Genomic DNA, 55,578 nt, shown 5'->3' with positions numbered 1-55,578 from the left:
GTGGCTGGCGGCATACTTGGTGGCCAGGTCCAGCACCACCACGGCAAGCGCCAGCCACAGCCAGCGTTGGGGGCGGCGCATGGGCGCCGCCGATGCGGGGGAGGCGGCGGTATCAGGCATAGCGGCGGGTCTCGCCTTCGCCCTCGGGCAGGTTGGCGATGCAGCGCCCGCAGAGGTCGATATGTTCCGGGTGGCTGCCCACGTCCGGGCGATGGTGCCAGCAGCGCTCGCACTTGGCGTGGGGGCTTTCGCTGACCGCGACCTTCAGGCCGTCAAGGACGGTTGCCTCAGTCTGCTCTACGCCTTCGGCCTGCGCCAGCGGCTGCAGGTGCACTTCGCTTGTCAGCATGACAAAGCGCAGCTCGTCGCCCAGCCGGGCAAGGGTAGCGTTCAGCGCGTCGTCCACGTAGAGCGTGACCTCGGCGGCCAGGCTGCCCTTGATGATCTTGGCGTTGCGCGCGTCTTCCAGGCACTTGTTCACCGCGTTCTTGACGTCGAGGAGCTCGGCCCAGAACGCCCGGCCCATCTCGGCGTCATCCTCGAGCGTGGAAAGCTCGGCGTAATACTCTTCCAGCAGCACGCTGTCGCTACGCTCGCCGGGGATGTGCTCAAAGATCTCCTCGGCGGTGAACGAAAGGATCGGCGCGATCCAGCGGGACAGCGCCTCGACCACGCGATAAAGCGCCGTCTGGGCGCTGCGCCGGGCGAGCGAGTCCGCCTGGGTGGTGTACTGGCGGTCCTTGATCACGTCGAGGTAAAAGCCGCCGAGCTCTCCGGCGCAAAAGTTGTGCACCTGCTGGTAGACGTCGAGGAAACGGTATTCCTCATAGGCCGTATGGATGCGCGCCTGGAGCCGGGCGGCGCGATCGACTACCCAGCGGTCCAGCGCCAGCATATCGGCAAAGGGCACGGCGTCTGCGGCAGGGTCGAACCCGGTGAGGTTCCCCAGCAGAAAGCGCGAGGTGTTGCGGATGCGGCGGTAGACGTCGGCGGTGCGCTTGAGGATTTCGTCCGACACGGCCATTTCGCCGGAGTAGTCGGTCGAGGCGACCCAGAGGCGCAGGATATCCGCGCCCAGCTTGTCCATGACCTGCTGGGGGGCGACCACGTTGCCCGTGGACTTGGACATCTTGCGGCCCTTGGCGTCCACGGTGAAGCCGTGGGTCAAAAGCTCGCGGTACGGCGGCTGGCCGTCGATGGCGCAGCCGGTCAGAAGCGAGGAGTGGAACCAGCCGCGGTGCTGGTCCGAGCCTTCCAGGTACAAATCCGCACGCGGGCCGGTCTCGTGCCCGTGGGGGTGCGAGCCGCGCAGCACGTGGCGGTGGGTAGTGCCGGAGTCGAACCAGACGTCCAGGGTGTCGGTGACCTTTTCGTAGTCGTCGGCCTCCGCGCCCAGAAGCTCGGAAGACTCGAGGTTGAACCAGGCGTCGATGCCGCCCTGTTCGACCCGCCTGGCGGCCTCTTCGATGAGCGCCACGGTGCGCGGGTGCAGCTCGCCACTTTGCTTGTGCAGAAACAGCGGCAGCGGCACGCCCCAGTTGCGCTGGCGGGAGATGCACCAGTCCGGGCGGTTGGCGATCATCGCGTGCAGCCGCGCCTGGCCCCAGGCCGGGGTGAACCGCGTGGCGTCCACACCTTCAAGCGCCCGCTGGCGCAGGGTCTTGCCGTCCTTGCCAGCCAAATCCATGCCCACAAACCACTGGGCGGTGGCGCGGTAGATCACCGGCGTCTTGTGCCGCCAGCAGTGCATGTAGCTGTGGATGATGGGGATGTGCGCCAAAAGCGCGCCCGCCTCATCGAGCTTGTCGACGATGTGGGGGTTGGCCTTCCAGATCATCTCGCCGCCGAAGAACCCGAGATCGTCGGCGTAGACGCCGTTGCCCTGCACCGGGTTCAGCATGTCGTCAAAGTCCATGCCGTAGTCCCGGCAGGTGTTGAAGTCGTCCACCCCGTAGGCCGGCGAGGAGTGCACGATGCCGGTGCTGCCTTCTTCGCACTCGACGTAGTCGGCCAGGTACAAAGGCGACGACCGGGCGTAGAGCGGATGGCGAAAGCGGATCAGCTCAAGCGCGCGGCCCTGGGCGGTGGCGATGGCTTCCCCTTCCAGGCCGAAGCGCTCGAGGCAGCTTTCCACCAGCTCTTCAGCGACCAGCAGCAGGCGTTCGCCCACGTCGACCAGGGCGTAGGTGAAGTCCGGGTGGACGTTGAGCGCCTGGTTGGCGGGAACGGTCCAGGGCGTGGTGGTCCAGATGGCCACGGCCGCGGGCTTGCCAAGCGCCTCAAGGCCGAAGGCGGCGGCGAGCTTGTCGGCATCTTCCACCGGAAACGCCACGTCGATGGCGTCGGACTGCTTATCAGCGTACTCGACCTCGGCCTCGGCCAAGGCCGAGCCGCAGTCGAAGCACCAGTTCACCGGCTTGAGTCCCTTGAACACATAGCCGGCTTCGACCATGTCGCCAAGCGCCCTGATCTCGCCGGCTTCGTTGGCGTAGTCCATGGAGCGGTAGGGGTTGTCCCAGTCGCCGACCACGCCCAGGCGAACAAAATCCGTCAGCTGGGTCTCGATCTGGGCGCCGGCGTACTCCCGGCACAGTTCCCGGGCGTGGGCGGGCTCCAGGTGCTTGCCGTGGGTGGTTTCCACCTTGTGCTCGATGGGCAGACCGTGGCAGTCCCAGCCCGGCACGTAGGGGGCGTCGAAGCCCGCCAGGGTCTTGGACTTGACGACGATGTCCTTGAGAATCTTGTTGACGGCGTGACCGATATGAATGCTGCCGTTGGCGTAGGGAGGGCCGTCGTGGAGCACAAACAGCGGCTTGCCCGCGCGCGCCTCGCGCAGGCGCTGGTAAATATCCAGATCCTGCCACTGCGACACGCGCCCCGGTTCACGCTTGGGCAGCATGCCGCGCATGGGAAAATCGGTTTCAGGCAGATTCAGCGTGTGCTTATAGTCCATAGTCCGGTCAGCCGTCGTTAGCGTCGGCGGCACTACCCGCCGAGGAAGAATCAAAAGGGATGGGGTCGGAGCCGGCCGCTTGGCCGCCGGGCGGAGCCGAGGCCAGGGGTAGCGCGCGGTCGTCATCGATGGCGGTGGCAGCGAGATAGCGCCGGGCGCTCGCCTGATCCCGAGCGATCTGCTCCTTGAGCGCGGCGAAGTCATCGTACTTGACCTCGCCGCGCAGCCGCGCGCAGGGGTACACCGTCATCCGCTGGCCGTAGAGATCGCCGCTGAAGTCAAACAGGTTGACTTCGAGTATCGGCCGCGTGCTGCCTACCGTAGGGCGAAAGCCGACGTTGGCCACGCCCCGGTAGCGCTCGCCGTTTTCCCGCTCGGCCACCACGGCAAACACGCCGCGCAGGGTCAGCGGCTGGGAAAGCAGCGGCAGGTTGGCAGTGGGGGCGCCGATGGTGCGGCCCAGCTGCTGGTCGCGCACTACCCGGCCATCAAGGGTATAGGGCCGGCCTAAAAGCCGGGCAGCGGCGCGGAAGTTGCCGCTGGCAAGCAATGTGCGCACCCGGGTGCTGGAAACGCGCTGGTTCTCTATCTCGAAGCTGCGGGTATGCTCGACGCTAAAGCCGCTCTCTTGGCCTACGGCTTCGAGCAGGGCGAAGTCGCCCTGGCGGTCGCAGCCAAAGCGGAAGTCGTCGCCCACCACCAGATGGCGCACGCCGAGGCCGGCGAGCAGCACCTGGTCGATAAATTCGCGCCCGGTGAGGCTGCGCAGGGCCTCGTTGAACGGCAGGCAGAGCACCTGGTCGACGCCGTGGCGGCGCAGCAGGCGGACCTTTTCGCGCAGCCGGGTCAGCCGCGGCGGCGCCTGCTCCCCGGCAAAATACTCGCGCGGCTGAGGCTCGAACACCACCACGGCCAGGGGCACGCCAAGGCGCGCGGCGTGCTCGCGGCACTGCTGCAAAATCGCCTGATGGCCGCGGTGCACGCCGTCAAAGTTGCCGATGGTTGCCACGCAACCCCGGTGGGACGCCTGTAAATTGTGCAAACCTCGTATGACGCGCATACCACTCAAGCCTTTGATTGTTGCCGAATACGCTTTCCGGCGCCCAAACCGGGGAGTATAACCCACCGCACGCCGGGTTGTAGGCCCTGCGGCTAGCCGCGCATGCGCAGATGCCCGGGGCGCAGCCCCAAAAGTCCCAGCCAGGCAAAATAGGCGCCGGCCCCGGCCGCTACCAGCAGCGCCACCCAGGCTGCTCGCCAGACAAGCTCGGCGTCGAACCAGACCGTCACGCCGGGCGCCAGCAGCCCGAGCACCGCCACCATCAGCGCGCAGCCGCCCAGCAGCTGTACGGCAAAGCGCCCCCAGCCGGGCTGCAGCACCAGCACGCCCTGGCGGCGCAGCAAAAAGGCCAGCAGCCCGGCATTCAAGAAGGCCGACAGCGACGTGGCCAGCGCCAGCCCTGCGTGGGCCAGCGGCCAGATCAGCGCCAGGTTGAAGGCCATGTTGGCCACCATGGCGACAATGCCCACCTTGACCGGCGTCTTGGTATCCTGCCGGGCAAAAAACCCCGGCGCCAGCACCTTGATCAGCATGAACGCCGGCAGGCCCAGCGCATAGGCCCTAAGGCTCATGGACGCCATGTGAATATCCTGATCGGTCATGGCGCCATAGTGGAACAGCGTAATCAACAGCGGCTCGGCGAGCACCGCCAGGGCCAGGGCCGCCGGCAGCCCCAGCAGCAGCACCAGGCGCACGGCCCAGTCGAGCATGGCGGAAAAGTGCGCCGTTGACTGCTCGGCGTGGCGGCGGGACAGCGCCGGCAGAATCACCGTGCCGATGGCGACGCCGAACACGCCCAGCGGCAGCTCCACCAGGCGGTCGGAGTAATATAGCCAGGACACGCTGCCCGCGGCCAGCAGCGAGGCCAGCACCGTATCCAGCAGCAGGTTGATCTGGGCCACCGAAACGCCGAACAGCGCCGGCGCCATCAGCTTCAGGATACGCTTGACGCCCGAATGGGCAAAGTTCGGCCAGGGGACCGGTAAAAGCCCCAGCCGCGACAGAAACGGCACCTGAAAGGCCAGCTGCACCGCCCCGGCAATGAGCACCCCCCAGGCCAGCGCCATGGCCGGCACTTCCATCAGCGGGGTCAAGAACAGCGCCGCGCCGATCAGCGAGAGGTTGAGCAGCACCGGGGTAAACGCCGGCACCGCAAAGCGCCCCCAGGTGTTGAGCACGCTGCCGGCAAACGCCGTCAGCGAAATCAGCAGCAGATAGGGGAACGTCAGCCGCAGCATGTCCACCGTCAGCGCCAGCTTTTCCGGGTCGCGGCCAAAGCCCGGAGCAAACAGCCAGGCAAGCCAGGGCGCGGCAAAAATAGCCAGCGCGGTGAGCAGCGCCAGCGCCGCCCCCAGGCTGCCGGCGGTGGCGTTGAGCAGCTCGCGCACGTCCTCCCGGGTGCGCCGGGCGGAGTATTCCGACAGCACCGGCACAAAGGCCTGGTTGAACGCCCCTTCGGCGAACAGCCGGCGCAGGAAGTTGGGAATCTTGAAGGCGACGAAAAACGCGTCCGCCCCGCTGCCGGCGCCCAGCAGCGTGGCGATAACCACGTCGCGCACAAGCCCCATGACCCGGGAGAGCATGGTCATGGTGCTGACCACCAGCCCTGAGCCCATCAGCCCCTTGCGCGCCGGCGGCGGAGCCGTATCGTCTGCCGATGTTTGCGTGCTCATAGCTGGCTTCCCACACCCGTTGGCTGGTCAGACACAAAAAAACCGGCCGCAGCCGGTTTTTTCAGGCGCCTGCCGGCTTACGCCGCCAGTGCCTTGACGCGCTTGTTCAAGCGGCTTTTCAGGCGCGCGGCCTTTTTCTTGGACAGCGCATCCTTGTCGGCGATGCGGTCGATGACCGGCTGCGCCTTCTGAAACGCTTCCATGGACTTGGCGTGGTCGCCGGTTTCCACGGCCTTGAGCACGCGCTTGACGTAAGTGCGGACCATGGTGCGCTGGCTGGATTTCAGGGCACGACGCTTCTCGGCCTGAAGGGCGCGCTTGCGGGCTTGCTTGCTGTTCGCCACAGGGTATCTCCTTGGAGAAATAGGGTTGCCGTTCAACGACAACGGTTTAACGCGATATTTGCCGCTTGTGCAGCGACGTGACATCCGCGACACGGCCGGCCTGCGATGCGCAGCAGACCGCCGTTCGCCAAAAAGGTCAACAGGGCCGTTTGGCCGCCTGTCGATACGGGCATGTCTGAGAGGATGGCGCAGTCTATCACGCGCTTTATAGGCTGGCTAGCATGCGCGGAAAACCTCAAGCTCATTGCCATTAGCCCCCATCACCCGGATCGAACCGGCAACAGGTCTGCGAGGGGGCGCTGTGAACCCATCCCTGGACGCTACCTACGCCATCCCTGGCGTAGAACCCCCTCTTACGACCTGTTCCCAGCTTCTCTGGACATAGCCAGCTACGATAGCCCTGTCTCGGCAGGAATAACTGCCGCTTCACTGATCTATCTCACTTTTGGTCTATATAGCGCCGCCCCGCGAACTGGTAAAATGCCGATGTACTTATCCACCCTTCCTCTTGACGAGCACGCCCAAGGAAACCGTCACCATGTCCCAGCTATATACAGCATCCGGCCAGCTGCGATCCTCTCGCCGCTGGCTTTTTTTGCTGGCTATTCCCCTGCTTCTTGTCAGCCTGCCCGGCCAGGCCATGACCGGCGAGCTTGATCTGACCGATACCCGCGTGGGCGTGATGGCCATCGCCGTGTTTGTCCTGGCGTACCTGCTGGTCATTGCCGAAGAAAAGATTCACATGCGCAAGTCCAAGCCGGTGCTGGTAGCCGCGGGGATCATCTGGGCGCTGATCGGCTGGGTATACGTCAGCAACGGCATGTCCGAGACGTCGGAGCAGGCGTTTCGCACCACGCTGCTGGAATTTACCGAGCTGATGCTATTTTTGCTGGTGGCGATGACCTACATCAACGCCATGGAAGAGCGCCGCGTGTTCGACAAGCTGCGCTCGTGGATGCTGCTCAAGGGGTTCAGCTATCGCTCGCTGTTCTGGCTGACCGGGGGGCTTGCCTTCGTGCTCTCTCCGGTGGCCGACAACCTGACCACGGCCCTGCTGATGTGCGCCGTCATCACCAAGGTGGCCGAAGGCGACAAGCGCTTCATCAACCTGGCCTGTATCAACATCGTGGTAGCGGCCAACGCCGGCGGCGCTTTCAGCCCGTTTGGCGACATCACTACGCTCATGGTCTGGCAGGCGGGGATCCTTGAGTTCCATACGTTTTTCGCCCTCTTCGTCCCGGCGCTGGCCAACTTTCTGATCCCCGCGGCGATCATGAGCCTGTTCATCAAAAGCGACAAACCGTCGAGCATCCACGAAGACGTCTGGCTCAAGCGCGGCGCCCGGCGCATCGTGCTGCTGTTTCTACTGACCATCGCCACGGCCGTCATCTGCCACATGCTGCTCGGGCTGCCGCCGGTGCTTGGCATGATGACCGGGCTTGGCTACCTGCAGTTTTTCGGCTACTTCCTCCGCCAGAGCCTGCCGCGCTCGCTCGAGCGCAAGCGCGAACGCTACAGCCGCCGGGGCGACCAAAAGAAGCTCGCCCAGCTGGGCAGCGTAGTGCCGTTTGACATCTTCAGCCGGGTGGCGCGCAGCGAATGGGACACGCTGCTGTTCTTCTACGGCGTGGTGATGTGCGTCGGCGGACTCGGCTTCATGGGCTACCTGGGCCTGCTGTCGGAAGCCTTGTACGGCGGCTGGGACGCCACCTGGGCCAACGTCACCCTGGGCGCGCTATCCGCGCTGGTGGACAACATCCCGGTGATGTTTGCGGTGCTGACCATGGAGCCCGATATGTCCCAGGGCCACTGGCTGCTGATCACCCTGACCGCGGGCGTCGGCGGCAGCCTTTTGTCGATTGGCTCGGCGGCAGGCGTGGCGGTCATGGGCCAAGCGCGCGGCGCCTACACCTTCATGGGCCACCTGCGCTGGATGCCGGTCATTTTCCTCGGCTATGTCGCCAGCATCCTGCTGCACATGTGGATTAACGCCGGCAGCTTCGCTGCTTGACCTCTCCTCTCTGCCCGGCGCCTCAGCCGGGCAGGCTGACCGGCCCGGCACGCTCCACCACCCGCTGCCAGGCCGCATCCTCCTCGATCCGCCGAATAAACGCGGCAATGCCGGGGTAGTCGTCAAGCGAACGCGACAGGGCCAGCGCCTGCAGCGGAAAGCTCATCTGGATATCCGCCCCGCTCGGCCAGCCCGGCGCAAACTCGTCGTGGCGATCCAGGTGCGTTTCGATCATGGCCAGGTGCTGCTTGAGCCGGGGCGCCAGAAAGCGCTGGTTGACGGCCTTGTTGATGCCCTTGGCCACGGGGCGAACCGGCCACGGCGACTGCGCGGGCAGCTGGCCGAACACCAGCTGCATGACCAAAAGCGGCATCAGCGAGCCTTCGGCGTAGTGCAGCCAGTAGCGGTAGTTCACCCACCCGGCGGTGTCGTCCGCCTCGGGCTGGCAGCGACCCTCACCGTAGCGCGCCAGCAGGTACTCGATGATCGCACCGGACTCGGCCAGGGTCTGCTCGCCGTCGGTGATCACCGGCGAGGCGCCCAGCGGATGAACGCGCTTGAGCGACTCCGGCGCCAGCCCGTCGCTGTTGCGCGGGTATTCCACCAGCTCGTAGTCGAGCTCGAGGGTTTCCAAGAGCCAGAGGATGCGGTGAGAGCGGGACTTTTCCAGGTGATGAAGGCGAATCATGGTGGGACTCCGGTTTTGCGGGGGCGCGTACGACAAGCGTAGCAGCCAGCCGCTAGGGCGGCGGGAAATCCACCTCGTCGCCGCGGGTGTCGAGCTGGATGATCCGCTCCGGGCGGCCCCGATCGTCCAGCGTCACCAGCCCCAGGCCGCTTGCGTTCCACAGCCGTTCGCCGGCCTTGCCGCGGTCGGGGACGCGCGGATAGATGCGCAGCCGGCGGCGCTTGGTGAGAATGTTCAGCGGCGACCAGGGCGCATACAGCCAGCGGTTGAGCCGGTCAAACACGTCCAGCAGCGTATCGGGGAAGGTGTTCTTGATGCCGCTCGAGGTGATTTGCCACAGCCGCGGCGAGCGCTGCCGGTGGCGCAGCACGATGTCGTAGGCGAAGGAATAGTGGACATCGCCGGAGAGGATCACGTAGTTGCCCGGAGTGCGCGAATGCCGCCAGATATTCAGCAGCACGTTGGCCGCACCGCGGTGGGCCATCCAGTTTTCGGCGTCCACCATCAGCGGCTTGCCAAGCCAGGTAAACACCTGCTGCACGCTTTCGATCAGCTTGACCCCGAACATCGGCGTCGGCGAGACGATCACCGCACCCGGGGCGTCCAGCAGCATCTGCTGCAGCTCCGTCAGTGCCTCCCAGTCCATCAGCCCCGAGGGGCGCTTGGGGTTGCGCTCGCTGCGCCAGCGCCGAGTGCGCGTATCCAGCACGATCAGCGGCGGCGTGGCCTCGTCTACCTGATAGGCATAGCCCTCGAAGTTCAGCAGCGCGTTGATCAGCGCATCCTGGCGCTCCGGGTCCAGCCAGCCGCCGGAGGCCGCGGCGTTTTCCAGCAGATCGCGGCCCTGCTCGGCTAGCGGCGCCATGCCGTCGGGGTCGTTGCCCCAGCCCTGGCACAGCACATAGCCGATCAGGGCGTTGCCGATAATCCGCCGGGAAAACGCGTGCCCGTAAGCATTGTGCTCCCAGTCGGCGTGGAGGTTCCAGTCGTCGGTGACGTCGTGGTCGTCGAAGATCATTAGCGCCGGCAGGTGGGCCATCAGCCGGGCGCACTGACCAAGCCCGTCGCGAAAGCCGTCGATCGCCTTGCCTTCCCGGCGATAGCGCTCGGTATCCTCCTCGCTCAGCGCGGGCATATCGCACGCCGCCAGCTGCCAGGGCGTAGGCGACCACGCCAGGCAGTACATGGCGAGTATTTCGCCTAGCAGCCTGTCGGGCTTAGCGTCGGCAGGCAATTAACCCCACCGGCCCTGACAGATTTTTGCACCATCATGATGCATTTTTTCGGCCTTCAGCGCCCAACAACCTCAAAATGAGCAGATTTCCCCGCCTTTCATGCCCATTGGGCGGATTTCGGGCGCAATACGGCCATGCGTTTCAGATTCCAGGCCAGACAAACCAGTGCCCATTCACCGCTCACGCTGTTCAGTCCGCGCAGCGAGAACTGACGAAAGCCGAGCACCGATTTGATGATGCCGAAGACCGGCTCGACCGTTTGCTTGCGCAGCGCATAGGCGGCGCGTCCCGATTGAGTCTTTAGCTTGTGCGTCATCCGCATAACCGGCGAGCTACCCTCGGCTAGCGGCATCGGCTCGGCGAACCGCACCAGCGGCGGCGGGTGGTGACGTTCCCGCTTGACGGCGATGTGCGGATCCATACCGGCCTGTTCGCAGGCGGCCACATTCGTGGCACTGAAATACCCGGTGTCGGCCAGCAGCGTGTCGGCAGTGCCCAACGCGTCCGGCAAGGCGGCCAGCTGCTCAAGCATCGGCTCGACTTGTTCCTTGTCGTTACAGGCTTGGGTAACCGCCGGCGCCATCACCAGCATGCTGTGCGTATCGACCGCGGCCTGGGCATTGTAGGCCTGCTCGAAGCCACCGCCTGACACCGGCATGATGCGCGATTCTTCATCGGTGAGATTGATCTGGTCCTGCGCCTTGGGGCCGGCGGTGGGTGGCTTGGGCGGACGGCCGCCCGGCTTCTTGCCGGTCTTCTTCTGCTTCTCTTCCCGGGCGGCAAGCTTGGCCTGGTAGTCGGCTTGCTCACGCTCGAAGCGCGCTTTCGCCCGGGCTTCGATCTTCGCTTTGGCCTCTGCCATCGCCTTAAGCCGATCTTCCCGACGCTGAATTTCTGCCGGCAGGCTGACCCCGTCCGGGACAGGGGATTGGTCGGCCTGCTCGGCCAGCGCGAGCAGTTCCTGCACTTCCCCCTGGAGTTGGGCTTCCAGCTTCTCGATGTGGCCATGGGACAGGGCGCTATGGCGGGAGGCGTTGGCCTGAATCTTGGTGCCATCCAGGCTGATGGTGCCCAGCGTGAGCAGCTTCATCTCCTGCGCGACTTCGAGCACTTGAACGAACAGGCCGGCCAGATCGTCGAGAAAGCGCCGGCGGAAGGTGGCGAGGGTGTCGTGGTCGGGATGCGAGCCGGCGGCGATGAAGCGGAAGGCCACCGAGTCATACGTTGCCCGCTCGATCTTGCGGCTGGAAAACACGCCGGTAGCGTAGCCATAGATCAACAGCGACAACAGCAGTGACGGGTGATAGGCCGCACTGCCGCGCCCGCCATAAGCGCTCACCATCGCGCGCAGATCAAGGCCGTCCACGACCTCGACGATAAAGCGAGCCAGATGGTCCTGGGGTAACCACTCGTCAACGGATGGCGGAAGCAGGTAGGCCGTGTGACGATCGACAGAACGAAAGTGGCTCATGGCGGGTCCGTGGTCAGGTTGATGTCAGCATTATCTCATGTCTGGGGGTGGAAAGTCCGACAGGCTGCTAGCGTCATCAGGTGGTTGTGCGCGTTGGCCGTGGTAAACACCGGCTTTCTCGCGCCGCCGAAAAAGCCCTTGCGCAGCGCCGCGCTGCTCTCCACGTCGGGCAACAGAAGGTCGCGGTGGTAATAGGTGTCGTCCGCGGCATAAAGCGCCGGGCTGTCCGGAAGCGTAGCGCCGCTCAGATCTTCGTCCCAGAGGCCCAGCCGCGCAATCAGCGCGTGAATGTGGCAGAGCATGGGTCCGGCGACGTCGTCGGCGTAGATCTGATCGCCGGTCATCAACAGCCAGGCCGGGCGCCGGGCCGGGTCGTCCACGTCGTCGGCCAGCCAGTCGTCCCCGCGCACCAGGCCGTCAGCCACCGGATGGTGCGGCTTGCGACACGAGCCGTGCATCAGTCGACGGTGGCTCGAGGCAATCGCCACGCTTGGCATGGCGGCGCCTGTATGGCAAAGCCACGGCGCCCACTGGGCAATGCCGCTTTGGATACCGTCGTCACGGCAGATGCTGACGTCGTAGTCGATCAGCGTATCCTGGGGCAGCGGCTCGTCCAGGGCGACATCCACCGGGTAAATAAAGGCGTGGCGCCCTATCGCCAGGCACGGCTGGTCCGCCAGGGATATGCGGCGGGATTTGCCACCGCGCGGAGCGAGCGTCAACATCAGATCAAGCGGCCGGCAGGTGACCAGCCACATCACCCAGCGGCGGGGCGATATCCGGCGCAGCAGCGGGCCGACCAGCACGTCGGGCAAGCCGCTCTCGTCGGCATTGCCGGCGGCCGGCGCATCCGGCTGCTCGGCGATATCTGCTGGAGAATACGACATGGCACATCCCTGGTGACAAAAAACTTTAGTATTGAAAACAAAGGAGAACAGTTGACAGGACGGAACGCCACAGGTTCAAGGGTCTCGGCACCGGCGTGCCTTGAAGGCGTCGACGAGGCGCTTGCCGCCCCGGCGCTGCGCGACCTGGCCTGGCTGTGCCAAGCGCCGGACCTGGTGGCCCTGCCGGGCTACCCCGGCCGGCCGAACGGCGCCGCGCTGGGGCTTGCCACGCCCGCGGCGGTCTCCGACTGGCTGGCGCAACAGGCGCCCAAGGCCGGCGAAGCGCAGTGGTCGCGGCTGCGCCTGGCGCGCCTGGGGCACTACCACGAAAGGCTCTGGCACTATCTGCTGGATCACGCGCCGCAGACGCGGCTGCTGGCCCACAGCGTGCGGGTGGTGGAGCGGCGCCATACCCTGGGCGAGATGGACATGATCTATCGCACCCGCCGCGACCCCGCGCCCATCCACATGGAAGTGGCGATCAAGTTCTATCTGGGGCTGCCCGAGGGCCCGAGCGCGGCGACAAGCCAGAGCCGCTGGATCGGCCCCGGCGGCTTTGACAGCCTGGCGCTCAAAAGCACCCACATGGCACGCCGTCAGCTGGCGTTTTCCGCCACCCCGGCGGCACGCAGGGCGCTGCGCCACTGGCTCGCGCCCCGAGATGCCGGCGAAGCCCTGACCCCGCCCGGGGCGCAGTTCGCCATGCCGGGCGCTTTGTTCTACCCCTTTCACGCGGCGCTGCCGGCGCCCGAAGGCAGCACCGCGGAGCACTACCGCGGGCTCTGGTGCTATGCCCGGGACTGGCCGGCGCTCAAGGCCACCCTGGCGCCGTCCGCCCTGGGCGCCTGGCTGCCCAAGCCCTGCTGGCTGGCCCCGCCGCCGCTTGCCTCCTTTGTCCCGCTTGGGCAGGCCGCCGACGCCGCGCTTGCCCGGCTGCAACAGGCGCCGGTGGCGCAGCAGCTGATGGTTTATCTGCCGCCTCGGGGCAAGACCCGGCGGGTGTTTATCGTCCCCGACGACTGGCCGCGGCAGATTCCGCTGCCGCCGACCGGCTGAGCTAAACGGCTACTGCGCTGTCCGTATGACTACCAGGTTATCCCGGTGGATCAGCGAGCGCGCTTCAACGTAGCCCAGCAGCGCCTCGATCTGGTGGCTCGGTTTACCGGCAAGCTTGCGCGCCTCGTCGGCGCCGTAGTTAACCAGCCCCTTGGCTACCAAGGTGCCCTGCTCGTCCACGCAGGCCACCACGTCACCCCGGCGGAAAGTGCCCTGCACCCGGCGCACGCCCACAGCCAGCAAGCTGGAGCCGCGCTCGCGCAGCACCTTGACCGCCCCGGCATCCAGGGTCAACGTGCCGCGCACCTGGAGCTGTCCGGCCAGCCAGCGCTTGCGTGCGGCCAGCGGCGCCTGCACCGGGCGCAACAGCGTACCCAGCGTTTCGCCGTCCATCAGACGGGTGAGCACGTCCGGCTGGCGGCCGCCGGCGATGACCGTCACCGCCCCCGAGCGGGCGGCAAGCCTCGCCGCGCGCACTTTGGTACTCATCCCGCCGCGCCCCAGCGCCCCGCCGTCGCCAGCGACGGCTGCCAGCCGCGGGTCGTCGGCGCGGCCTTCGGCAATCAGCGCGGCGTCGGGGTTGTGCCGCGGGTCGTCGTCAAAAAGCCCTTCCTGGTCGGTGAGCAGCAGCAGCGCGTCGGCTTCCAGCAGGTTGGCCACCAGCGCGCCCAGGGTGTCGTTATCGCCGAAGCGGATTTCGTCGGTGACCACGGTGTCGTTTTCGTTGATCACCGGCACCACGCGCATGGCAACCAGCGTGCGCAGGGCTGACAGCGCGTTCAGGTAGCGCTTGCGGTTGGAGAGGTCGTCGTGGGTGAGCAGGATCTGCGCGGTGAGGATATCGTGGCGGGCAAAGTGCTGCTCGTAGCTCTGGGTCAGGCCGTTCTGCCCCACGGCGGCGGCGGCCTGCAGCTCGTGAACCTCGCCGGGGCGCGCCTGCCAGCCCAGTCGTAGCATGCCCGCCGCCACCGCGCCGGACGACACCAGCACCACTTCCACGCCGCGCCGGTGCAGCGCGGCGATCTGGTCGACCCAGCCACCGATCGCCGCTTCATCGAGCCCGCGGCCGTCGTTGGTCAATAACGAGCTGCCGATTTTGACCACCACCCGTCGCCCTCGGGAAAGCGCCTCGCGCCCCGGCTCCTGCTCATTGTTCACAGCAAAGCTCCTTGCCTGTCACCCGGCGTTTTAGAGCGCCCGGTCAGGGCGCGTATTCCACTTCGACATCGTAGTCGTCGTCAAAGTCGTCGTCATCACCGTCTTTGTCCCGGGGCTTGCGCTTGCGGCCCAGGCGGGCTTCGGTGCGCGCCACGGCTTCTTCTTCCATGCGCCGACGCATGGCCTGCTCCTCGGCGTAGGCGGTTTCGTCCTCGTGCTCAAGACGCTGCTGCTCTTCGAGCCAGCGGTAAGCCGCCTGGACCAGCGGCTGAGTACCGTCCTGGCTGATGGCCGAGAGGGAAAACACCGGCCCTTCCCAGCCGAGCGCCTCGACGATCTCCCGGGCCCGGGCCTCGCGCTCGTCTTCGGGCAGCAGGTCAAATTTGTTCAGCACCAGCCAGCGCGGGCGCTCGGCAAGGGCCGGGGAGAACTCTTCAAGCTCCCGGGCAATGGCCTTGGCCGACGCCACCGGGTCGGTTTCATCGAAGGGCGCGACGTCGACCACGTGGAGCAGCAGGCGGGTGCGCGTGAGGTGTTTCAGGAAACGCAGCCCGAGCCCCGCGCCTTCCGAGGCGCCCTCGATCAGCCCGGGAATATCCGCCATGACAAAGTGCTCGTGCAGGCCGAGCTTCACCACGCCGAGGTTGGGCACCAGCGTGGTGAACGGGTAGTTGGCGACCTTGGGCTTGGCTGCGGACACCGCGCGGATCAGCGTGGACTTGCCCGCGTTGGGCAGGCCCAGCAGGCCCACATCGGCCATCACTTTCATCTCGAAGCGCAGGTTGCGCCGCTCGCCGTCGGTACCCGGCGTGGTCCGGCGCGGCGCGCGGTTGGTGGACGATTTGAAATGGATGTTACCCAGGCCCCGGCGGCCGCTTTCGGCCACCAGCACCACCTGGCCGCCCTCGGTGACGTCGGCGATGACCTCCAGGGTGTCTTCGTCGATCACCGTGGTGCCCACCGGCACCTTGACGTGCAGATCGTGGCCGGCGCGGCCGCTCATCTGGCGGCCCTGGCCGGGGCGACCGTTTTCCGCCTTGTAAAAGCGCTGGTACTTGAAGTCGATCAGGGTGTTCAGCGAGTCGTCGCCGATCAGGTAGACGCTGCCGCCGTGGCCGCCGTCGCCGCCGTCCGGGCCGCCCTTGGGCACGTACTTTTCGCGGCGAAAGCTCAAGCAGCCGTTGCCGCCATTTCCCGCCTCGACAATCACCGAGGCTTCATCGAGAAATTGCATGGTTGTTGCTCCTGGCCGCTCTCGCCGCCGTTTATCCCAATGGATGCCCTGCGAGCACCCCTTGTGCATTTTGTGGCGCTCTGCGCCGTGCTGCAACAGCTGCCCTGACAGAAAGCCAAGCTGCGCAGACAAAAAAGCCCCGCCGTGGCGGGGCCTGTCGTTCGTAGCGGTCGTTCGGGGAAGCGGTGTCGCTTACGCGGAGACGACGCTGACGAACTTGCGGTTCTTCGGACCCTTGGTCTCGAACTTGATCACGCCTTCGTCGAGCGCGAACAGAGTGTGGTCCTTGCCAATGCCCACGCCGGCGCCGGCATGGAACTTGGTGCCGCGCTGGCGCACGATGATGTTGCCCGGCGTTGCCGCCTGGCCACCAAAGAGCTTCACGCCAAGGCGCTTGGATTCACTGTCGCGACCGTTACGCGTGGAACCGGCGGCTTTCTTATGTGCCATGGTTAATACCTCCTAGCAGGGAAACAACCGCTTACGCGGTAATTCCGGTGATCTTGACTTCAGTGTACCACTGGCGATGGCCCTGGCGGGTCATGCTGTGCTTGCGGCGGCGAAACTTGATGATCTTGATCTTGTCGCCACGGCCGTGATCGACAATCTCTGCCGCCACCTTGGCACCGCTGAGCAGCGGCGCGCCAATCTGGACGTCATCACCGTCGGCCACCAGCATCACTTCGTCAAACTCGATGGTTTCGCCGGTAGGGATTTCCAGCTTCTCAAGCTTGAGCGTCTGGCCTTCCTGAACGCGGTACTGTTTGCCACCGCTTTTGATTACTGCGTACATGTCTTTCTCCGAAACGGATTCTAGTGGCGGCGCCCGGCGCCGCCTTGCTCATCGCGCCTGGCTCTTGTTCGATACGCGCACAATCGACCTGCGGCGAGTGGCGCCCCTTTTGGCAACCATCTGACAGGGAGCATGACAAGCGGCCGCGTATTATAGCGACCCCCGCGCGGGCGCACAACCGCCGATTAAAATCAACCGCGGCGGGCCGTTACCTTGACGACCACCCGGCGCCCCCATAGCATAAGCGGCGTTATCAAGCTTTGGCCCCCGGCGTGTGCCTGCTCATTAGCTTCGTGTTGTCACCGGCATGATTCGCGCGCGTCTGCCTCCACCTCTGCCGCGATGAATGGATCCCATGACCACCGAGACTCCCGCTTCCACGCCTGCCAGTTCATCGCCGCTGCACGCCGCGGTGGCCGATGACTTTGCCGCGGTCAACCGCACCATCATCGAGCAGCTGAGCTCCCGGGTGCCGCTGGTCGAAGCCATCAGCGGCTACATCATCGAAAGCGGCGGCAAGCGCCTGCGCCCGCTGCTGGTGCTGCTGGCCGCGCGCTCGCTGGGCTACGGTAGCAAACAGCACGGCGGCGACAAGCACGTGACCCTTGCCACGCTGATCGAGTTCATGCACACCTCGACGCTTCTGCACGACGACGTGGTGGACGAGTCGCACCTGCGCCGGGGCAAGCAGACCGCCAACGACGCCTGGGGCAACGCACCCTCGGTGCTGGTGGGGGACTTTCTCTACTCGCGCTCGTTCCAGATGATGGTCGACGTGGGCTCCATGCGCATCATGGAAATCCTCTCCGCCGCTACCTGCATCATCGCCGAAGGCGAGGTCCGCCAGCTGACCAACATCGGCAACCCCTCGGTGAGCGAGGACGACTACTTCGCCACCATCCAGGGCAAGACCGCCCAGCTGTTCGAAGCCGCCTCGCAGACCGGCGCCATCATCGCCGAGGCCACCCCGGAGCAGGAAGAAGCGCTCAAGCTCTACGGCCGTTACCTGGGCCTTGCCTTCCAGCTGGTGGACGACCTGCTCGACTACCAGGGCGACGCCGACGCCATGGGCAAGAACGTCGGCGACGATCTCGCCGAGGGCAAGCCCACCCTGCCGCTGTTGCGCGCCATGGAAAAGGGCACCCCGGAGCAGGCCAAGCTCATCCGCCAGGCGATTCGCAAGGGCGGGCTCGACCAGCTCGACGCCGTGCTCGAGATCGTACGCGCCACCGGCGCGCTGGACTACACCCGGGAGCGCGCCGAAGCGATGGCCGAAAAGGCCCTGGCCCAGCTGGCCGCCCTGCCGGAAAGCGAGTTCCGCGACACCATGGAAACGCTCGCCCGCGCCGCCATAGAGCGCAAGGCCTGACCGCCGCCTTCCATACCGCGCGGCCAGAAAAAGCTTGAAACGCCGCCGCAAGCGGCGTATGATCTGCCACCAGTTGACGGCCCACGGCCGACAGCGCTTCGGAATATAGCTCAGCTTGGTAGAGCGCTGCCTTCGGGAGGCAGAGGTCGTAGGTTCGAATCCTGCTATTCCGACCAAACATTTCAATGACTTAGGCCATTCTCTCTTGTCGCACCTGAGTCTAACGTGACCAAAACGTGACTTAAGACCCTCGGAAAATCCGGGGGTTTTTTGTTTCTGCATCCTCCTTTTCATCCAATCGGGCAACGGCAGAACGTATATTCTCCGGTGCCAAATGCGCGTAGCGCTCGGTCATCGTGATGCTAGAGTGACCTAGCAGATCTCGCACTTCTGCCAACGGCACTCCTGACGTAACCAGCCAAGCTGCGCAGGTGTGGCGCATGTCGTGGACACGAAAATCCTGAATACCGGCTTTACGGCATACGGTAGCCCAGGTCTTTTTGATGTCCGCGATACGCTGACCGTTCTGGTTGCAAAATACCCATGGCGTATCCGCACAGTACCGCATGCGAAACTGCAACAGCGACAGCATCGCTTGCCGTGCAGCATTGTTCATCGGCACGCTGCGCCGGCGCTTGGCCTTGGTATGCTCGGCCTCCAGATGAATAAGCTGCGCCTTTAGATCAACACGCTCCCACTCCAGGCCAAGCAGCTCACCACGTCGGCACCCCGTATTCAGCGCCAAGGCAATAAAAGGCTCAAGATAGTGGGGCCTTTCGGGATCGCGGGCAGCAGCCAGCAAGCGCCCCGCCTCTTTCCGCGTGATCCACCTTATACGGCCTTCGGGTTCCTTGAGTCGCCGCTTCTCGCATGGGTTCGGTACTTCCCAGTCCCACTCCTTGCGTGCATGGTTCAACGCGGCGGACATCAACCCGATTTCACGGTTGATCGTCCCGGCGCTCACGCCTTCCTTACGGCGACCGACGATATAATCCCGGATATCGCGTGCCGTCAGCTGCTGCAAATCACACCCCGTAAATACGGGATACAGCTTCTTCAAGCTCCAAGTGTGCCGCTCCGTCGCTCGCCCCATGTTGTCCAGCTCATCCAGATAGGCCAGCATCAGCTCATCGAACGTGCGCGACGGCTGCTCATCCCACTGCTTCTCCATGTGAGATTCCAGGCGCCACTTGCTCAGCAGCGCCTCGGCCTCTTTCCGGCCGGCTGCCGATTTTTTGATGCCAGTCGAGCACCTAACTCGCTTGCCGCGTGCGTCGATGTACGAGGCCCAATAGCACGAGGAGTCCTCACGTTCATAGATGCCGTCTTTACCACGGCTAATTTTGCGCTTCGGCATTTGTTACCTCCTTGCGCACCCAGTCCCGTGCCGCTGTCATTATGCTCAGGTGCCATCTGGCGTGCTACCCAGGCATTGGCTACTGCTACGGGCACGGTGATGCGTCGGCCAACGTGTACGGCGTCCAACTCGCCGCGCTCGATCATCCTGCGAACCGTGCGTGGCGACACGCCACCCAAGCGGCGCGCCGTCTCGTCCAGGCTCAATAGAATCTCGTCTGCCATGACTGCATCCTCTTATCGAATAGCCAGCCGCGTCCCTGCGGTCAGCGTGGCCCCGGGCACCGCCTCACCGGCCTTCAATGCCGCCTTGATCGCGTTGCGGTCCACTTTGATCGTCGTCACCTCCTGCTTGAACCGATCCGGCAGCGACTGCTCGTCTTCCACGGCTACCGCCGGCGGGTTGTTCTGGATCTTCAGCTCAAACCACGGCGACTCGATCCTGCTGATGCCTGCCGCCTCCATGTTGTCGTGCAAATAGTCGCGCAGGCTCGCGGCGCGGTTCTCGATTGCCCGGCGGCGCTTCGCCATCTTCGCTTCGGCCTCCTTGATCGCCTCAGCCGTGGCTTTCAGGTGCTGCATGAAAGCCGCGACGTTGGTGGCTTTCTCCTGCAGCTGGCCTTCCAGCCCTTCCAGCGTGTCGGCGACGGCCTCGGCCGGCAGATCAAGCTCGGGATCGGTCAGGGTTTCCAGCGCTTCCAAGTAATCGGCGCGGATATCGTAAAGTGTGGGCAGTGCCATGTTGCTCTCCTGGCCCCGGCAGCGCCGGGGCGGCTGAGTATTAATAGCGGGGATTCTGGTTGAACTGCTGCGGCGGCATCTGCCCGCTGTAGGGCGCTTGGCCGGCTTGCGGCTGCTGATAGCCCTGCGGCTGGCCCTGGTCGCGCGGGAACATGCTGACCCAGCCATCCCAGTCCTGACCGACCGGCACGCAGTCGAGCTTGATAGATAGCCCGCCGTCATCGTGCTGAAACGCGGTACCGATGCGCTGCCAGCGGTTCTTCATTTGCCCGGTCTGTCGATCCTGGTATTCGCCGGTTTTAACGCTGAGGTCGTGGGTTGCTTGTGCCATGTCGAAGCTCCTTTCGCGGTTGGCGTATCAAGTGCGGCCTGCCGGCCTCCAGCACCAGATAACAGCGGTGCCGGGCTGCCAGCCGCACCGCGGCTGACAGCTTTTTCTCGGGATTAAGATGAATCAATGGGTGGCCCACTGGGTTAAGCGCTTGTCCAGCTGCCGGTACATTTCCGGCGTCAGCTCCGTAAAGCTGCTGATTTGGCCGTGACTGGCACGCTGCAACCAGCTCTTCACGCGCTCACGGTCAAGCTGCAGCTCGGCAATACGCGCTTCTAAGCGTTTGTGCTGCGCTTCCGTGATGCATTTTTGCGACGGTGCTGCCGCCTGGTGCGCCGCTGGTGTTGGATTTTTCGCCGCACCTTGGTGCGCGTTGCCGGCCGCTTTTTCCACGTTTTGCCCATGTGCCATGTCCTCCAAATCTTGCGTAAACACCTCACTTAGCCCCGCCATTCGCAGGGTCGCGTCAATGTGTGCCGATTTCGCGGCCATCTTGAGCGCCTTGTTCAAGTCGTTCCCGTCCTGCTTGAGACTGCGCGCGCCCACGCCATCGGCAACGACGTTGCCGGCGGCATCTTGGATCTCACAGCGCAGAATGACGTGAACCAGGGCCACGCCGTGAAGCGCGGCCTGCTCGTAGTCGCCAAGCGTCGGGTAGTGAATCGTCACGCCGAGCATGCCGCAGATTTTTTCAGCGCCGGGCTTCCAGAGTGACGGCTTCGACGGCCCGCGCCGCGTTGGGATGCGGCCAAAATCGACGTTTTCGATCAGCGCCGAGCGTACCCACTCCATAAGCGCCCGGCGGTTCTCGCCGCGACGATCCAGCCCGGCCTTGAACATTTCAGCCGGCAGATCCAGCGGCGACGCGGCGGCAGTGGCGACGACGGCCGCTTGCGCAGCGGCCGCCTGCGGTTGCGCGGTGTGCTCAATGACTTCATTCGACATGGTGCTGCCCTCCCTGGCGAAACGCCTGACTCCATTCGCGTTCGATACGGTCGGCTTCGCGGCAGTAACGCTGCGCCGCCAGGCCGATCAGCTTTTCGGGCCGGAATACGCCTTCTTCACGCCAGTCTTGGCGCGCTTGCCATTCCGGTGATACGTGTCTAATATCCATGATGTGATCCTCGCACTGGGTCATACCCGGCCCGTAGCCAGCCCCTACACTGACCACGGGCCACTCTCACGCAAGCCTGCTGCTACGTTGACTCTCCAGCTGCGTGACCTCGCCTTCCATCTGACTGATTCGCGCCAAGTCCTGGCTATACGCGCCGTGATCCGCATACGGCAAAAGCGCTTGCGTCTCGCTGATTGCCGCTTTTAGCCCCTTGATTTGCCGCTCCTCGGCTTCTCCGGGCAGCTCTAGCGCCTCCCGAGTATCGGCAAACAACGTGTGGCTAATTTCATCCTCAGCGATCCAGATTTGCAGCTTGCGCGTGTAATAAATCCTTCCGTCATCCATATGGTGTTTCCGTATGGCTTCGGGCACGACTTTTTTCACGCGGTGAAAATTGCTTTGAATATTCATTTCCAGACTCCTTCTAGTGGGTAGTAGCCCCTTCGGGGCGCATGGCGTGGCCGTCCAGCCAGCACAGCAATATGCGTAAATGCTCCGGCGTTGCAGGTTCCTGTGATTGCCCAAGTGCGATTTCGCGCGCCTGGGCTACAAGCGCCGGCTCATACTGCGCGACGCTTTGGCGTACTCGGCTGGCAGCTACACTGCCCCGCTCCAAGCCAGACATAAAACACCTCCAAATTCCGTATGTGAGTGCAGTTACAGGCCCCGGTTTTTCCCTTTATCGCGCCCGAACCGACCGGGTAAAAAAACGCGGAGAGATAATCACTACGTTGTGTAATATATTACTCTCGTTAGTAATATTAGCCTATGCAGGGCCATCTGCCAGGCATTTATGCCCTTTTTGCATACCGTTTTCGCATAGTTAAATGTCTTTTTATTATGATAAAAACGATTCAAGCCTATGTTTTTATTGATTATTTTTGGAAATAAAAACGGTCGCTTTGCGCGACCGTTGATAGTTTCTAAAAGATTAGCCAGCTTAATGCTTGACGCAGCTGAGATGCCGACCAGCCGGGCGGCACGGCAACTTTCAACTCGATGTTGGCACCGGTGCGCTTGCCTGGCCGTGGCCAGCACTGCCAACCCTGGCGGCGCAGCACCCAGCTAGCCGCCAGCGCCGCCGCTTTTGACCGGAGCGGCACGCACACGCAAGCCGGCGCAGGATTTAAGCCGCGCCGTGCCATGCGCTGTGACCACACCCAACCACGCGGCCCCTGCTGCTGAACCACGCCGCCACCGTAGGCAAAACCACCCGACTGAAACGACATAAAGCACCCCCTCGAAAAGCCAATTTACTGTATATAAGTATAGTAAAATTACCGATTTTTTCGAATAAAACAATGCCTTGGGAATGCACTAGAGTTTGGGCGCAGGACAAGCGGCAAATCGCGGGGGCCCCGCGCGGCGGTTTGCGTGGGGTTCCGATTTGCCGCTTGCCGGCGCTGAGCACCGAATGCTGACCCCGGCCAGGGCCGGCCGCGGGGGTTTGCGGACCGGCCCCTGGCTGCCCGCTGGCGAGGCAGGGTTTGACCTTCTCGATGAGGCCACGTAGGCACGGTCATCTGCTGCGGCGGGAAAAGGCAGCCGGGGCAAATAAAAGCGGCGCTTGCGCCGGCATCTTTGAAGGGGTTGGGTTCAAGGGGCGGGCGAAGCCTGCCCCATCAGGGCGGTGAGGGACGAGCCGGCACGTATTAGCGCGCGGAGCGCAAGAGTGCCAGGGATGCAGAAGGCGCGTAAGCGACCGGCTTTGCCGGTTGAAGCGAAGCGGAACCTGTAGCAGCCCGACCGCGAGCGAAGCTGGCGGGGGCACACGGGTGGTCGTTAAACCTCCCGCACCTATTCATGCGGCCCGCTGATTTCCGGCAGGCGGGTGAGCGGCCCCGTAAAAGCGATAGTCGCCTTATCAAGAATGGCGTCTGTCCCACGCTGGAGCCCTTCATCATCGCCGTCGTTTTCCACCATCATGTCGATCAGCTCGCAGGCAATGACAGCAAGCGCATCGCGCACGACATTGTGCTTGTATTTGAGGTCATCGACACCGTAGGTAATCGCCAGCGCACAGAAAATGCCTTCCCGGGAAGCCCAGTCCGGCACACGCTGGTAGCCTCTGGCAACACCGGAGAATATCCCAGCCACACGATCAATCAGCAATGATGCCTCATGCTCAGTTGAGCAATCGGTGAAGTCGGCCAAAAAGCGTCCGAGGATGCGCCGCACCACCTCCGTAGAGGCCAGATCCCTGTTGTCTTCTCCGGGGCCGGCGAGTCTCCGGTAGCTCGCTGACGCGCCTTTTCGTTCCTGATTGCTGTCCATGCCTACCTTTCCTCTTATTGGTTGAAATCTTGTACTTTCGCTGGAGATTCTTTGCAGAAAAGCGCATCCAGTGCGCCCTCGTGTCACGGTCGGCTGCTACCTTTACTCTTACGCACGCTCAACACCTACCGTCCTCTCGGCTCCCACCTCGTAGCCGCTGACCAGCACGTAGCGGCTACCGGGACGCTGCTCCGCCCACTTGCCGCGATAAAAGCGCTTGTCGCGCAGCTGCCGCCAGTAGGGAGCGACGGTGCGCGGCGCGGCCATGGCCGCCGTCAGCTCGCGGTCGGCTCGATCAGCGCTAACCTGGGCAAACGGCACGCCGCTTCTCGCCGCGGGGTGCTTGTTCTTCATCCACTCGGGTATGCCGGCCGTCTGCGCTTCGGGGTAGGCCGACAGGTACATGCCCAGCGACAGCACATAGCGCACCACGGCGCGTAATACCTGCCCTTCCTCATCGTCCATCATTCGCGCGTAGTCGCCGGCGTGATCGACCGCCTCACGGTTGATAAAGCCGCTGATCTGGCTTGGGGTAAAGGCACCGCGAAGCATGGTGGGATTGGTGCTGGTATTGGTATCCAGCGGATTGTGAATCGCCACCACCAGCCACGGCTCCCCCAGCTCCTTCATCTCCATCAGGTTCGGGCTACCGTGAGCACGCAGTAACGCTTCATAGCGGGCCGGCAGCGTGGTCGAATCCACCCACGCCACCAGCGCCCCTTCGACGGGATGCCCGTTAAAGGTCTGCCCGGTGGGAAACGATACCGTGCTGAACTCCCAGGGCCACGCCCAGGCATCCCCTTGTACTCGGCTCAACTGCACCGACTGCAGCCACTGAGACAGCGCAGGCTCGGGCACCACCACATGACCCTCACGCGCGTGGTGCCATTCGAGCATCAAGATTTCGCCGTTGATCGAGCTGATAACACGCTCATCGTGCAGCATCTGGACCAACACTTCGCGCTCTGTTGCTGCCTTTTTCGGCAGGCCAAGCATTTTCACCACCGAGCGCACGTAGCGGCGGGTAAAGCTGGGATAATGGCGGTAAGCGGATTGCGTCATACGTCATCCATGAGTCGCGGCGGCAATTCAAGCAGCATGCCACGAAGCGCAAAAATTGGCATCAGAGCAGCCGCCGGCTTCGCCGGGGGCGGTGGGAGTGACGGCACGGCAGCGGCCATGCGCACGGTGGCGGCGCTTTGCGCGGCCACTTCCACTGAGCCAGCGCCGTGCTGTTGGCATGCGCGGCTGGCCGGGGGTTTGGCGAGCCCGCATGACAACGGCGCAAGCGAGCTACGGGGCCACACTCGCTACGCGCACGATGCCAGCGTCGTGCCGGCCGGGCAGCCGCCAGGCGGCGGTATGCGTGGCGCTGCCCGAGACGGCGCGAGCGGTGAAGTCCGGCACGGGGCAGCATGGCGTCAGCCGTGCGGGCCGGGGTCAAGCCGACGCGGCAGCGTGGGCGCGGTGGATGGCACTGCACGATGCGGGCTGCACCTGACTCTTTCTGAGCAGCTTCGCTTCTCCTTCGCCCGGGGGCGGCGACTCACGCCGCGCAGGCGATGCCAGTCAGGCTCGATCTCAAGCACCGGCGCGTCGATCTCCACGGGGCTGTCGCCGTACACCAGCACCAAGCGCGGCTGAAGCCGCTCGCACATGGCCTCAACGCCGGCACGGTAACGCTCCACCACATGCGCCCGGCGGGCATCCGGCACGCCGATACTCACGATCTGGCCGGGCGGGATGCCGTCGAAACAGTAGGCAAAGCTCGCCTCGTCGCACCAGTTCACCGTGGGTATCACGCGCAGACCCTGGCTCTGCCACCAGCGGCCCAGCCATCGGCTGCGGTAGGTATTCCACTGATTCACCACGGCGGGCCACTGCGGGTAAAGGCTGAAGTCCGGCGTCAGCGCGGCCCAGTAGCGGCGCAGGTGATTCGCCGCGGCGTTGGGCCGGTTCCAGGCCGTCTCGAAGCGGTAGTCATCAAGGTAGAAATGGCAGACATCGCGCAGCTCGAAACTGCGTTTGCTGCGGTACGGCAGCAGCCGAAATGCGGGTGGCAGCTCGGTGAAGTCTTGGGGAAGAATGTCGGGAACCCCCAACGGCGATGCGCTGGGGAATATCTCGCGGGTGCCGGTGGTGTCCCAGCCGCCGGGCTTGCACGTCCACTCGGGCGGCTGGGTGAATGAGCGCGGCACGGGCGCTACGCTTTGGGCTTGGCGTCGTTGCCGCGCCCGCCGTCAAAGTGGGTCATGGCGTTTCTCCTTGTCCCTGGAATAAACCTACCACCAGCAACGCTTCCACTCGATCCATGAGCTTTTGATCTCCCCCAGACCGGGGTTGGTATCCGCGTGGTAGTAGATCTTGCCGTCAGCCCGCCGGATGGCCTTGCTTATGGCATTGGGTCGGCCATGCAGGCCATATAACGACGTTTCCATTTCAGGATGGTAAAACCGACAAATGATGGGCACGTCAACGGGTGGCTGGGTTTGGCTTAGTTGGATGTAACCAGTAGCCATAATTGCTCTCCTGTCGCTTCTCAGCGAGTGGATGGTTAGGTGCTGCACAAGCTACTGTAGACGCAAACAGGTATCAGCGCCAAGTATGGCGACACGCTGGTTTAAAAATCCTCAACCGGCGCATCCTTCGCCTTCTCTATGGCACGCCCCAGCTGACGCTCAGGTAGATAAAAGGAAGTCTCCACCAGCGGCCCCCAGTCGTCTTCGTACACAGCAATCTCAGCCACGCGCACTCCTTCTGGGGCGTTCATCATCAATTCTTGCGCGTTCTGTATATCTTGCTTCGCTTCCAGGATTCCTTCTTGCTCCATCAGCGTCATGCCGAAATAGCCCTGCCGGTGCTGCTCTGCCTCGAACGCGACCAGCGCCGCCTGCATTTCCTCCTCACTGCTGAACGCACCGGCCTTGGCCCGCTCGATAATGTCCAGCGTCTCATACGGCCCCTCGGCGGACACGATTGCAAAGCTGCGAGTCAGGGCACCAATAACGGTGACGTATAGATCGTCACTGTAATCCGCCACCACGGTTGCGTGCGTCAAGCGGTTGTCGTCACCAAAAAAAAGCTGCCCCTGGAATGGATATTCCAGAAACGTCACACCGTCATGGCACAGCGCGAAAACGCCAAGATCGCCCGAGCAGTCATAGTAGCCCTGGCTGCGGGGAAAATCGTCTACATGCTGGCCGTAGTGCCAGTCCTTGAATAGCCGCGTGCTGTCTTCGGCGGCGAAGGCCGGTACGGTAGCCAGTGCCATGCTGGTCAGCACAGCAGTAGTCAGCCCTTGCTTTTTCATGTCGTTCCCTTTTTTGTCACGGGCATACCAGCCCGTTATTTCTTATCATTTTTACGCTGCCCGCTCCCAAGCCGCTCACCCGGGTCAACTCATCCACGCTGCCCCAAGGCCGCATCTCGATAATCTGCTTGGCGCGGGCAGGTCCGACGTTGTGCAGCTCCGCCAGCTGCTCGGCGCTGGCTTCGTTCAAGTCAATGCAGTACGTCGCATCGTTGGCGGCCTCGCTGGCGGCTTCGTAGTCGCTACCGTCAAGCGTCATCAGCTCCATGTCAGCATCACCCAGCGCGATCCAGACCGGCGCGTGATCCGATACGGCATCCCGTGCTTTCACATGATCGCCGGGCAGCAGATCCGTGAAGCGGATAATGCCGCTGTCGGTGATGTTCAGCCTGTCGCTGTGCCAGATGTTGTCGTACAGGTTGCTCCAGGTGCCGTTGGTGGTGCCGAGCGTCGTAGCACCGTTGGTAATCGCCGGTGATGCCCCCAGCTTGCGCAGGGCTGCCCAGCCGGGATGATCCGGCGACAGGTTGAAGTCGCCCATCAGCAGACGCGGCGTGCCGGGATAAACTTCCTCAAGCCAGCCCCAGTAGTCGGCCAGCGCCTCGATCTCTGGCAGCCGGTCGCTGATTCCGTCGCCGTAGGTCACATGCACGGTGGCCGCTACAAACTGCTGACCGCTATCCAGCTCGATGAACTGAGCCGAGTACGGCTCCCGCGCAAAAATATCCTGGCTGTCCAGAAAGACCACCGCGCCTCTATCGTACTCGATCTCACTGTCTCGCCACAGGAAGCCATAACTCTCGCGGTACGTGCTGCGGCCAAGCGCATCGCTAGCCATGCTGGACCATGATTCGCCGCTGGCGGCTTCGACGGCTCGCTCAAGCTCGGCCAGTGCGGCGGGGTCCATCAGCTCCTGAATAGCCAAAAAATCCGCATGCTGGGCGACATGAGCCACCTCAGCCATGGCCTTGTCGTTATTCCAGCCAAGGTGCTTGATATTCCAGCTGCCGATGATGGTATCTGCCAGCGCAACGGGCGGCACGAGGGCTAAAGCGGCAACCAGGGCCGTGGACGCTTTTTTCATGCAGTGCTCTCATCGAGTCATTTACATTCAGCTTCCCGCATAATCAACGCCTCTACAAGCGCATCCGGCTTGGTGCCTGCCTTCTTCGCTATGCGCTCAAGCTCGCGCACGGTATCGGCCTGCAAGCGCAGCGTGATCGTCTCATCCATCGGATACTCAGCCTGGGAGACGCGATATGGCTGCACCGGCTGGTTCAGCCACTCCACGATGCGGCGCCGAAGATGGGCCGTAATGCTTCTGAACGCATTTGGATGGCCGCGTGTGAACAGCCCATCGCGGTAGCCCTGCTCAACATCAGCACGGCTGTGCATGCCCTGCTCCTGCAGGAATACCCGCGTGTGGGGCGAAAGCCCGTGCCACCAGGGCTGCTGCGGCTCGGCAGGCTGCTGTTTCTGGTAGGCTGCGATCAGCTGGGAGACGCGGTCGTCGCTGGTGTCCAGCTCAGCGGCGATTTGCTGCAGGCTGAGGCCCTGCTGCTGCAGCTCATGGGCTTTGCGGGATTGATCGCGGGGTATGGTCATCTGCCCTCCTTGGCAAGTTAGTCATTCTGTAGGCCAATAAACATGCATCAGTGGCAGCAGCGCGCGGCCTTCTGTGTCGAAATGCTGATAGTTTTCTACCGCTAGATTTGCCAAGTCGTCGATATCAACCAAGGCAACAGGATTGGGAGCACGGTCGGCTTCATAGCGGGCTTCGCGTGTAAAACCACCAGTGCTGATGAATATTCCATTTTGACCGCTACGCACCACGCTAATGAAACTGCGCACGGTAGCTGATCCCATGCTGCCAGCACGATGCTTTACCTCTACCTTGATGTGCGGCTTGGTCAGCCCAAGGCCATCCGGCGATGCTTCCACGTCAACACCACGGTCAGGACCACGGGGAGAAACCTTGGTGTGGTAGCCCATTGCGCGAAGGATAGCTGCGGCAAAATGCTCCATTTCTTCCGGTGACAGTTGCTGAATACGGTCCTTAATCAGCTCATGGCTCTGCGCACGGATATTCTCGCTGAGCTGAACATAGTCTGCTTCAACTTCTTCCGGCTCTTGGGCTGGTTCGGCGGCCTTACCTGTCAGCACTGCGCGCATGTCTTCAATAACTGCATCAGACAAGCGGAAAACAGCCAAGGTCGAGCCAAGGGAGCTACGCGTTGCTTGAGTAAGCGCATCACGGGGAACCTTGCCCTCCCATTTCACCCAGCGCACATGGGCGTAATCTTCGACCTGATTGTCTGCCGAGAGAAACTCGTAATGCCCTTTGTCAATGCCTACTAGGTACTCACGATGCTCCGGGCTATAAGTGATGACGGTATCGCCCGCCTGAACCACATCGCAAAACTTGCGGATCATAGCCACAGCATTACCGGTGCGGCCGGGTTTGGCGTTGCCGTGGTGCTCTATATATGCCTGGCGCAGCTCATCATCGGTGCTGTATTGGCCGAGGTCACCGAGCGCGTTCCACCCCACAGCCACGCAGCTACGGGACTCAAAATTATCGAAAAGCCGGCCACCCTCACCGGCGCGAATCATCCATCCTTGTTTCATGCTGACTCCCAAATGTAAAAGACCAAGGCGATAACCGTACACTACGTCAGTACGGCCGTGCATGAGGTGACACCCCCGATTACCAGCACAGTGATTACTCATCTAGCTGCTGTTCATAGGCTACTATCAGCTGGGAGGCGCGGTCGCCGCTGGTGTCCAGCTCGGCGGCGATTTGCTGCAAGCTGAGGCTCTGCTGTGCAGCTCATGGGCCTGGCGGGATAGATCTTGAGGTGTGGTCATGCGCCCTCCTTGGCTACAGCGCATGCAAAAAAACCGGCATATCAGCGCCACTTCACTTATGCACTTCAGTCAAATCGCCAGCGGCAATGTTTGAACTTCATCACGATTAAGATTTAGCCTCAAATTACCGTTCAAGGCATCCATAACCATCTCGGCCACTGACTGGGCCAGATTGCATGGCACCGCATTTCCTATTTGGCGAAAGACTGAGCTTTGCTTGCCGGCAAAATGAAAATTTTCAGGGAATGTCTGAAGCAAGTGGGCCTCGTCAACAGTCATTCTTCGTAAGAAGTTTGGTGCCTCATCTTTTTCAAAAGGCGCGCCACCTTCCATAAGATGCTGGTGATACTTAATCACCCATCCTTCCGCACCTTCGTACAACTGTTTCTCATCAATTATTGGTGTTCTATTACCACCCATACTTGCATGCAAAGTGCTTGAATAGCAGTCGGGGTCTACTGGTCGGCCTTGACCATTGAATAACATCCCTGCATAAGGTGACTTCCTGAGCACCGGGTTTTTAGCTAGAGAAATTCTTGCCTTGACGGTTTTAGGGTTATTTTCGCTACCCGCAGGACCCAAACGTGCAATAACATCCCTCACAACGGGACTCTTTCTATAAAAACCACCCAAGAAATCACTTAAACTACCTACATATTTCTTACTCTTAAAACCCACTATAAACATTCTCTCTCGGGACTGCGGAACTCCAAAATCCTTAGAGTTAAGAATAAGCAACTCAACATGATAACCCAAGCTCTTCGCCTGTTTAAAAATCGACTCTCTTACCAGCTTAAACTTATCGAGAACGCCTAAGGACTTCACATTCTCCATAACAAAAGAAGAAGGTTGAACTTTTTCTACCACCTCCATAAAGCTCATCACTAATTTACTTCTTTCATCTGCTGGATCCATCCTGCCTGCTACAGAAAAACCTTGGCAAGGAGGGCCACCAAAGACACAGTCCACACCCTGAAAGTCATCGAGATCTGAGATAAGGCCATTAATATCACCGCAGACAACATGCGAGCCTAAATTTTCCCGATATGTTGCGCATGCATCGCTATCAAAATCATTTGCCCACAACACTTCAAAGCCAGCTTTCTTAAAGCCAACATCCATGCCGCCGGCGCCACAAAAAAGAGATATAGCAGTTTTATTCTGCATGTCCATGTCAGCTTTACCAAGCAAAATCAATGCATTTATTCGATTTTGGCATATTTTGTACAAAATGTCAAGATCCGTTCAACAACAACATTCTGAGCCAAATGATCATCCAATGCCTAAGCCTTCAACTATACACGACCAAAGATATCAAAAAGCGATTCAAACTATAATAAATGCCAGAAAAAAAGCTGGCCTTTCTCAGTCTGATTTAGCTCAACTAGTTGGCTTCACGCAACCAGATATTTCAAAGATTGAGCGTTTAGAACGCCGCCTAGACATTACGGAATGCATAGATATATTAAACGCCATATCATCTGGCGAAAAGGATTTTTTTAACAAAATATGGAACAGCATACATGAATGTCACTATAGATAAAAACTTAGCTGAAAGCATTTTGAGAGAAGTGATACATGAGGTAAAAAACAGCAACTGGCAACCTTCTGGACGCCGATCGGAAAAAATAAAAAGTGTTATACTAGGAACTCATAAAACCTATAGATACATACTCACCAACGCCATTTTAGCCAAAGTAGCAAATCCAACCTGCAATCCTTTATCCTTACAGTCCGGTGCAAAATTAAACGGTGCTTTCGACGCAAGATCACTATGTCACAATGTTATTGTCCCTATAGAGCGCGAGCTTCTTGCAGGTAGGCTTGGCGAGTCTAACGAACCATTCTTAAACAAACCTGCACGATTCACAGAACTTTCAGAAGAAAACTCCGTAAGGAAAGGCAGAGACACATTTATTTTATCGCAATCCATAGCGATTATACAGAGCCTCCGTAATAATCGTGAAGCGTCACTAGCACTAAAAGAATGCATATATTGGATTCTTCAACGCCAGCCTAGAGAACTAATATCAAGCGTGAAGCATAAAGAAGGCCATTTTTATCCAGCATCTCTAGCAATTTTTTCACAAAATTTGACCCAACAATCTTTTGAAGGCGAGACAGCTGCAATATTGGCTGGAATAACCTTCAACATTTTGGGAGACGTATCAAAAAGATCCTTAAATGTCATAACCCACAAGGTAAACCAATCCGGCGCTTCTTCCAGAGAAGTCTCAGACATAGACGTTTTTGAAAACGAAAATTTGGTGTTCAGCGCCGAAGTTAAAGATAAAGAATTTAATTTTAGCGATGTACAGCATGCGGTAAATAAAATATCTCGAACCAATCTAGATACATTGATATTTTTAAAAGGACCTAATGGCAAGCTTATAAAAGATACTGAAGAGTCCATCATCCATTACTGGCTGAATAAAGGCATCAACCTACATTTTATTAACGTGAATGATTTTTTTTCGAGCATTGTTGCTGCAACAAACGGTATAGAGCGACACATGATTATCCAATGGGCACACAGCCATATTAGCTCGGCCAAGGTTAAAGACGAAACATTCAATCATATTGTTCGCTGCATAAACGATCTTTAGCGCTACCGCCACTCCCACGGTCGCTGCTGTAGCCCCGGCTCAGCCCACACGCCACGGCCCGCTTCCCGCGCCGCCTCATTCGCGCGGCGGTAGCGGGCTTCGCTGCAATACTGCGGGTACATAGCCGCCTGCCCGGCCTCGACCATCGCCAGATTCAGGCTGGTCTGCCCTGCCATCACTTCGCCTACCAAGCGGCCGTACTGGTCGCGGTCGTGTTCGATAATACGCACGCGCTGCGGCATCATCTGTCGCAAGTGGTCACGGCTGCGCTGCCCCCAGGGCCGCTGCTCCATCTCGGGGGTGTCGATGCAGTACAACCGGACGCGCTCTTGTTTGCCGCTGCAGCTCACGGTGATGGTATCACCGTCATAAATCTTGAGCACGCGGCACTCACCGCTGCCTGTAGCCACCTGCTCACCGGTGGCCGCGAACTCCGGCCAGATCCATGGCAGGCTCAGGCTGGCGGCAGCCACGCCCCAGAACAGCACGATGCGCCGGTGCCGGATATACCGCACTCCTCTCTGCACGGAACGGTATATTGTGCGTGTTTTATCCATGTCTCCTACCTGTCACGAGAAATCTTGCCATTTTGCAGCATCCACGGGCGCAACTCAGCGGGAATCAGATCCACGACCTCATCATTCAATGCCAGATTCGGCACCCCAACGCCGGGGGCGTGGCGCACCTGAACCGTCAGCAGCACGTCACGCAATGGCCGTGCGCCCCAGGTCTCCAGCATTTCCGGCGCAGCGTAAGTCAGGCTGACCGTATCACCGCTGACTGCCACGCTGGGCAGCTGCTCCTTGAGCCCTTTCGCGGTCAGGCTGCCAATCAGGTAAACCTCTCCCAGCGGCTGCAGCGGTTCCAAAGCGGCCACCAACGCCGCCGGCGAGGTGTGCGATGCCGTCAGCTCGCGGGTCGTCGTGATCTGCGCCTCACCCTTTACCGCTACGGCGCTATCCGCGTACCAGTCACAGCCACCACCACGGCACACCGTCTGCGGCCCGCTCGATGTCGCTACCAGCAGCCCACTACTTTGCCATGGACCAATAATCGGATAGTCGCCGCCCACATCTTCCAGCGTCAGGTTATCGCGCCCGGCCAGCCGCAGCTCCCAACGATGCTCGCCCTTCTCCGCATCGTAGCGGGCGCGAGCGGCGGCCATGTCACCAATCGCGGCGGTAATCACCCCGCCGGTGCCTGGCTTACTCTGCGCAAGTCCAATCATCGGCACCGTTGCCACGATCAGCACCACGGCAAACACCAGCTCCCCCCAGCCCATCGCGCGCATGCGGTAGCGCTCGTTACCGGGCAGCACGCAACGCCATCGCGCCGGCCAGAACCACTCCACACCGGCCGGCGTCAGCATGTCCGCCGCAGCATGCGAGGCATAGCCGGCCACCACGGCCAGCCATGCGCCGCGCGGCAGCAGCGGCCACAGCAGCAATGCCAGCACGACGCAGGCGAGCAGCGAATGAGTCAGGGTGCGGTGGCCGAAGCGATATTCCAGCGGCTCGGATATCCACGGGAACAAACGGCCAATATGGCTTTGTCGCTTGTCGAGGTCGGGTAGCAGCGCGGCAGTCGCGGCCAGACACGCCTCCGGCCAGCTGGGCGCGTGGCTCACGGCCAGGCTCACGGCAACAAAGGTGGTCTGCCCGATAACAAGGTGTGTGGGAGTCAGCATCAGCGCCGGCTCCGCATCTGGAAGAAAAAGAATCGCAGCCCCATGAACAGCGCAGTGGCCACGCCAGACAACACCAGCATTTCCACCTCACCTACGCCACGGGCGATGTAGCGAGTTGCCATGAAAATCACCAGTATCACCACCAGCAGCGGCGTCATGTCCACGTATTGAATGCCTGCCTGGTGGTACAGCGAGCGTGCCTTGGCCGGCGTGATTTCCGGCTCCTTGCTGGCCTCCTCCATCAGCCCCCGGATCGCCGCCGGCACGCCGCCGCTGGCCTGGGCAACGTGGCGCAGGAACCGGTCACGGGTAGGCTCGTCGGAAAATCGCAGCGGATGATGTGCCATCCAGCGCTCGGCCAGCTGGCGGCTTTCGGCCAGCGGCAGCGGCTTGAGCTCAACGGTAGTCTGGAAGCGCCACACCAGCTGCTCAATGCGGCTGCGACGGTTGCTTTCGTCCATGCAGGCCACCATCTGGGCGCAGTCGAGCAGCACTGTAAACAGCTCCGCCTGACTGGGCGGCACCTCCAGCGTCTCCAACAGAACCAGAAAGCGCCGCTTGCGCAGGCTGGTTTCCAGCAGCGCCATGGTGTCTGCCACCGGCAAGCGACGCAGAGGCCGCACCAAATCCGTCCACGGCAGGCTGCCCTCGCGCCGGGCACGCGCCAAAGTGCGCGGCGGCAGCAATGCCGCCGGCACTTCAAGGCCACAGGATTCATGGATCTGGCCGGCCAAGGCCAACAGCGTGCTTTTCGTTGTGCCGGCAGGCACGAACAGCACCGGCAGTTCGCTGTCTCCAAGCCGGCTACGCAGGTGCCGCAAGAACGCCGACTTGCCGATGCCGGCGCGGCCGGTTATCAGGACATTGGCGCCACGCCGGATGGCATCTAGTGCAGCGTCGGCGTCGTGTGCGCGGCCAATAAATCCCGTAACGTCATCCATTGACGGCCTCCGTATTCTCGCGCCACGCGGTCCCGGGCGGCGTTGAGCGCCTGCTGCGCTTTCTGATACTCCATCTCGGTGCGCTGGGCGGTTTCCGTCGCGCTCCACAGCGTATCCGGCTCGCTGATGCCCTCCTCAACCTGCCGCTGCCGGTACTCCAGCTGATCGCGGTAAAAATCCCGCATGGTCTCGGCTTCAAGTGCCGCAGCACTCAGCGTTTCCAGCTCAGCCAGTGCGGCCATGAAGGCCGTGGTGATCAAGGCCCGCTTCTCTACCCAGGCACTACGCGCCGTGGCGCTGCGCAGCTCATGGCTACGGTCAAACAGCGGGATGGTGACACGAATACCGGCGTTGGCTCCGGCGGCACCGCCTTCAGTCGTGCCTCGCTGAGTCCAGCCCAGCGTGATGTCGCTGGACCAGTCGCGCTGCCGCGTCGTCTCGCGGTATTCGCTGCGATGTGCCTGCAGCACCGGGTGGGCTTTGTGTACCAGCGCCAAGGCATCATCCAGCGGCGCGGCATGAGCGAAAAGTGGAGCGGCCAGTGCAACGGCGGCCGCCATGCCTGCCGGGCGGATCATCCGAACATATCCTGCTGCGTGGGCTGCATGCTGACCAGAACCAGCGACGACTGCTGCAGTACCAGCAGCTCTTTCACCTGGGCCAGCGCGTCGTTATCCATGCCTTCGGATTCCAGCACGATTTGCAGCTTGCCTTCGTCGGTTGTGGTGATCTTCTTGACCTTGGTGGTCAGCTCGTCCACCCGCGACTCGACGGGCAGCGTCTGGCCGTCCGGGCTGATGTGAATCATGTTGCCTTCATGGCGCGATGTAGCGGTCATAATTAGCGTCCTTTCTAATGTAAAACGGCTTGTTGAGCGGTATGGCCGGGCAGCATGTGCGGACTCGGCACGGTATCCATCAGCGGCTCGCCTTCATCGCCGCCCAGGTATTCAACAATCACCTGCTGCGCTTCCTGCCAGCCTCGGCACACCTCGGCTCGGTAGCCCTGCGCGATAAGTGCCAGCAACCAGCTGCGCTGCGTCGATGACAGCCGGCCGGTGCCGGTTTTCATCTCGATATACAGCCCCGACCAGGGCGGGCGTGTGACGGGCAGGCAAATGTCCGGCACGCCCGGCTTGACGCCTTCGGCCTTGAGCATGGCGGCGGTGATCTTGTTGCGCTTGCCGCCGTTTGGAATGGCAAACATCAGGGCCAGCTCCGGCCAGCGGTGCGTATGAAACTCCGCCCAGCTGAACAAAGTCGCCTGCTCCTGATGTTCCGTTGCCCTGTTTTTCATGGTCGATGAACCTCCGTTTTCAATGCCTGTAAAACAGACCGGGCATACGCGGCGTCCTGCCGCTTGGGGCGTGGTAGCCGATACACCTGCACCTGTGGGGCACAGGCCTCGCGGTAACGCTCACGAATCTCTGCCACCGTAGGGAAAAAGCGCTGCTGCGCGACAATGGCCTTGGTCACGCCGAGAAACGTCTGGTCGTCCAGCTGCCGCAGCTGGTCCCAATAAACCGCCAGGCGCTCGCGGCTCAGCTCAGTGCCATACGCGGCCGCCAGATATGCCATGCCTTTTTGAAACGTCGTGCTCTGCATACTCCTGCCCTCCTGCAAACAGCGAGTCCAGCGCTTCCAACGTGCCGCCAATTCGCTGCGCTTCACCGTGTCGCGGCCGCTGGGCGGTGGCCGCCAACGGCTCGATATCCGTTTCCAGTTCATCCTCCCACCCGCGCCGGCGCAGCCAGGTTGCCGGGTACGGGATAAACTGCCCGCTCTCCTTGCGCCAATCCGGTGACGCCCGGGCCATCGCCACGGCGTGCAGGATTCGCTCGGTCAGCGCGTCATCAGGCTGCAGCCGTTGCCACGCCTTGCGCGCATCCGACTTGCCACGGCGCTTCGGGTACGCCGCCCAGAACACCGCAAAGGACTCTTCCTGAGCAGCTTTGCCGCTTTTCGCCTGCGGCTCGGCTGACGCATTCAGCTCAATCTCCGGTGAAGCGCAAGACAGGGGTTCTCTGTTCTTGCTCTGTTCCTGGTATGTTCGGGTGGGCATTTCACCCGCCGTTTCGGGGGTAAAACACCCGCCTTTTTGTGGCGATTCACCCGCCCTTTCCTGCGTTTCAGCGGGTATATTGCCCGCCCTTTGTGGCGATTCACCCGCCGTTTGCATTACCTGCCACAGTCGGTAGCGTGACGTTGCGGAGCGTCCACCGCCGGCCTCAATCGTCAGCCAGCCAAAGCCTTCCAGACGCCGGAGCGTGCGCTGTACGTCGCGTCGGTCGATGCCGGTCAGCTGCGCAAGCGTTGCCACTGCCGGCCAGCAGGCGCGGTCAGCATCGGCGTGGGCGTACAGCACGCCCAGTACGCGCAGATCCCGAGCGCCCAGCCGGCGATCAGTAAACGCGGCCGTTGGCATCCAGGCATGCGCCGGGACAGCCATCAGGCTACCTCGTCGGCAATGAGCGCAGACAGCGGCACTTCCAGCGCTGCTGCAATGCTCCGCAGACGCTCCAGCGTGACCGAGCGCTCTCCCCGTTCGATCCGGCTGATAATGCTTTGGTCACAATCAAGGCGGTAGGCTAATTCCGTCTGGGACCATCCTTTGGCCCGCCGTATTTCGCGCAGCATCATGGCCTCACCTCCTCCATGGTAGTAATATTATCGAGTAATGCAGTAATTTTTTTGGGCGCAAAATATGATTCGCCCGCATAATGCAGCACTTTCTCTCTCTCACTTTGAAGCATGCAGACCCATGAACGTCGATCCGCACAGTTTTCGTACCGCCCGGCGAAATAGCCAGCTGACACAAAAGCAGCTGGCAGAGAGAGCTGGCATCCAGCAAAGCCACGTCTCACACATCGAAAAGGGGCTTCGGGGACTCTCCGACGACCTTCTCGACCGCATCGCCGGCATTCTCCATGTCACCACCGAATACCTACGCGGCGTTGACCAGGAAGCCAGCATCCAGCATCACATCATCATCGGCCCTGATATTCCGGCTGGCCTTCGCGCACTGGCCTGTGACGATGCCTTCGTCAAAGCCATAGGTGTCACCGATCAGGAATGGCACGCACTGCTGTCCATCGACCTGCCCAAGCCGACAAATCGGGACGGCTATATGCAGCTTCTGCTCACCATCCGGGCGATCTGCCAACGTGACTAAAACGTGACTTACGTCAGTCACGTTCTGGCCACTATTGTCACGAAGGGTCACGTTTTCACGGGAAGGGGCGCTATAAGATGTTGATTTTATAGGCTTACAAGAGAGGGAAATGGATTCGGGAGGCAGAGGTCGTAGGTTCGAATCCTGCTATTCCGACCAACATCAGAAAAAGGGCTTACGCTGCGGCGTAAGCCCTTTTTTGTGGGTCATCGTTACCATAATGGGTAGCTAGGGCAGCCATAAACCGGCGGGAATTGGCGTATTAAACGGCAGGCCTACGGCCTGCTTTCGCGCAATAAATTGCGCTCCCACCGGCACGGTACTCGACTTACGGCACTTTCTTAAAGCAGCTCTTTACGCAGCTGGGCGGGATCCTTGGGCGAGAGGAGACCCGGGGCGATGTCGAACACCGAGCGGGCGCCGGATTCGCCTTTGCTCGCCAGCCGATGCGCGGCGCGGGTGTAGGCGACCAGCGCGCTGGCAGTGAACTCGGGATTGCTGCCAAGCGCAAGCGAATATTCGATCGATTGCTTGTTGCCGTCACCGGTGACCCCGCTGCGGATGACAAAGCCGCCGTGGGGCATGGCGCTGTGATCCCGGGCGAAGGTTTCTTCATCGATGAAGTGGACCTCGGTGTCGTAGTCGGCGAAGTAGTGGGGCATGGTGACGATGGTTTCGCGCACGGTGTCGGCGTCGGCGCCCTCTTCCAGCACCACATAGCATTCGCGGACGTGCTTTTCCCGGGTGCTGAGCGTGGGCTGCTCGCCGTTGCGCACCCGGGCAATGGCGTCGTCGGAGGGCAGGGTGTATTGCACGCCCTGTTTCACGCCGTCGACGCTACGCACGGCCTGGGAATGCCCCTGGCTCAGGCCCTTGCCCCAGAAGGAGTAGGTTTCCCCCTCGGCCAGTACGGCTTCGCCGAAGGCGCGGTTGAGCGAGAACAGGCCCGGGTCCCAGCCCACCGACATCAGGGCGATAGTGCCGGCTTTTTTGGCCGGGGCATCCAGCGCGGCATGGTACTCGTTTACCGTGGCGTGGGTGTCGAAGCTGTCCACGGTGGTGAAAAACTGCGCCAGGTACGGCCCCTGCTCGGGCAGATCGGTCTTGGAGCCGCCGCAGAGCACCATGACGTCCACTTCGTCCTTGAACTGTTCCACGTCGCTCATGGAGTACACCGGCACCTGGCTGTCCAGCAGCGTGACGCTTGCCGGGTCCCGGCGGCTGAACACGCCTACCAGTTGCATGTCGGGGTTTTGCCCCAGGGCGGCTTCAACGCCGCGCCCGAGGTTGCCGTAGCCGGCAATGGCGACTCGGATGGTCTTGGCATTTGTCTCGGCCATGTAACACTTTGCCTTTTTGTCGATGAATGAAGACGTCGGTATGACTCCGCTACGTTACTCCGCTACGTTGAACACGCTTTTCAGGTAGTGGACGTATTCCGGATCGTGGGTGGCGGCCTTGCCCGGCTCGTCGGATATTTTAGCGACCGGCTGGCCGTTGCACGAGACCATCTTGATGACGATATTCATGGGCGTCACCCCGGGAAGATCGCAGGTCAGGTTGGTACCGATGCCGAAACTGGTGGAAATGCGGCCCTCCAGTGCGCACTTGGTCGCCATGGCGCTATCAAACGTCAGCCCGTCGCTGAAAATCAGCGTTTTGGTTTTGGGGTCAATGCCCAGCTCTTCATAGTGGCGTATGCATTTCTCGGCAAAGACCAGCGGATCGCCGCTGTCGTGGCGCAGGCCGTCAAACAGCTTGGCGAAGTAGAGATCAAAATCCTCGAGGAAGGCATCCAGCGTCACGGTATCGGTCAGCGCTATCCCAAGGTGCCCGCGATATTCCTGCACCCAGGACTCCAGCGCGGCGCGCTGGCTGTCCACCAGCCGGCTGCCCAGCTGCTGGTGCGCCATGACCCATTCGTGGGCCATGGTGCCCATGGGGGCAAGGTTGTAGCGCCGGGCCAGATCCACGTTGCTGGTGCCCACGAACTGGCCGGGAAACTCCTCGGCCAGCACGTCGACCACGGCCTCCTGCACCGGCTGGGACAGCCGCCGGCGGGTGCCGAAGTCCGCAAGGCGGAAGTTTTCCAGCTGGGTCGGCGTATAGTCCCGGCGCAGCGCGGCGAATTTACTCCGCAGCCGGGTAACCGCCTGGTCCACGGTGGCGTGGGGGTAAAGCACCTGGTTACGCACCTCGCTGATGATCGCCAGAATCGCGATTTCAAACAGGATGCTGTGGGTCCAGGGGCCATCAATGATGATGCACAGGTCGCTGCCCTCCATGTACATGGACACGTACTCGGGGCAAAAGCGGTACAGCTCGAGAAAGCGGATGAAATCCGGCGACATGTAAGCAAAGCTGCCCAGATACTCGGACTCGGCTGAGGTCAGCGACAGCGAGCGCAGGCTTTCCACCTGGGCACGTATCTCGTCCAGATAGGGGCTTAAGTCCTCGGCGTTGCGGCAGCGAAACTCCCACACCACGCTGGCGTTGGCGTATTTGTGATGCACGCCCTGCATCATGGTGAGCTTGTACCAGTCGGTATCCAGAAGCGAAGTAATGACCTGTTCCGGCGCGCGGTAGGTGGCCGCCATGCAAGAGACTCCTGACAGTAATAATTGACGGTAACGGCGGCAGTGGCGGGCTGCCGTTACTCTGACCCGCTGGCGTCATGATAGACGTGCCGTCGCGGTATAACGTGCGGTAACGGTATGACGTACGGTAATAACATAGCGTAAGGAAACGCGGCGGCTAGCCGACGCGGTGGCGCCTTGGCGCCTCGGGGGAGGCATCGCTGTGATCGGCGGCAGACGGGTCGTGACGCTCGCCGGTGAGGCGGTACCACTCGGCTTCGTCCAGATAGTGCAAACACCAGCGGGAAAGCGCAGCGGCGGCGGCGTCAGCGCTTTTCTGGTTGCTGCGGTAGCAGCCGGCAATATCCAGCAGGTCCTGACGGGCCGTTCGCGCCCGGGCACAGCCGCCGTGAACGCTGGCCAGCGGGCGGCGCGGGTCATAGGCCGCGTTGGTCAACGCAGTCAGCCAATAGCCCAGCTCGTGGGCCTGTATCCCACCGTAAACTGCCACCTGCCTGCTCTCCTTTGCCATTAACGTTGCCAGGCATATTCTTATGGACGCTGTTCTGAACATGAGTATACGCCCGGCACCCTAGCCTGCCCGATTCAGGCGCTATTGTCATCTACCCCGCGGCCGCTAGCCGTCAACGCCGGCGCCTGCCAGCGCTGCGCCCAGCGGCGCTTCTCGGCGGGGCTTTGCTGCTTGAGCGCGTATTCAGCCCGGCTGGCCTCGGCGCGCCCGGCAAAGGGCTGCGCCCCCAGCAGCGCCACCGGCGGATTGGCCCGGGTATAGCGTGCGCCCTTGCCGGCGCAGTGGGCGCGGTAGCGCCGGGGCAAATCGTTGGTGATACCGGCGTAGGTGCCGCGCCGGCACTCCAGCAGGTAAAGGTACCAGGGCGCCGCCGCGGGCGCGCCAGCCTGGCTCATGCCTCGCCCCCGCTTTCCTGCTCAAGCGCCCTGCCCATGCGCCCCAGAAACTCGAGGCAGGCGGCGAGCTGCGCCTTTTCGACGTATTCGTCAGGCTGGTGGGCCTGGGCGATGCTGCCCGGGCCCAGAATCAGCGTCTCGAGCCCCGCTCCCTGAAACTGCCCCGCCTCGGTGGCGTAGGCCACGGCGTGGCGCCCGCAGGTTTCGGGCAGGTTGGCCTCGACCAGCGCCAGCACCTGGCGGTTATCGCGGTCGGCAAGCCCCGGCACGGTCACGTTGAGCGCCTTCGTTTCGATCGTCAGCGGCTTATCGGCGGCTTTCACCTCGCGGATCAGCGCTTCGCAGCGCGCCTCGAAGCGCCGGTAAAGCGCCTCGAAGGTATCGCTTGGCAAATGGCGAATCTCCCACTCGAAGGTGCACTCCCGGGCGGTAATGTTGATCGCGGTGCCGCCCTCTATCTTGCCTACGTGCAGGCTGGAATGCGCCACGTTAAAGGCCTCGTCCACCCGGCCTTCCGCCACCAGCTCGGTCATGGTGTCCTCAATAAAGGTCACCAGCCGGGCGGCCACGTGAACAGCGGATACGCCCTGATCCACCTGGCTGCTGTGGGCCTCGCGCCCGGTCACCGTGGTGCGCAGGTTGGTCGCCCCTTTTTGCGCCACGACCGGCCGCATGTCCGTCGGCTCGCCGACGATGACGTGAGCGCTTGGCGCATGGGGATAGCGCTTCATGAAGCCTTCGATCAGCGCCGGCGCGCCGACGCAACCGACTTCCTCATCGTAGGAAAACGCCAGATACACTGGCCGCTTGAGCGCGGCCCTCGTCCACTCGGGCACCCGGGACAGCACGCAGGCGATAAAACCCTTCATATCGCAGGTGCCGCGCCCGTAAAGCCGATCGCCGCCGCCTTCGCGCAGGGTGAAAGGGTCGCTCGACCACGGCTGGCCCGCCACCGGCACCACGTCGGTATGGCCGGACAGCACCACCCCGCCCGGCGCTTCGGGGCCGATGCGCGCCATGAGGTTGGCCTTTTCCCCGCAGGGGCTCGTCACCCGTTCGGCGGTCACGCCGTAGCGCGCCAGGTACGCTTCGACGTACTCGATCAGCGCCAGGTTGGAACGGTGCGACGTGGTATCGAACGCCACCAGATCCTCAAGCAACGCCACTGCCTGCTCCATGCCTCACTCCGATTTAATGGCCAATGTCTTCGCCAGAGCCTACCATTCGCGCATCGGTGCGCCTACGCTGGCCGCGGCCGGCTTCTTTCTTCTCGCACCCGACAAAATATCGCCTACACTATCGCCTACACCATTGCCTACACTGCTTATGGGACTGTTTCCCCGGCGCGCCTCGCGACTCATTGCGCTCGATACCACCGAACAGGACACACCATGCCCCGCTTTTCACTTCATGCCGCTACCGCCGGGATCGCCCTCGCCTGCCTCAGCCTGCCGGCCCAGGCCGTGACCGACATTCAATGGTGGCACTCCCTGAACGGCAAGCGGGAGGCCATCCTCGAGGAAATAACCGAGGCGTTTAATAGCTCCCAGGAGGAATACCGCGTCTTCACCAGCTTTCGCGGCACCGGCAGCAAGACCGTCACCAAGGCCATTGACGCCGTTAGTGGCGACGGGCAGCCGCACATCCTTCAGGTGCCCGACGCGGGCACGGGCACCCTGATGCGAAACAATGAGGGCATCGTTTATCCGCTGCATGAGCTGATGGAGGAGCACAGCCAGCCCCTCGATACAGAAGCCCTTCTCCCGGCGATTGCGGCCTATTACCGCGACGCCCAGGGCAAGATGCCGTCGTTTCCGCTGAACGTTGCCACGCCGGTCATGTATTACAACCGCGACGTATTCAAAGAAGCGGGGCTCGACCCCGACGAGCCGCCCACCACCTGGTACGGGGTTGCCCAGGCCGCCACGGCCATTACCAACGCGGACGCCGCCGAGTGCGGCTTCACCGCCGCCTGGCCCAGCTGGATCATGCTGGAAAACTTCTCCGCCGTGCATAACCTGGCGATAGCCACTCAGCAGAACGGCTTTGGCGGGCTGGACGCCAAGCTTGCGTTCAACAACGAGGAGGTGGCACGCCACTGGGAGAACCTGCACATCTGGCAGGGCAGCGACGTCTTCCGCTGGAGCGGCGCCGACGACGGCCCCAATGCCGAGCCGATGTTTTACGCCCAGGCCTGCGCCATGTTTCTCGGCTCCTCGGCGGCCCGGGCAGACGTGTTGAACAACGCAAGCTTTGACGTGGGCTACGCCAGGCAACCCTATTACGACGACGTCGAAGGTGCGCCGCAAAACGCCATCATCGGCGGCTCGTCGCTGTGGGCACTGCGCGGCCACACCGACGCGGAATACGAGGCCGTCGCGGCTTTTTTCGACTATTTGTCAAAGCCCGCCGTACAGGCCAAATGGCACCAGAAAACCGGCTACCTGCCCATCACCAAGAAAGCTCAAGAGCTTAGCGAAGAGCAGGGGTTCTATAAAGCCAACCCCGGCGCGTCAGTGGCCCTTGAACAGCTGACCCTCAAGGCGCCCACGGCCAATGCCAAGGGAACACGCCTGGGTAACTTCATGGAGATTCGCAAGATCATCACCGAAGAGATGGAAGCCGTCATGAACGGTAAAAAGAGCGGCGAAGAAGCCACCGATGACGCCGTGAGCCGCGGCAATCAGCTATTGCGCGATTTTGAGGCCGCCAACTCATAAGGCCCGCTTGGCAGCCGTCGGCGAACCCGCTAGGGTTTATGTTAAAGGCTGAAACGCGCCGGCGGCCCTTGGCCCCGGCACCCGGCTCATCGGCTTTCACTGCGCGGAGCGACCATGATCACCGTTTACCTCTCCCACGGCCTGGAAAGCGGGCCCGGCGCGCTCAAGGTGCAGGCGCTCAAGGGCGTCGCCGAGCGGCTCGACAACGTCGATACCGTGGTAATGGACTACCGCCAGCAGCCCGACCCTCGCGACCGCCTCGAACACCTGCGCCGCACCCTGGCCGAGCGCGGCGACGACCCCGCCCGCTGCGTCATGGCCGGCTCCAGCCTCGGCGGCTGGGTCAGCGCCATGCTGGGGGCCGAGCACGCGGTGCTTGGCTGCTTTCTGCTGGCGCCGGCGCTGGGCATTGCCGGCTACCCGGAGACCTCGCCGGTGCTCAAGGCCCAAGCCTGCCACCTCATCCACGGCTGGCAGGACGACGTCGTGGCCCCCGGCCCGGTAATTGACTACGCCCGGGATCAGCGCCTGTCCCTGCGGCTGCTCGACGACGATCACCGCCTGCACGCGAGCCTTTCGATCATCCTTGGCGATTTCGAACGCTTCCTACACCACTGTGAAGCGCTTGCCGGCTGCGAGTGAACCCGGCTCCGCCTTTTTGCCTACAGGACGCCCCATGCGCCGACTGCGCCTTTTAACGCTGGGACTCATGCTCGCGGCCCTTACCGTACCGGCCCATGCCAACGACTGCCTGGCCCCCGGCGACTGGTGGCAGCTCGGCGCCGTCACCCCGGCATCTCGCGTACTGAGCCGGGCCGCCGACCAGGACGTGGTGCTGATCGGCGAGCGCCACGACCAAATGGCCGACCACCGCTTCGAGCTCAACACCCTGGCAGGCCTCGCCGCCCACCGCGACGACATGGTAATCGGCCTTGAGATGCTGCCCCGCCGCGCCCAGCCGGTGCTCGATGCCTGGGTCAACGGCGAGCTGAGCGAAGACGAACTGCTGCGCCAAAGCCGCTGGGACGACGTCTGGGGCTTTGAAGCGGCCATGTACCTGCCGATCTTTCACTTCGCGCGGATGAACCGCATTCCGCTGGTGGCGCTGAACATTGCCCCCGAGCTGCGCCGCCGACTGGCGGACGAAGGCTTTGACGCCGTACCCGCCGCCGAGCGCCACGGCATTGCTCCGCCGGCCACTCCCAGCCCGGCCTATCGCCGGCGCCTGCGCGCGGTTTACGACGCCCATCCGCTGGAGCAGCCGTTCGCCACCTTTCTGCGCGCCCAGCTAGCCTGGGATACCGCCATGGCCGACGCCCTTGCCCGAGCCAGCGCCGGCGGCAAACTGGCCGTGGGACTCATGGGCAGAGGGCACATGCAGTACAGCGACGGCGTGGCCCACCAGCTCGACAAGCGCGGCGTACACCGCCAGATGACGCTGCTGCCGGTGCCCGCCGATACCTGCCGGCCCCAGGCACCGGGGCTTGCCGATGCGCTCTACCTGCTCGAAGCCTCGCCCGCGCCGACGGCCGGTTTCATGGAGCAGCTGGACACCGGCTAGCCGCCCGGCGCCACGCGCACCTCAAGTTCCGGCGTGCGGTGGCGAACGCGCTTTTGGGCATCCAGCAGCTCGGCCTGCAGCCGGTGCCTGCCGGGTGCCAGCCGCGGCACCCAGAACGCCTCGCTGCGCAGCGCCGACTGGCTCAGGCTGCCGTCTACCAGCAGGCGGATCTGATGGTCGGCACGCAGCGCCGGGAGCACCTCCACCTCTACGGGAAACGGCGCTTCCGGCAGAGTCGCCGCGCTGGCCGGCCGGTCAATGACAAAACGGTCGTAAGGCATGAACGGTGCGCCCGGCGACGCTTCCGAAGGCGTGTTCGACGTCGAGGCACTGCCCCCCTGCAGCGGCTTGAGCGCTACCTCGCTGCCGCCACTCTCGGCATCGTCGGTAAACGTCACGTTACCCGCCTCGTCTACCACCCGGTACACCGTTTGCGCCTGAAGCGGCCCCCAGGCAAGCGCTGCCATCAGCATGCCGACAAGCCACCCGACTCGCTTTCGCCTCATTGCGTCCCCGGTAGTGAAAACCTTAACAGCTGTAATACAGCTCAAACTCCACGGGATGGGTGGTCATGCGCAGGTAGTTCACATCCTCCATCTTGAGCGCGATGTAGGCATCAATCATCTCTTCGCTGAACACCCCGCCCTCGGTCAGGAAAGCCCGGTCCTCATCCAGCGCTTCCAGCGCCTGCTCCAGGCTCGTGGCCACGGTTGGCACCTGCTTGCCCTCTTCCGGCGGCAGGTCGTAGAGGTTCTTGTCCATGGCATCGCCGGGGTGAATCTGGTTCTTGATGCCGTCGATTCCCGCCATCAGCATCGCGGCAAAGCACAGGTAGGGGTTCGCCGTGGGGTCGGGGAAGCGCAGCTCCACCCGCTTGCCCTTGGGGTTGGCGGTATAGGGAATGCGGATCGACGCCGAACGGTTGCGCGCGCTGTAAGCGAGCATCACCGGCGCCTCGAACCCCGGCACCAGCCGCTTGTAGGAGTTGGTCGAGGCGTTGGTAAAGGCGTTCAGCGCCCGGGCGTGCTTGATGATGCCGCCGATGTAATAAAGCGCCATTTCCGAAAGCCCGGCGTATTCGTCCCCGGCAAACTGGTTGTCGCCGTCTTTCCAGAACGACTGGTGCACGTGCATGCCCGAGCCGTTATCGCCCACCAGCGGCTTGGGCATAAAGGTCGCGGTCCGGCCGTAGGCGTGGGCCACGTTGTGGATCACGTACTTCATTTCCTGAACTTCATCGGCCTTCTTCACCAGGGTGTTGAACTTGACGCCGATCTCGTTCTGCCCGGCGGTGCCCACCTCGTGGTGGTGCACTTCCACGCTCTGGCCGATGGCCTCCAGGGTGTTGCACATCGCTCCGCGGATGTCGTGGAAGCTGTCCACCGGCGGTACGGGGAAGTAGCCGCCCTTCACCCGCGGGCGATGGCCCAGGTTGCCGCCCTCGATGGCGTGATCGGCAGACCATGCCGCCTCTTCCGAGGTGATCTTGTACATCGAGCCCTGGATATCGGTCTTCCAGTGCACCTCGTCAAAGATGAAGAACTCCGGTTCCGGGCCAAAAAACGCCGTATCGCCAAGGCCGGTGGACTGCAGGTAGGCCTCGGCGCGCTTGGCGATGGAGCGCGGATCGCGGTCATAACCCTGCATGGTGGCCGGCTCGATAATGTCGCAGCGCAGCACCAGGGTCGCATCTTCGGTGAACGGATCCAGGTAGGCCGTGCCGTCTTCCGGGCGCAGCACCATGTCGGACTCGTTAATGCCCTTCCAGCCGGCCATCGACGAGCCGTCGAACATCTGGCCGTCTTCAAAAAAATCATCGTCCACGTCACGCGCCGGAATGGTCACATGCTGCTCCTTGCCGATGGTGTCGGTAAAGCGCAGGTCGATCCATTTCACATCGTGCTCTTCAATCAGGGCGAGCGTCTTGGCTGACATCGTAGCCTCCGGGTAAGCGTCACTTGGCTTGAAAACGTGCCGGCGGGCGCGGTGACCCGCACGGAAAAACTGTGGCCATTTTGTAGCACATGGCTACCGAGCGCCTAACACATTTCCAGGCGGCGAAAACCCGGACATTGTTTCAGGTGCTCAAAAGAATTGCACGTGGGAGGGTTAATGGTGGAGGTACAGCGGCCTACCTAAGCAACCAAGCTTGCGTAAGAGGCCGGCTATGCCGGGCGAAGCAGGCCGGAGGCCTGCGGAGTAGGGCCCTGCATAAGCTGCCTGGGCGGCAGCGAACATAGCGGATCATCCCCGCGGGTGCGGGGATCGTTTCTGAGCTGCCTGGGCGGCAGCTAATAACAAAAGGTGCAAGGCGGCTCCGTACAGGTCCGCTGTCGCCCCGGCAGTTCAGAGTTTCAATCCACACAACCTTGTTATAGGCTGCGACAAGCTCGCTTCAATAGGAAAACTAGCCGATATTATTGTTTAGATCCACGCGGCCCGAGCGGCCGCGACCTGAGTGCCAGGTTATCGGCTTGCACCCACTGGCAGTCTCTATCCGCGCGACCCGAGCGGGCCGCGACCCGGGCGGCGGGCGTGCAGAGCTTGAAGTGGTAGTTTCTATCCGCGCGACCCGAGCGGGCCGCGACTGCGTCGTGTACTGTACGGACTCGTCGAGCGTGAGTTTCTATCCGCGCGACCCGAGCGGGCCGCGACCGTCCAGGGCGGCGGCATCGCCGGCATCGACCGTGTTTCTATCCGCGCGACCCGAGCGGGCCGCGACCTGGGTCTGGTTGATTGCCTGGGTCTGCTGGCGCTGTTTCTATCCGCGCGACCCGAGCGGGCCGCGACCTGCTTGAGACGGTCGGTGGGGTCGATATCGGCGTGTTTCTATCCGCGCGACCCGAGCGGGCCGCGACGCTCATGTAGCGCTGGACGTCACCGGGATTGGTGAGGTTTCTATCCGCGCGACCCGAGCGGGCCGCGACGCGGTGACGGTGCCGTCCAGCCGGTGCTGGGCGCGGTTTCTATCCGCGCGACCCGAGCGGGCCGCGACCGCACCATGCTGTCGGCGTTGCCGCCGTTATCAAGTTTCTATCCGCGCGACCCGAGCGGGCCGCGACCAAATGCGTTGCGCGGCATAGCGCCTCCATGAAGTTTCTATCCGCGCGACCCGAGCGGGCCGCGACTTGGCCGTATCGAGCGGCAGGGCAACCAGCTTTATGTTTCTATCCGCGCGACCCGAGCGGGCCGCGACCTCGGTGCCAGGCTGGATAGGGTCGCCGTGTTGGTCGTTTCTATCCGCGCGACCCGAGCGGGCCGCGACTCTGCCGAGGGGTCGGCCAAGGCGCTGAGGGATGGTTTCTATCCGCGCGACCCGAGCGGGCCGCGACAAAAAAGCCCGCGCGGGATGGGCAAGACAGGATCGTTTCTATCCGCGCGACCCGAGCGGGCCGCGACACGAACGTGTAGTCCGTCTCGCCGTCGCCGAGCGTGTTTCTATCCGCGCGACCCGAGCGGGCCGCGACGATCTCCTTGAGGTTGATCGAGTTGCTATAGGTGGCGTTTCTATCCGCGCGACCCGAGCGGGCCGCGACTTGTGCGGACTGGCTGCGCTGGGCCTGCGGCGTGAAGTTTCTATCCGCGCGACCCGAGCGGGCCGCGACCCGGGTGGAATCGTGACGGCGTGGTCATGGTGTAGTTTCTATCCGCGCGACCCGAGCGGGCCGCGACGCGACACCTACGAGCTCTACATGCGCGGGCTTTACGTTTCTATCCGCGCGACCCGAGCGGGCCGCGACGTTTTTGTGATCAACGAGCTTGAGCCGCTACAGGCCCGTTTCTATCCGCGCGACCCGAGCGGGCCGCGACCGGGTCAGCGCTGGGGGCCGAGTGCGCGGACTGAGTTTCTATCCGCGCGACCCGAGCGGGCCGCGACCGTCTGCCGCTGCCATGCGGTAGTAAGCTGGTTGTTTCTATCCGCGCGACCCGAGCGGGCCGCGACGTTATCAGGGGGCATCGAGGATGTCGTCCGCCAAGTTTCTATCCGCGCGACCCGAGCGGGCCGCGACTCGGCTTTCATCCGCGCATCACGCCGGGCGAGGGTTTCTATCCGCGCGACCCGAGCGGGCCGCGACCAGCTGAGTCTTGCATCATCATCAGCATGACATCGTTTCTATCCGCGCGACCCGAGCGGGCCGCGACTCGGTGTAGTGGGTGCGCTCGATGTCGCCGTCGAGGTTTCTATCCGCGCGACCCGAGCGGGCCGCGACACCTGCAAGCAGTCGGCTGTCTTCATCTGCGTGCCGTTTCTATCCGCGCGACCCGAGCGGGCCGCGACCCTGTTGATCAGCGCGACGACGTATCCGCCACGCTGTTTCTATCCGCGCGACCCGAGCGGGCCGCGACGCTACCCTGGTTGCCGCCGACATAATAGACGCTGGCGTTTCTATCCGCGCGACCCGAGCGGGCCGCGACCGCTGTCTATCGCCAGTTCGGTACCGGCATCATCGTTTCTATCCGCGCGACCCGAGCGGGCCGCGACGCGCATCAGGTTGACGATCTCGCGGTTACGGATGCCGTTTCTATCCGCGCGACCCGAGCGGGCCGCGACCCGAGCCCGCCATCAAGGCTGAGCGCAAGCGCGCTGTTTCTATCCGCGCGACCCGAGCGGGCCGCGACTTGTCCAGCAGCACCTCGACGGCGTTATCAGCGGTGTTTCTATCCGCGCGACCCGAGCGGGCCGCGACCCGAATGGACGGCGCTGGGGCACTACCTGAGCGACGTTTCTATCCGCGCGACCCGAGCGGGCCGCGACGAGGCGAGGTCGGCAGCTTGCCAACCTTGGTTGATGTTTCTATCCGCGCGACCCGAGCGGGCCGCGACCTGTCCGACCGGCTGCAATGGCCAGCCGATGACGTTTCTATCCGCGCGACCCGAGCGGGCCGCGACGTGAACATGCTACGGTGGCAGCGGAAGACGCCGGTTTCTATCCGCGCGACCCGAGCGGGCCGCGACTGCTCCGTTATAACGCGTTGTTAAATAAAAGGAAATACCTAAAAATTCGCGAAACACGTCAATCATGAAGCACAACTTGCTGCATAAATAATGCCAGAGATAAAAAACCAACAAAAACAAGTTATTAAAGATCTGCGAACCTACCGGCAATATGCGAGACGCTAAGGGTTCGCAAGCCAAGTGTTTTGCTAAAACACAAGGGGTCCGTGCATATCCAAAGCAGGTTTGGCACCAATATGCTCAATGCGTTTTTGCCAGTTCCGGCCCAAAAAATAAAAACGCAGGCTATCAAGGTCTTCATCAATCAGACCAATCAGCTGCTGGCGAAGACGTACCCACTGATCAGGATCAACTTCGATCTCAAATACGGAAAATTGTACACGCTGGCCAACATCCCGACAGGCTTTGGCCACCCGACGCAGTCGCCTATTACCACCTTCCGATGAGGTGCTAACATCGTAGCTAACTAGAACCAGCATGGCCCGTTCTCCCTAGAGTTAAGTGGCTGCTCAGATATTTTGACGCGTAATAGTAGACCCACCGATCGCCTGGAAGCGTCTGTGGCTGTTCAAGTGCTACGTCAATAATGCACGATTAGTTATGAACAGACACTCATCTCATTTCCACAAAAAAGGCGGATAAGCATCTAGGTCGCCTCTAAGGTGGCGCGCCAATAGCTGAGCCTGCAATATTGGCAACATACCTATCGGCACTTTTTCATTTATAAAAGCATGATATAGCTCTTCTCGTTTCCGCTCCTGGTAGGCTGTTAGCACCTTTTTGCGTGCATCCTCGGTCAGCACTACCCCACCGCTCTCAGCCACCACAAAATCTTTCTCGCGAAGTTGACGACGATTCACGAGCGATAATGCTAAACGGTCTCCCAAAAGCGGACGAAATTCCTCGGCCAGATCCAGCGCCAAGCTAGGACGCCCAGGGCGGTCACGGTGCAAAAAACCTACTGCAGGATCCAGCCCCACGCTTTCCAGTGCGGAACGACAATCATGAGTCAGCAGGGTGTAGAAAAAAGACAGCAGCGCATTGATACGATCACGCGGTGGGCGACGGTTGCGCCCGGTAAAACGAAAGGCTTTACTATCGTTACGCACCAGGCTGTCAAAAATGCTGAAATACGTTTGCGCAGCTTCGCCTTCCAACCCACGCAAGCCATTCGTCAAAGGCTCGTTTAGCAAGTCGCGTGCAACTCGCCCCAGCCGCGTTTTCGTTCTCTCCAGACGTTGGCGCTCTGAGATCTCCAGCTTAGAGCCATAATCACGAAGTCCCCGAGCAACGACTGCTCGCTGATTATGTACTTTCCCGGCCAGCACGTGACGAACAACACCTGCACAGCCGTTTTCATCATCGGTAATACGGTACTGAGCGCGCCGTAAAAGAACGTTGCCGGATACCGGCCCTTCAACACGCGCGAGAAATTTTCCGTTTGGTGACAAATGTGTAATGGTGATGCCTTCCTCGGCACAGAAACCCATTAGCGGTGGAGACACCAGCACGCGGCCAAAGCAGACCAGTGACTCGAGCATATGGACCGGCAGTCTTGCCCGCTCTTTACCCTCGGCCATCATGACGATATTGGCGCCGTGCTTCTTTAGCCACGCTCCTTCCGTAGTAATATATAGCGTATTTAGCTGACGACGCATAAGGCTTACTCATCTAACGATTGCAGCTGGCGCACCAGCCATTGGCTCGCTGAACGCTGCTTTCCCATCACTTGTGGCTGACAAATATCTATCAGCGAACAGTGATCGCAGCGCTTGGCTTCATAGATAGCGGCTGGGGTACGATTGCTATCAAAAAGTGCGAGAGTATCGGCAATGACCCGCAATGTCAGATCTCGTAAAACATCGTCAAACCCGATGGTTTTACGGCGTCGCGTTTTACCATAGTAAAGCGCTCCGTGCTCTATGGTGAGATCCAACATCTCCTCCAGGCAAAGTGCCTGTGCACAAAGCTGAACTTCATCAGCACGGTGCGCCTTGGGTCGCCCACGTTTGTACTCAACCGGAGTGACAGTGGTCTTTCCGGAGGTCTCGTCGAATTCAACGACATCTGCTACTCCGGTTAAACCCAAGGCTTTATTGGATAATGGCAGCGCCATAGCTGTGTGGATACCACGCCGCCGCTCATGCCCGAAATGGTCGGCACGCTCATGGAGAATACGCCCTTCCGCCGTATAGCGATTTTCTGCCCACTGCTGTTCAAGGTGAATCAGTGCACACTGGCGTGGACAAAAAAGCATATGCTGCAGTGCTGATAGAGGAACTAAGCGAGCATCATTCTCCATTTTCCTATCCTATAATTTTTCTTCGACGCTAACGCCCTTCGGCAAGCGCTCAGTATTGATAGAAACGCGATAATCACTATAATCGCGGGCCGGAGATTCATTCTCGCCATTGGCGCGTTCGACTTTCACACTATCGAACAGCAGATGAGCCGGCGCGTTACCCATGGGGTTATCATGCTTAAAAATAATCAGCTTCCGTGCCGACATCTCACCCCGAGATGCAGAACGATCATGCTCAAACATATTGATTAATGAGCGCCATAAAAGCTCAAGATCCTCGTCAGAGAACCCTGTACGCTCAGCAAGTTTGGCAGAGATGTATCCATGAGCCCGGTATAGGCCATAGGGTATGATATGTTTACGCCCCATAGTGCGCTCCTTCTCAAGGTCACGCTCGTTAGTTACCGCCATACGCGTGATGGAAACTTCCATGGGCACAACAGGGTCAATGGAGCTGGCAAACGCCATCTGCACCGGCCCACGCACCTGGCCGGAGTTAACTTCAGTCGTCATAACGGCGCCAAAAGTGCGCACATCAAAAAAGTTGTTACACATCCATTCGGTCAGTGCGTGGGCCTTCTCCGCCTCTTTAGGAAGCTTCTTCGGCGTAGGCTTGATCCCCAGCGCCTCATAGGCTTTTTTGTGCTGGTTATTAAGAACAGACTTTTCCTTCATGTAAATCGAGTAACCAGCATCGTTTTCTTTTTCTAGCTCGACGTAATTGCGGATTTTTCTCTTGAGGCATACGTCTGTAACTAGCCCCTGGTTGGTTTCGGGATCAAGCCGTGGAAGATTTCCCGCATCTGGATCACCATTGGGGTTGCCATTATTCACGTCAAACAGCAGTACAAATTCATAACGATTAGCAATGGCGCTCATTATTCATCTCCTTGTGCAACTTCGGATTCTTCCAATTTTTTAGCCTTTTTTGAGAACCTAGCCTGCGACTGATGGTAATAGCCAATTGCAAATCTTCCTTGGTCTTCGATATGCAGGCTTTTAGGAAATTTTTCTCCCAGCCCATCAATAATGTCAGCCATTTCACTTTCTATAGTGTGCGCCAGCCCGCCTTTTTCTTTCTTGCGCATATTTGACAAATGGTTTTGTACATTGCGCAGCAGCATGGGAAAAATACTGGCCGGTGTTGCGGAGGCAGCGCCATAGTAACGATCACGGATAGGGGCATTAACCTGCCCTCCTAGCGCACCGCGTTGGGCATTTTCCAGCTCGGCAAAAAGCCTGCCGAGCAGATAGCCGGGATGAGTGGAATATCGATCAAGACTCACGGGCACCTCCTGAGTAGTTGCGTTCGAATACGCGGAAAGACGTCCTTTTCGCGCCAGTACGGCTTTGCAAAGTGCGACACGAACACCATCGATATCGCCATCATTACGCATCCGCATGATGATGTTGGAAAGCAGAGAGTATGGATAACGGCTGCCGGTCAAAATAGCTCTAGCTAACTCTCCCGCTAGCTGCGGTGGAATATCTTCTGCTTTGGCTTTTCCATTACGGCTCGGTGCCGTAGCGTATAAAAGCCGCCAAATCGCGGGTGCAACACCTTTCCAGGGAGCAGGTTCAAGCTTCAAATCCTGATGATGCCAAGCGTAATGCTGCGCCAAGCGTTCCAAGCTAAGTGCCTAGGCAAATATTTTCATGCATAATGTCGGTATAATATCAGCTTAGGACGGCAGCATGGTAAGGCGCTTCATCTCTCCTCTGACAGAAACCGACCGACAGGCGTTGACCCATGTCCATCAGTACGGGCAGAAACGCGCCTCGCGCCGTCGCGCTCATGCGATCCTCTTGAGCGACCAAGGCTACACCATCGCCCAGATCGGCGACATTTTAGTGGTCGGAAGAAATACCTTGACGATCTGGTTCAAGAAGTGGGAAGCCTCCGGTCTCGAAGAGCTCGTTGATAAGCCCCGTAGTGGCCGCACCCCAATTCTTGATGACAGCGATCGAGAGCGGCTACAGACCTTGGTGGAGGAGCATCCTCATCAGCTACGCACCCTGCAGGCTAGGCTTCAGGAGGAAACAGGAAAAACCTTCAGCACGGACACCTTGCGCCGGGCATTGAAAAAAAATCAAAATAGCTTCAAGCGCATTCGGCACTCACTAAAGGGCCGACGCGATGAGACGGATTTTCGCAATACCCAGGGCCTTCTGAAAGTGCTCCAAGAGCAAGAGGATCGAGGCGAA

Annotated in this window: 58 protein-coding genes, 1 tRNA gene, 2 pseudogenes and 1 CRISPR repeat array (1 of these 62 only partly in view); of the genes and pseudogenes, 11 read left to right on the top strand and 50 right to left on the bottom strand. The window is 61.6% G+C overall.

Going from position 1 to position 55,578, the window contains the following annotated elements:
- The 5 genes from lspA to rpsT all read right to left on the bottom strand — a co-directional run.
- Positions 1–120 carry the beginning of a signal peptidase II gene (gene lspA / locus RS027_RS08235; RefSeq protein WP_311955927.1) on the bottom strand. 414 nt of this gene lie to the left of the window's left edge, so 120 of the gene's 534 nt are visible here — the first part of the coding sequence; its start codon is at positions 118–120; its stop codon lies off the left edge, out of view.
- On the bottom strand, positions 113–2,953 hold the full coding sequence (ileS, locus tag RS027_RS08230; protein WP_311955926.1) for an isoleucine--tRNA ligase: 2,841 nt from the start codon (positions 2,951–2,953) through the stop codon (positions 113–115). Before ileS ends, lspA begins: the two co-directional genes overlap by 8 nt.
- Before the next feature lie 7 nt (positions 2,954–2,960).
- Positions 2,961–4,013: a bifunctional riboflavin kinase/FAD synthetase gene (gene ribF, locus RS027_RS08225; RefSeq protein WP_311955925.1), complete on the bottom strand. Its 1,053-nt coding sequence runs from the start codon at positions 4,011–4,013 to the stop codon at positions 2,961–2,963.
- Positions 4,014–4,105: 92 nt separating this feature from the next.
- Positions 4,106–5,686, bottom strand: a complete 1,581-nt coding sequence (gene murJ, locus RS027_RS08220; RefSeq protein ID WP_311955921.1) for a murein biosynthesis integral membrane protein MurJ — start codon at positions 5,684–5,686, stop codon at positions 4,106–4,108.
- A gap of 77 nt (positions 5,687–5,763) precedes the next feature.
- Positions 5,764–6,030, bottom strand: coding sequence for a 30S ribosomal protein S20 (gene rpsT / locus RS027_RS08215; RefSeq protein WP_311955919.1), 267 nt, complete (start codon positions 6,028–6,030; stop codon positions 5,764–5,766).
- A 538-nt stretch (positions 6,031–6,568) separates the two neighbouring features.
- On the opposite strand from rpsT, the gene nhaD reads away from it, so the two are divergent.
- The gene (gene nhaD, locus RS027_RS08210; RefSeq protein ID WP_311955917.1) at positions 6,569–8,041 is read left to right on the top strand and encodes a sodium:proton antiporter NhaD; all 1,473 of its coding nucleotides are present in this window, start codon (positions 6,569–6,571) and stop codon (positions 8,039–8,041) included.
- Between the two features lie 22 nt (positions 8,042–8,063).
- Here the strand turns inward: nhaD and RS027_RS08205 are convergent, their stop codons facing one another.
- The 4 genes and pseudogenes from RS027_RS08205 to RS027_RS08190 all read right to left on the bottom strand — a co-directional run bounded on the left by RS027_RS08205 (position 8,064) and on the right by RS027_RS08190 (position 12,322).
- Positions 8,064–8,729: a glutathione S-transferase gene (locus RS027_RS08205; RefSeq protein WP_311955914.1), complete on the bottom strand. Its 666-nt coding sequence runs from the start codon at positions 8,727–8,729 to the stop codon at positions 8,064–8,066.
- A 52-nt stretch (positions 8,730–8,781) separates the two neighbouring features.
- Positions 8,782–9,933, bottom strand: a pseudogene (locus RS027_RS08200) (metallophosphoesterase family protein); the annotation flags it as partial.
- A 128-nt stretch (positions 9,934–10,061) separates the two neighbouring features.
- A complete protein-coding gene (locus RS027_RS08195) occupies positions 10,062–11,435 on the bottom strand; it encodes an IS1182 family transposase (RefSeq protein WP_311955912.1) in 1,374 nt (457 codons plus the stop codon).
- A 35-nt stretch (positions 11,436–11,470) separates the two neighbouring features.
- Positions 11,471–12,322 carry a hypothetical protein gene (locus RS027_RS08190; RefSeq protein WP_311955911.1) on the bottom strand — a complete coding sequence of 284 codons (852 nt, stop codon included), beginning with the start codon at positions 12,320–12,322 and terminating at the stop codon, positions 11,471–11,473.
- 51 nt (positions 12,323–12,373) lie between these two features.
- On the opposite strand from RS027_RS08190, the gene RS027_RS08185 reads away from it, so the two are divergent.
- A complete protein-coding gene (locus tag RS027_RS08185; protein WP_311955909.1) occupies positions 12,374–13,378 on the top strand; it encodes a DUF1853 family protein in 1,005 nt (334 codons plus the stop codon).
- 9 nt (positions 13,379–13,387) lie between these two features.
- Here the strand turns inward: RS027_RS08185 and proB are convergent, their stop codons facing one another.
- From proB to rplU, 4 genes are all read right to left on the bottom strand, one after another.
- Positions 13,388–14,536 carry a glutamate 5-kinase gene (proB, locus tag RS027_RS08180; protein WP_311955907.1) on the bottom strand — a complete coding sequence of 383 codons (1,149 nt, stop codon included), beginning with the start codon at positions 14,534–14,536 and terminating at the stop codon, positions 13,388–13,390.
- Positions 14,537–14,579: 43 nt separating this feature from the next.
- On the bottom strand, positions 14,580–15,770 hold the full coding sequence (gene cgtA, locus RS027_RS08175; RefSeq protein ID WP_311955906.1) for an Obg family GTPase CgtA: 1,191 nt from the start codon (positions 15,768–15,770) through the stop codon (positions 14,580–14,582).
- Positions 15,771–15,962: 192 nt separating this feature from the next.
- The gene (gene rpmA, locus RS027_RS08170) at positions 15,963–16,220 is read right to left on the bottom strand and encodes a 50S ribosomal protein L27 (protein WP_311955905.1); all 258 of its coding nucleotides are present in this window, start codon (positions 16,218–16,220) and stop codon (positions 15,963–15,965) included.
- Between the two features lie 31 nt (positions 16,221–16,251).
- Positions 16,252–16,563 (bottom strand): 50S ribosomal protein L21, encoded by a 312-nt coding sequence (rplU, locus tag RS027_RS08165; RefSeq protein ID WP_311955903.1) that lies wholly within the window; start codon positions 16,561–16,563, stop codon positions 16,252–16,254.
- A 355-nt stretch (positions 16,564–16,918) separates the two neighbouring features.
- Here rplU and ispB point away from each other — a divergent pair, with 355 nt between their 5' ends.
- Entirely contained in the window at positions 16,919–17,932 is a 1,014-nt protein-coding gene (gene ispB / locus RS027_RS08160) for an octaprenyl diphosphate synthase (protein WP_311955901.1), read from the top strand.
- A gap of 99 nt (positions 17,933–18,031) precedes the next feature.
- Positions 18,032–18,108, top strand: a tRNA-Pro gene (locus RS027_RS08155).
- 65 nt (positions 18,109–18,173) lie between these two features.
- On the opposite strand, the gene RS027_RS08150 is transcribed toward RS027_RS08155, so the two are convergent.
- The 16 genes and pseudogenes from RS027_RS08150 to RS027_RS08080 all read right to left on the bottom strand — a co-directional run bounded on the left by RS027_RS08150 (position 18,174) and on the right by RS027_RS08080 (position 31,093).
- Entirely contained in the window at positions 18,174–19,289 is a 1,116-nt protein-coding gene (locus RS027_RS08150) for a tyrosine-type recombinase/integrase (protein ID WP_311955899.1), read from the bottom strand.
- Positions 19,290–19,357: 68 nt separating this feature from the next.
- Positions 19,358–19,513 (bottom strand): annotated as a pseudogene (locus RS027_RS13510) (helix-turn-helix domain-containing protein); the annotation flags it as partial.
- Positions 19,514–19,525: 12 nt separating this feature from the next.
- Positions 19,526–20,029, bottom strand: coding sequence for a siphovirus Gp157 family protein (locus RS027_RS08145; protein ID WP_311955897.1), 504 nt, complete (start codon positions 20,027–20,029; stop codon positions 19,526–19,528).
- 40 nt (positions 20,030–20,069) lie between these two features.
- Entirely contained in the window at positions 20,070–20,360 is a 291-nt protein-coding gene (locus RS027_RS08140) for a hypothetical protein (RefSeq protein ID WP_311955896.1), read from the bottom strand.
- Positions 20,361–20,483: 123 nt separating this feature from the next.
- Positions 20,484–21,305, bottom strand: a complete 822-nt coding sequence (locus tag RS027_RS08135) for a hypothetical protein (protein WP_311955890.1) — start codon at positions 21,303–21,305, stop codon at positions 20,484–20,486.
- Positions 21,295–21,474: a hypothetical protein gene (locus RS027_RS08130; RefSeq protein ID WP_311955888.1), complete on the bottom strand. Its 180-nt coding sequence runs from the start codon at positions 21,472–21,474 to the stop codon at positions 21,295–21,297. The genes RS027_RS08135 and RS027_RS08130 overlap by 11 nt, the downstream gene beginning before the upstream one ends.
- Before the next feature lie 66 nt (positions 21,475–21,540).
- The gene (locus RS027_RS08125; protein WP_311955885.1) at positions 21,541–21,885 is read right to left on the bottom strand and encodes a hypothetical protein; all 345 of its coding nucleotides are present in this window, start codon (positions 21,883–21,885) and stop codon (positions 21,541–21,543) included.
- A 1,386-nt stretch (positions 21,886–23,271) separates the two neighbouring features.
- A complete protein-coding gene (locus RS027_RS08120) occupies positions 23,272–23,748 on the bottom strand; it encodes a hypothetical protein (protein ID WP_311955882.1) in 477 nt (158 codons plus the stop codon).
- A 108-nt stretch (positions 23,749–23,856) separates the two neighbouring features.
- Positions 23,857–24,810: a hypothetical protein gene (locus tag RS027_RS08115; RefSeq protein WP_311955880.1), complete on the bottom strand. Its 954-nt coding sequence runs from the start codon at positions 24,808–24,810 to the stop codon at positions 23,857–23,859.
- A 359-nt stretch (positions 24,811–25,169) separates the two neighbouring features.
- The gene (locus RS027_RS08110) at positions 25,170–25,946 is read right to left on the bottom strand and encodes a DUF4417 domain-containing protein (RefSeq protein WP_311955879.1); all 777 of its coding nucleotides are present in this window, start codon (positions 25,944–25,946) and stop codon (positions 25,170–25,172) included.
- Between the two features lie 84 nt (positions 25,947–26,030).
- The gene (locus RS027_RS08105) at positions 26,031–26,267 is read right to left on the bottom strand and encodes a hypothetical protein (RefSeq protein ID WP_311955878.1); all 237 of its coding nucleotides are present in this window, start codon (positions 26,265–26,267) and stop codon (positions 26,031–26,033) included.
- Between the two features lie 101 nt (positions 26,268–26,368).
- Entirely contained in the window at positions 26,369–27,058 is a 690-nt protein-coding gene (locus RS027_RS08100) for a hypothetical protein (RefSeq protein WP_311955877.1), read from the bottom strand.
- Between the two features lie 16 nt (positions 27,059–27,074).
- Positions 27,075–28,142, bottom strand: coding sequence for a helix-hairpin-helix domain-containing protein (locus RS027_RS08095; RefSeq protein WP_311955875.1), 1,068 nt, complete (start codon positions 28,140–28,142; stop codon positions 27,075–27,077).
- A 17-nt stretch (positions 28,143–28,159) separates the two neighbouring features.
- On the bottom strand, positions 28,160–28,663 hold the full coding sequence (locus RS027_RS08090) for a hypothetical protein (protein ID WP_311955874.1): 504 nt from the start codon (positions 28,661–28,663) through the stop codon (positions 28,160–28,162).
- Between the two features lie 21 nt (positions 28,664–28,684).
- Positions 28,685–29,686, bottom strand: coding sequence for a restriction endonuclease (locus tag RS027_RS08085; RefSeq protein ID WP_311955872.1), 1,002 nt, complete (start codon positions 29,684–29,686; stop codon positions 28,685–28,687).
- A 309-nt stretch (positions 29,687–29,995) separates the two neighbouring features.
- Positions 29,996–31,093 carry a DNA cytosine methyltransferase gene (locus RS027_RS08080; protein WP_311955870.1) on the bottom strand — a complete coding sequence of 366 codons (1,098 nt, stop codon included), beginning with the start codon at positions 31,091–31,093 and terminating at the stop codon, positions 29,996–29,998.
- On the opposite strand from RS027_RS08080, the gene RS027_RS08075 reads away from it, so the two are divergent.
- On the top strand, positions 31,092–31,469 hold the full coding sequence (locus RS027_RS08075; protein ID WP_311955868.1) for a helix-turn-helix domain-containing protein: 378 nt from the start codon (positions 31,092–31,094) through the stop codon (positions 31,467–31,469). The two genes, RS027_RS08080 and RS027_RS08075, sit on opposite strands and share 2 nt — an antisense overlap.
- Complete coding sequence (locus RS027_RS08070; protein ID WP_311955866.1) at positions 31,450–32,532, top strand: restriction endonuclease, SacI family; 1,083 nt, start codon at positions 31,450–31,452, stop codon at positions 32,530–32,532. The genes RS027_RS08075 and RS027_RS08070 overlap by 20 nt, the downstream gene beginning before the upstream one ends.
- 2 nt (positions 32,533–32,534) lie before the next feature.
- Here RS027_RS08070 and RS027_RS08065 read toward each other — a convergent pair whose 3' ends face one another.
- Genes RS027_RS08065 through RS027_RS08025 form a run of 9 tightly spaced genes read right to left on the bottom strand, consistent with a single transcriptional unit; the run spans position 32,535 to position 37,799 of the window.
- Positions 32,535–33,089 (bottom strand): thermonuclease family protein, encoded by a 555-nt coding sequence (locus RS027_RS08065; protein ID WP_311955864.1) that lies wholly within the window; start codon positions 33,087–33,089, stop codon positions 32,535–32,537.
- 5 nt (positions 33,090–33,094) lie between these two features.
- Positions 33,095–34,219 carry a metal-dependent hydrolase gene (locus RS027_RS08060; RefSeq protein ID WP_311955862.1) on the bottom strand — a complete coding sequence of 375 codons (1,125 nt, stop codon included), beginning with the start codon at positions 34,217–34,219 and terminating at the stop codon, positions 33,095–33,097.
- Positions 34,219–35,160, bottom strand: coding sequence for an AAA family ATPase (locus tag RS027_RS08055; protein WP_311955860.1), 942 nt, complete (start codon positions 35,158–35,160; stop codon positions 34,219–34,221). The genes RS027_RS08060 and RS027_RS08055 overlap by 1 nt, the downstream gene beginning before the upstream one ends.
- Positions 35,106–35,738, bottom strand: coding sequence for a TolC family protein (locus RS027_RS08050; RefSeq protein WP_311955858.1), 633 nt, complete (start codon positions 35,736–35,738; stop codon positions 35,106–35,108). Before RS027_RS08050 ends, RS027_RS08055 begins: the two co-directional genes overlap by 55 nt.
- Positions 35,735–35,998 (bottom strand): hypothetical protein, encoded by a 264-nt coding sequence (locus RS027_RS08045; protein WP_311955856.1) that lies wholly within the window; start codon positions 35,996–35,998, stop codon positions 35,735–35,737. The genes RS027_RS08050 and RS027_RS08045 overlap by 4 nt, the downstream gene beginning before the upstream one ends.
- A gap of 14 nt (positions 35,999–36,012) precedes the next feature.
- Positions 36,013–36,456, bottom strand: a complete 444-nt coding sequence (locus RS027_RS08040; RefSeq protein ID WP_311955854.1) for a VRR-NUC domain-containing protein — start codon at positions 36,454–36,456, stop codon at positions 36,013–36,015.
- Positions 36,453–36,764 carry a hypothetical protein gene (locus RS027_RS08035; protein ID WP_311955851.1) on the bottom strand — a complete coding sequence of 104 codons (312 nt, stop codon included), beginning with the start codon at positions 36,762–36,764 and terminating at the stop codon, positions 36,453–36,455. Before RS027_RS08035 ends, RS027_RS08040 begins: the two co-directional genes overlap by 4 nt.
- Positions 36,706–37,608, bottom strand: a complete 903-nt coding sequence (locus RS027_RS08030) for a helix-turn-helix domain-containing protein (protein ID WP_311955849.1) — start codon at positions 37,606–37,608, stop codon at positions 36,706–36,708. The genes RS027_RS08035 and RS027_RS08030 overlap by 59 nt, the downstream gene beginning before the upstream one ends.
- Entirely contained in the window at positions 37,608–37,799 is a 192-nt protein-coding gene (locus RS027_RS08025; protein ID WP_311955847.1) for a helix-turn-helix domain-containing protein, read from the bottom strand. The genes RS027_RS08030 and RS027_RS08025 overlap by 1 nt, the downstream gene beginning before the upstream one ends.
- Positions 37,800–37,920: 121 nt before the next feature.
- Between RS027_RS08025 and RS027_RS08020 the strand changes: the two genes are divergently transcribed.
- Positions 37,921–38,331 carry a helix-turn-helix domain-containing protein gene (locus RS027_RS08020; protein WP_311955846.1) on the top strand — a complete coding sequence of 137 codons (411 nt, stop codon included), beginning with the start codon at positions 37,921–37,923 and terminating at the stop codon, positions 38,329–38,331.
- 341 nt (positions 38,332–38,672) lie between these two features.
- Here the strand turns inward: RS027_RS08020 and RS027_RS08015 are convergent, their stop codons facing one another.
- The 5 genes from RS027_RS08015 to argE form a co-directional block, all read right to left on the bottom strand.
- Positions 38,673–39,671 carry a diaminopimelate dehydrogenase gene (locus tag RS027_RS08015; RefSeq protein WP_311955844.1) on the bottom strand — a complete coding sequence of 333 codons (999 nt, stop codon included), beginning with the start codon at positions 39,669–39,671 and terminating at the stop codon, positions 38,673–38,675.
- 54 nt (positions 39,672–39,725) lie between these two features.
- Positions 39,726–40,928, bottom strand: a complete 1,203-nt coding sequence (gene pncB / locus RS027_RS08010) for a nicotinate phosphoribosyltransferase (RefSeq protein ID WP_311955842.1) — start codon at positions 40,926–40,928, stop codon at positions 39,726–39,728.
- A 157-nt stretch (positions 40,929–41,085) separates the two neighbouring features.
- Positions 41,086–41,418 carry a hypothetical protein gene (locus RS027_RS08005; RefSeq protein ID WP_311955840.1) on the bottom strand — a complete coding sequence of 111 codons (333 nt, stop codon included), beginning with the start codon at positions 41,416–41,418 and terminating at the stop codon, positions 41,086–41,088.
- Between the two features lie 95 nt (positions 41,419–41,513).
- Positions 41,514–41,834, bottom strand: coding sequence for a GIY-YIG nuclease family protein (locus RS027_RS08000; RefSeq protein ID WP_311955839.1), 321 nt, complete (start codon positions 41,832–41,834; stop codon positions 41,514–41,516).
- Entirely contained in the window at positions 41,831–43,012 is a 1,182-nt protein-coding gene (gene argE / locus RS027_RS07995; protein ID WP_311955837.1) for an acetylornithine deacetylase, read from the bottom strand. Before argE ends, RS027_RS08000 begins: the two co-directional genes overlap by 4 nt.
- A gap of 213 nt (positions 43,013–43,225) precedes the next feature.
- On the opposite strand from argE, the gene ugpB reads away from it, so the two are divergent.
- The 3 genes from ugpB to RS027_RS07980 all read left to right on the top strand — a co-directional run bounded on the left by ugpB (position 43,226) and on the right by RS027_RS07980 (position 46,115).
- Positions 43,226–44,554 carry a sn-glycerol-3-phosphate ABC transporter substrate-binding protein UgpB gene (gene ugpB / locus RS027_RS07990; RefSeq protein ID WP_311955834.1) on the top strand — a complete coding sequence of 443 codons (1,329 nt, stop codon included), beginning with the start codon at positions 43,226–43,228 and terminating at the stop codon, positions 44,552–44,554.
- 114 nt (positions 44,555–44,668) lie between these two features.
- Positions 44,669–45,196 (top strand): YqiA/YcfP family alpha/beta fold hydrolase, encoded by a 528-nt coding sequence (locus RS027_RS07985; RefSeq protein WP_311955833.1) that lies wholly within the window; start codon positions 44,669–44,671, stop codon positions 45,194–45,196.
- 34 nt (positions 45,197–45,230) lie between these two features.
- Entirely contained in the window at positions 45,231–46,115 is an 885-nt protein-coding gene (locus RS027_RS07980) for a ChaN family lipoprotein (protein WP_311955831.1), read from the top strand.
- On the opposite strand, the gene RS027_RS07975 is transcribed toward RS027_RS07980, so the two are convergent.
- From RS027_RS07975 to cas8c, 7 genes are all read right to left on the bottom strand, one after another.
- Complete coding sequence (locus tag RS027_RS07975) at positions 46,112–46,621, bottom strand: DUF4124 domain-containing protein (protein ID WP_311955830.1); 510 nt, start codon at positions 46,619–46,621, stop codon at positions 46,112–46,114. The genes RS027_RS07980 and RS027_RS07975 overlap by 4 nt on opposite strands.
- A 22-nt stretch (positions 46,622–46,643) precedes the next feature.
- Positions 46,644–48,050 carry a glutamate--ammonia ligase gene (gene glnA / locus RS027_RS07970; RefSeq protein WP_311955828.1) on the bottom strand — a complete coding sequence of 469 codons (1,407 nt, stop codon included), beginning with the start codon at positions 48,048–48,050 and terminating at the stop codon, positions 46,644–46,646.
- Positions 48,051–48,604: 554 nt separating this feature from the next.
- A CRISPR array of direct repeats spans positions 48,605–51,071; the repeat unit is 33 nt; unit sequence GTTTCTATCCGCGCGACCCGAGCGGGCCGCGAC.
- A gap of 188 nt (positions 51,072–51,259) precedes the next feature.
- The gene (cas2, locus tag RS027_RS07965; RefSeq protein WP_311955825.1) at positions 51,260–51,550 is read right to left on the bottom strand and encodes a CRISPR-associated endonuclease Cas2; all 291 of its coding nucleotides are present in this window, start codon (positions 51,548–51,550) and stop codon (positions 51,260–51,262) included.
- 138 nt (positions 51,551–51,688) lie between these two features.
- Entirely contained in the window at positions 51,689–52,729 is a 1,041-nt protein-coding gene (gene cas1c, locus RS027_RS07960) for a type I-C CRISPR-associated endonuclease Cas1c (protein WP_311955823.1), read from the bottom strand.
- Between the two features lie 5 nt (positions 52,730–52,734).
- Complete coding sequence (cas4, locus tag RS027_RS07955; protein WP_311955809.1) at positions 52,735–53,373, bottom strand: CRISPR-associated protein Cas4; 639 nt, start codon at positions 53,371–53,373, stop codon at positions 52,735–52,737.
- A 9-nt stretch (positions 53,374–53,382) separates the two neighbouring features.
- On the bottom strand, positions 53,383–54,252 hold the full coding sequence (gene cas7c / locus RS027_RS07950) for a type I-C CRISPR-associated protein Cas7/Csd2 (protein WP_311955806.1): 870 nt from the start codon (positions 54,250–54,252) through the stop codon (positions 53,383–53,385).
- The gene (cas8c, locus tag RS027_RS07945; RefSeq protein WP_311955802.1) at positions 54,252–55,004 is read right to left on the bottom strand and encodes a type I-C CRISPR-associated protein Cas8c/Csd1; all 753 of its coding nucleotides are present in this window, start codon (positions 55,002–55,004) and stop codon (positions 54,252–54,254) included. Before cas8c ends, cas7c begins: the two co-directional genes overlap by 1 nt.
- Before the next feature lie 64 nt (positions 55,005–55,068).
- Between cas8c and RS027_RS07940 the strand changes: the two genes are divergently transcribed.
- A partial coding sequence (locus tag RS027_RS07940; protein ID WP_311955799.1) for a helix-turn-helix domain-containing protein occupies positions 55,069–55,578 on the top strand: 510 nt, incomplete at its 3' end.

Source organism: Halomonas garicola (assembly GCF_031935715.1).
In the GTDB taxonomy this organism is placed as follows: domain Bacteria; phylum Pseudomonadota; class Gammaproteobacteria; order Pseudomonadales; family Halomonadaceae; genus Vreelandella; species Vreelandella garicola.
The sequence above is the reverse complement of the archived record's forward strand: the minus strand, read 5'-3'. Positions and strand labels throughout refer to the sequence as shown.

Bases quoted from the DNA above. Each gene is read 5' to 3' on its own strand.
- rpmA (WP_311955905.1), bottom strand. From the start codon at position 16,220: ATGGCACATAAGAAAGCCGCCGGTTCCACGCGTAACGGTCGCGACAGT.
- RS027_RS08135 (WP_311955890.1), bottom strand. From the start codon at position 21,305: ATGTCGAATGAAGTCATTGAGCACACCGCGCAACCGCAGGCGGCCGCT.
- cas2 (WP_311955825.1), bottom strand. From the start codon at position 51,550: ATGCTGGTTCTAGTTAGCTACGATGTTAGCACCTCATCGGAAGGTGGT.
- RS027_RS08085 (WP_311955872.1), bottom strand. From the start codon at position 29,686: ATGAAACAAGGATGGATGATTCGCGCCGGTGAGGGTGGCCGGCTTTTC.
- RS027_RS08100 (WP_311955877.1), bottom strand. From the start codon at position 27,058: ATGAAAAAGCAAGGGCTGACTACTGCTGTGCTGACCAGCATGGCACTG.
- rplU (WP_311955903.1), bottom strand. From the start codon at position 16,563: ATGTACGCAGTAATCAAAAGCGGTGGCAAACAGTACCGCGTTCAGGAA.
- RS027_RS08125 (WP_311955885.1), bottom strand. From the start codon at position 21,885: ATGAATATTCAAAGCAATTTTCACCGCGTGAAAAAAGTCGTGCCCGAA.
- murJ (WP_311955921.1), bottom strand. From the start codon at position 5,686: ATGAGCACGCAAACATCGGCAGACGATACGGCTCCGCCGCCGGCGCGC.
- ileS (WP_311955926.1), bottom strand. From the start codon at position 2,953: ATGGACTATAAGCACACGCTGAATCTGCCTGAAACCGATTTTCCCATG.
- RS027_RS08060 (WP_311955862.1), bottom strand. From the start codon at position 34,219: ATGCTGACTCCCACACACCTTGTTATCGGGCAGACCACCTTTGTTGCC.
- RS027_RS08115 (WP_311955880.1), bottom strand. From the start codon at position 24,810: ATGACGCAATCCGCTTACCGCCATTATCCCAGCTTTACCCGCCGCTAC.
- pncB (WP_311955842.1), bottom strand. From the start codon at position 40,928: ATGGCGGCCACCTACCGCGCGCCGGAACAGGTCATTACTTCGCTTCTG.
- RS027_RS08025 (WP_311955847.1), bottom strand. From the start codon at position 37,799: ATGATGCTGCGCGAAATACGGCGGGCCAAAGGATGGTCCCAGACGGAA.
- RS027_RS08140 (WP_311955896.1), bottom strand. From the start codon at position 20,360: ATGGCACAAGCAACCCACGACCTCAGCGTTAAAACCGGCGAATACCAG.
- cas4 (WP_311955809.1), bottom strand. From the start codon at position 53,373: ATGGAGAATGATGCTCGCTTAGTTCCTCTATCAGCACTGCAGCATATG.
- RS027_RS08120 (WP_311955882.1), bottom strand. From the start codon at position 23,748: ATGGACAGCAATCAGGAACGAAAAGGCGCGTCAGCGAGCTACCGGAGA.
- RS027_RS08190 (WP_311955911.1), bottom strand. From the start codon at position 12,322: ATGTCGTATTCTCCAGCAGATATCGCCGAGCAGCCGGATGCGCCGGCC.
- nhaD (WP_311955917.1), top strand. From the start codon at position 6,569: ATGTCCCAGCTATATACAGCATCCGGCCAGCTGCGATCCTCTCGCCGC.
- RS027_RS08035 (WP_311955851.1), bottom strand. From the start codon at position 36,764: ATGCAGAGCACGACGTTTCAAAAAGGCATGGCATATCTGGCGGCCGCG.
- RS027_RS08130 (WP_311955888.1), bottom strand. From the start codon at position 21,474: ATGGATATTAGACACGTATCACCGGAATGGCAAGCGCGCCAAGACTGG.
- RS027_RS08055 (WP_311955860.1), bottom strand. From the start codon at position 35,160: ATGGATGACGTTACGGGATTTATTGGCCGCGCACACGACGCCGACGCT.
- RS027_RS08000 (WP_311955839.1), bottom strand. From the start codon at position 41,834: ATGAGCCAGGCTGGCGCGCCCGCGGCGGCGCCCTGGTACCTTTACCTG.
- argE (WP_311955837.1), bottom strand. From the start codon at position 43,012: ATGGAGCAGGCAGTGGCGTTGCTTGAGGATCTGGTGGCGTTCGATACC.
- cas7c (WP_311955806.1), bottom strand. From the start codon at position 54,252: ATGAGCGCCATTGCTAATCGTTATGAATTTGTACTGCTGTTTGACGTG.
- RS027_RS08090 (WP_311955874.1), bottom strand. From the start codon at position 28,663: ATGACCATACCCCGCGATCAATCCCGCAAAGCCCATGAGCTGCAGCAG.
- ispB (WP_311955901.1), top strand. From the start codon at position 16,919: ATGACCACCGAGACTCCCGCTTCCACGCCTGCCAGTTCATCGCCGCTG.
- RS027_RS08030 (WP_311955849.1), bottom strand. From the start codon at position 37,608: ATGGCTGTCCCGGCGCATGCCTGGATGCCAACGGCCGCGTTTACTGAT.
- RS027_RS07980 (WP_311955831.1), top strand. From the start codon at position 45,231: ATGCGCCGACTGCGCCTTTTAACGCTGGGACTCATGCTCGCGGCCCTT.
- RS027_RS08205 (WP_311955914.1), bottom strand. From the start codon at position 8,729: ATGATTCGCCTTCATCACCTGGAAAAGTCCCGCTCTCACCGCATCCTC.
- RS027_RS08045 (WP_311955856.1), bottom strand. From the start codon at position 35,998: ATGACCGCTACATCGCGCCATGAAGGCAACATGATTCACATCAGCCCG.
- RS027_RS08050 (WP_311955858.1), bottom strand. From the start codon at position 35,738: ATGATCCGCCCGGCAGGCATGGCGGCCGCCGTTGCACTGGCCGCTCCA.
- cas1c (WP_311955823.1), bottom strand. From the start codon at position 52,729: ATGCGTCGTCAGCTAAATACGCTATATATTACTACGGAAGGAGCGTGG.
- RS027_RS07975 (WP_311955830.1), bottom strand. From the start codon at position 46,621: ATGAGGCGAAAGCGAGTCGGGTGGCTTGTCGGCATGCTGATGGCAGCG.
- RS027_RS08080 (WP_311955870.1), bottom strand. From the start codon at position 31,093: ATGCAGAATAAAACTGCTATATCTCTTTTTTGTGGCGCCGGCGGCATG.
- glnA (WP_311955828.1), bottom strand. From the start codon at position 48,050: ATGTCAGCCAAGACGCTCGCCCTGATTGAAGAGCACGATGTGAAATGG.
- RS027_RS08145 (WP_311955897.1), bottom strand. From the start codon at position 20,029: ATGGCACTGCCCACACTTTACGATATCCGCGCCGATTACTTGGAAGCG.
- RS027_RS08015 (WP_311955844.1), bottom strand. From the start codon at position 39,671: ATGGCCGAGACAAATGCCAAGACCATCCGAGTCGCCATTGCCGGCTAC.
- RS027_RS08150 (WP_311955899.1), bottom strand. From the start codon at position 19,289: ATGCCGAAGCGCAAAATTAGCCGTGGTAAAGACGGCATCTATGAACGT.
- RS027_RS08065 (WP_311955864.1), bottom strand. From the start codon at position 33,089: ATGGATAAAACACGCACAATATACCGTTCCGTGCAGAGAGGAGTGCGG.
- RS027_RS08020 (WP_311955846.1), top strand. From the start codon at position 37,921: ATGAACGTCGATCCGCACAGTTTTCGTACCGCCCGGCGAAATAGCCAG.
- RS027_RS08195 (WP_311955912.1), bottom strand. From the start codon at position 11,435: ATGAGCCACTTTCGTTCTGTCGATCGTCACACGGCCTACCTGCTTCCG.
- RS027_RS08105 (WP_311955878.1), bottom strand. From the start codon at position 26,267: ATGGCTACTGGTTACATCCAACTAAGCCAAACCCAGCCACCCGTTGAC.
- cgtA (WP_311955906.1), bottom strand. From the start codon at position 15,770: ATGCAATTTCTCGATGAAGCCTCGGTGATTGTCGAGGCGGGAAATGGC.
- RS027_RS08095 (WP_311955875.1), bottom strand. From the start codon at position 28,142: ATGAAAAAAGCGTCCACGGCCCTGGTTGCCGCTTTAGCCCTCGTGCCG.
- RS027_RS07985 (WP_311955833.1), top strand. From the start codon at position 44,669: ATGATCACCGTTTACCTCTCCCACGGCCTGGAAAGCGGGCCCGGCGCG.
- ugpB (WP_311955834.1), top strand. From the start codon at position 43,226: ATGCCCCGCTTTTCACTTCATGCCGCTACCGCCGGGATCGCCCTCGCC.
- RS027_RS08075 (WP_311955868.1), top strand. From the start codon at position 31,092: ATGTCCATGTCAGCTTTACCAAGCAAAATCAATGCATTTATTCGATTT.
- RS027_RS08040 (WP_311955854.1), bottom strand. From the start codon at position 36,456: ATGAAAAACAGGGCAACGGAACATCAGGAGCAGGCGACTTTGTTCAGC.
- ribF (WP_311955925.1), bottom strand. From the start codon at position 4,013: ATGCGCGTCATACGAGGTTTGCACAATTTACAGGCGTCCCACCGGGGT.
- RS027_RS08070 (WP_311955866.1), top strand. From the start codon at position 31,450: ATGAATGTCACTATAGATAAAAACTTAGCTGAAAGCATTTTGAGAGAA.